This window comes from Pseudomonas corrugata, assembly GCF_001269905.1.
Taxonomy (GTDB): domain Bacteria; phylum Pseudomonadota; class Gammaproteobacteria; order Pseudomonadales; family Pseudomonadaceae; genus Aquipseudomonas; species Aquipseudomonas corrugata.
The window spans coordinates 227558-285228 of record NZ_LHVK01000010.1; the positions used below are offsets into that span (position 1 = coordinate 227558).

The 57671-nt window shown below is 58.3% G+C and carries 49 protein-coding genes, 3 tRNA genes, 1 other RNA gene and 1 pseudogene (2 of these 54 running past the window's edge); 35 read left to right on the top strand and 19 right to left on the bottom strand.

From position 1 onward, the window contains the following. From AD665_RS17630 to AD665_RS17635, 3 genes and pseudogenes are all read left to right on the top strand, one after another. A protein-coding gene (locus AD665_RS17630; RefSeq protein ID WP_053192989.1) for a LysE family translocator crosses the window boundary here: on the top strand, positions 1-428 show its 3' portion. Its footprint begins 202 nt before the window's first position; only the last 428 of its 630 coding nucleotides appear in the window; its start codon lies beyond the left edge, outside the window; the stop codon is at positions 426-428. A gap of 323 nt (positions 429-751) precedes the next feature. Then, positions 752-811 (top strand): annotated as a pseudogene (locus tag AD665_RS27895) (type II toxin-antitoxin system HicA family toxin); the annotation flags it as partial. Positions 812-916: 105 nt separating this feature from the next. Continuing rightward, a complete protein-coding gene (locus AD665_RS17635; protein WP_053193033.1) occupies positions 917-1327 on the top strand; it encodes a type II toxin-antitoxin system HicB family antitoxin in 411 nt (136 codons plus the stop codon). Between the two features lie 128 nt (positions 1328-1455). Here the strand turns inward: AD665_RS17635 and AD665_RS27625 are convergent, their stop codons facing one another. Then, the gene (locus AD665_RS27625) at positions 1456-1602 is read right to left on the bottom strand and encodes a hypothetical protein (RefSeq protein WP_167355729.1); all 147 of its coding nucleotides are present in this window, start codon (positions 1600-1602) and stop codon (positions 1456-1458) included. Between the two features lie 174 nt (positions 1603-1776). Here AD665_RS27625 and AD665_RS17640 point away from each other — a divergent pair, with 174 nt between their 5' ends. Further along, the gene (locus AD665_RS17640) at positions 1777-2181 is read left to right on the top strand and encodes a low affinity iron permease family protein (protein ID WP_024780701.1); all 405 of its coding nucleotides are present in this window, start codon (positions 1777-1779) and stop codon (positions 2179-2181) included. 103 nt (positions 2182-2284) lie between these two features. Beyond that, positions 2285-3837, top strand: a protein-coding gene (locus AD665_RS27025) for an IS3 family transposase (protein ID WP_147490645.1) whose coding sequence is annotated in 2 segments (ribosomal slippage) — positions 2285-2747 and positions 2747-3837 — 1554 coding nt in all. Because the reading frame shifts where the segments join, the coding sequence is not laid out codon by codon here. Positions 3838-4163: 326 nt separating this feature from the next. On the opposite strand, the gene AD665_RS17655 is transcribed toward AD665_RS27025, so the two are convergent. The 12 genes from AD665_RS17655 to AD665_RS17705 all read right to left on the bottom strand — a co-directional run bounded on the left by AD665_RS17655 (position 4164) and on the right by AD665_RS17705 (position 22153). Beyond that, entirely contained in the window at positions 4164-6512 is a 2349-nt protein-coding gene (locus tag AD665_RS17655; RefSeq protein ID WP_053192993.1) for a restriction endonuclease subunit S, read from the bottom strand. Then, positions 6509-7978, bottom strand: a complete 1470-nt coding sequence (locus AD665_RS17660; RefSeq protein WP_053192995.1) for a type I restriction-modification system subunit M — start codon at positions 7976-7978, stop codon at positions 6509-6511. Before AD665_RS17660 ends, AD665_RS17655 begins: the two co-directional genes overlap by 4 nt. Positions 7979-8066: 88 nt before the next feature. Beyond that, entirely contained in the window at positions 8067-10433 is a 2367-nt protein-coding gene (hsdR, locus tag AD665_RS17665; RefSeq protein WP_053192997.1) for an EcoAI/FtnUII family type I restriction enzme subunit R, read from the bottom strand. Between the two features lie 295 nt (positions 10434-10728). After that, positions 10729-11562: a hypothetical protein gene (locus AD665_RS17670; protein WP_053192999.1), complete on the bottom strand. Its 834-nt coding sequence runs from the start codon at positions 11560-11562 to the stop codon at positions 10729-10731. Between the two features lie 4 nt (positions 11563-11566). Further along, positions 11567-12160 (bottom strand): hypothetical protein, encoded by a 594-nt coding sequence (locus AD665_RS17675; protein WP_231995001.1) that lies wholly within the window; start codon positions 12158-12160, stop codon positions 11567-11569. Positions 12161-13642: 1482 nt separating this feature from the next. Next, positions 13643-14036, bottom strand: a transfer-messenger RNA (tmRNA) gene (ssrA, locus tag AD665_RS27035). Positions 14037-14120: 84 nt separating this feature from the next. Then, positions 14121-14402: a hypothetical protein gene (locus AD665_RS17680; RefSeq protein ID WP_024779973.1), complete on the bottom strand. Its 282-nt coding sequence runs from the start codon at positions 14400-14402 to the stop codon at positions 14121-14123. A gap of 95 nt (positions 14403-14497) precedes the next feature. Further along, positions 14498-17365 carry an FAD-binding and (Fe-S)-binding domain-containing protein gene (locus AD665_RS17685; RefSeq protein ID WP_053193002.1) on the bottom strand — a complete coding sequence of 956 codons (2868 nt, stop codon included), beginning with the start codon at positions 17363-17365 and terminating at the stop codon, positions 14498-14500. Further along, positions 17362-18033, bottom strand: coding sequence for a LutC/YkgG family protein (locus AD665_RS17690; RefSeq protein WP_041025015.1), 672 nt, complete (start codon positions 18031-18033; stop codon positions 17362-17364). Before AD665_RS17690 ends, AD665_RS17685 begins: the two co-directional genes overlap by 4 nt. Further along, positions 18030-19487: a LutB/LldF family L-lactate oxidation iron-sulfur protein gene (locus AD665_RS17695; RefSeq protein WP_053193003.1), complete on the bottom strand. Its 1458-nt coding sequence runs from the start codon at positions 19485-19487 to the stop codon at positions 18030-18032. Before AD665_RS17695 ends, AD665_RS17690 begins: the two co-directional genes overlap by 4 nt. Further along, the gene (locus AD665_RS17700; protein ID WP_053193004.1) at positions 19484-20308 is read right to left on the bottom strand and encodes a (Fe-S)-binding protein; all 825 of its coding nucleotides are present in this window, start codon (positions 20306-20308) and stop codon (positions 19484-19486) included. The genes AD665_RS17695 and AD665_RS17700 overlap by 4 nt, the downstream gene beginning before the upstream one ends. A 150-nt stretch (positions 20309-20458) precedes the next feature. Next, positions 20459-22153: a lactate permease LctP family transporter gene (locus AD665_RS17705; RefSeq protein ID WP_024779968.1), complete on the bottom strand. Its 1695-nt coding sequence runs from the start codon at positions 22151-22153 to the stop codon at positions 20459-20461. Positions 22154-22416: 263 nt separating this feature from the next. Here AD665_RS17705 and AD665_RS17710 point away from each other — a divergent pair, with 263 nt between their 5' ends. Then, positions 22417-23184 (top strand): FCD domain-containing protein, encoded by a 768-nt coding sequence (locus AD665_RS17710; protein ID WP_024779967.1) that lies wholly within the window; start codon positions 22417-22419, stop codon positions 23182-23184. Between the two features lie 128 nt (positions 23185-23312). Here the strand turns inward: AD665_RS17710 and smpB are convergent, their stop codons facing one another. Then, complete coding sequence (smpB, locus tag AD665_RS17715) at positions 23313-23795, bottom strand: SsrA-binding protein SmpB (RefSeq protein WP_024779966.1); 483 nt, start codon at positions 23793-23795, stop codon at positions 23313-23315. 118 nt (positions 23796-23913) lie between these two features. Between smpB and AD665_RS17720 the strand changes: the two genes are divergently transcribed. Genes AD665_RS17720 through AD665_RS17730 form a run of 3 tightly spaced genes read left to right on the top strand, consistent with a single transcriptional unit; the run spans position 23914 to position 26067 of the window. Beyond that, a complete protein-coding gene (locus AD665_RS17720; RefSeq protein WP_053193035.1) occupies positions 23914-25317 on the top strand; it encodes a sodium-dependent transporter in 1404 nt (467 codons plus the stop codon). Positions 25318-25324: 7 nt separating this feature from the next. Continuing rightward, a complete protein-coding gene (locus AD665_RS17725) occupies positions 25325-25768 on the top strand; it encodes a type II toxin-antitoxin system RatA family toxin (RefSeq protein WP_024779964.1) in 444 nt (147 codons plus the stop codon). Continuing rightward, positions 25765-26067: an RnfH family protein gene (locus AD665_RS17730; RefSeq protein ID WP_053193005.1), complete on the top strand. Its 303-nt coding sequence runs from the start codon at positions 25765-25767 to the stop codon at positions 26065-26067. Before AD665_RS17725 ends, AD665_RS17730 begins: the two co-directional genes overlap by 4 nt. 59 nt (positions 26068-26126) lie before the next feature. Here the strand turns inward: AD665_RS17730 and AD665_RS17735 are convergent, their stop codons facing one another. Further along, complete coding sequence (locus AD665_RS17735; protein ID WP_024779962.1) at positions 26127-26651, bottom strand: outer membrane protein assembly factor BamE; 525 nt, start codon at positions 26649-26651, stop codon at positions 26127-26129. Positions 26652-26748: 97 nt separating this feature from the next. Between AD665_RS17735 and fur the strand changes: the two genes are divergently transcribed. Next, positions 26749-27153 carry a ferric iron uptake transcriptional regulator gene (gene fur, locus AD665_RS17740; RefSeq protein WP_024779961.1) on the top strand — a complete coding sequence of 135 codons (405 nt, stop codon included), beginning with the start codon at positions 26749-26751 and terminating at the stop codon, positions 27151-27153. A gap of 68 nt (positions 27154-27221) precedes the next feature. Here fur and recN read toward each other — a convergent pair whose 3' ends face one another. After that, positions 27222-28895, bottom strand: coding sequence for a DNA repair protein RecN (gene recN / locus AD665_RS17745; protein ID WP_053193006.1), 1674 nt, complete (start codon positions 28893-28895; stop codon positions 27222-27224). A 240-nt stretch (positions 28896-29135) separates the two neighbouring features. On the opposite strand from recN, the gene grpE reads away from it, so the two are divergent. From grpE to AD665_RS17785, 8 genes are all read left to right on the top strand, one after another. Further along, positions 29136-29702 carry a nucleotide exchange factor GrpE gene (gene grpE / locus AD665_RS17750; RefSeq protein WP_024779959.1) on the top strand — a complete coding sequence of 189 codons (567 nt, stop codon included), beginning with the start codon at positions 29136-29138 and terminating at the stop codon, positions 29700-29702. A 102-nt stretch (positions 29703-29804) separates the two neighbouring features. Next, complete coding sequence (dnaK, locus tag AD665_RS17755) at positions 29805-31721, top strand: molecular chaperone DnaK (RefSeq protein ID WP_024779958.1); 1917 nt, start codon at positions 29805-29807, stop codon at positions 31719-31721. Between the two features lie 283 nt (positions 31722-32004). Then, positions 32005-33129, top strand: coding sequence for a molecular chaperone DnaJ (gene dnaJ / locus AD665_RS17760; protein WP_033034781.1), 1125 nt, complete (start codon positions 32005-32007; stop codon positions 33127-33129). 9 nt (positions 33130-33138) lie between these two features. Beyond that, positions 33139-33945 (top strand): 4-hydroxy-tetrahydrodipicolinate reductase, encoded by an 807-nt coding sequence (dapB, locus tag AD665_RS17765; RefSeq protein WP_024779957.1) that lies wholly within the window; start codon positions 33139-33141, stop codon positions 33943-33945. 256 nt (positions 33946-34201) lie between these two features. Next, the gene (gene carA / locus AD665_RS17770; RefSeq protein WP_053193008.1) at positions 34202-35338 is read left to right on the top strand and encodes a glutamine-hydrolyzing carbamoyl-phosphate synthase small subunit; all 1137 of its coding nucleotides are present in this window, start codon (positions 34202-34204) and stop codon (positions 35336-35338) included. Positions 35339-35443: 105 nt separating this feature from the next. Next, positions 35444-38665 carry a carbamoyl-phosphate synthase large subunit gene (carB, locus tag AD665_RS17775; RefSeq protein ID WP_024779955.1) on the top strand — a complete coding sequence of 1074 codons (3222 nt, stop codon included), beginning with the start codon at positions 35444-35446 and terminating at the stop codon, positions 38663-38665. Positions 38666-38667: 2 nt separating this feature from the next. Then, entirely contained in the window at positions 38668-39144 is a 477-nt protein-coding gene (greA, locus tag AD665_RS17780) for a transcription elongation factor GreA (protein ID WP_024779954.1), read from the top strand. A 28-nt stretch (positions 39145-39172) separates the two neighbouring features. Beyond that, the gene (locus AD665_RS17785; protein WP_024779953.1) at positions 39173-39577 is read left to right on the top strand and encodes a hypothetical protein; all 405 of its coding nucleotides are present in this window, start codon (positions 39173-39175) and stop codon (positions 39575-39577) included. 10 nt (positions 39578-39587) lie between these two features. On the opposite strand, the gene AD665_RS17790 is transcribed toward AD665_RS17785, so the two are convergent. Further along, complete coding sequence (locus AD665_RS17790; RefSeq protein WP_024779952.1) at positions 39588-39896, bottom strand: YhbY family RNA-binding protein; 309 nt, start codon at positions 39894-39896, stop codon at positions 39588-39590. A gap of 105 nt (positions 39897-40001) precedes the next feature. Between AD665_RS17790 and rlmE the strand changes: the two genes are divergently transcribed. The 16 genes from rlmE (at position 40002) to AD665_RS17870 (ending at position 55524) form a co-directional block, all read left to right on the top strand. Further along, positions 40002-40652, top strand: a complete 651-nt coding sequence (rlmE, locus tag AD665_RS17795) for a 23S rRNA (uridine(2552)-2'-O)-methyltransferase RlmE (RefSeq protein WP_024779951.1) — start codon at positions 40002-40004, stop codon at positions 40650-40652. Positions 40653-40843: 191 nt separating this feature from the next. Then, a complete protein-coding gene (gene ftsH, locus AD665_RS17800) occupies positions 40844-42754 on the top strand; it encodes an ATP-dependent zinc metalloprotease FtsH (RefSeq protein WP_024779950.1) in 1911 nt (636 codons plus the stop codon). An 8-nt stretch (positions 42755-42762) separates the two neighbouring features. Then, positions 42763-43614, top strand: a complete 852-nt coding sequence (gene folP, locus AD665_RS17805; RefSeq protein WP_024779949.1) for a dihydropteroate synthase — start codon at positions 42763-42765, stop codon at positions 43612-43614. A 16-nt stretch (positions 43615-43630) separates the two neighbouring features. Next, complete coding sequence (gene glmM, locus AD665_RS17810; protein WP_024779948.1) at positions 43631-44968, top strand: phosphoglucosamine mutase; 1338 nt, start codon at positions 43631-43633, stop codon at positions 44966-44968. Between the two features lie 66 nt (positions 44969-45034). Then, a complete protein-coding gene (gene tpiA, locus AD665_RS17815) occupies positions 45035-45790 on the top strand; it encodes a triose-phosphate isomerase (RefSeq protein ID WP_024779947.1) in 756 nt (251 codons plus the stop codon). A 4-nt stretch (positions 45791-45794) separates the two neighbouring features. After that, entirely contained in the window at positions 45795-46178 is a 384-nt protein-coding gene (gene secG / locus AD665_RS17820) for a preprotein translocase subunit SecG (protein WP_024779946.1), read from the top strand. A 22-nt stretch (positions 46179-46200) separates the two neighbouring features. Next, positions 46201-46286 (top strand) — tRNA-Leu (locus AD665_RS17825). Between the two features lie 99 nt (positions 46287-46385). Further along, positions 46386-46462, top strand: a tRNA-Met gene (locus tag AD665_RS17830). A gap of 139 nt (positions 46463-46601) precedes the next feature. Then, a complete protein-coding gene (gene rimP, locus AD665_RS17835; protein ID WP_024779945.1) occupies positions 46602-47060 on the top strand; it encodes a ribosome maturation factor RimP in 459 nt (152 codons plus the stop codon). 59 nt (positions 47061-47119) lie between these two features. Further along, positions 47120-48601, top strand: coding sequence for a transcription termination factor NusA (nusA, locus tag AD665_RS17840; RefSeq protein WP_024779944.1), 1482 nt, complete (start codon positions 47120-47122; stop codon positions 48599-48601). A 27-nt stretch (positions 48602-48628) separates the two neighbouring features. Continuing rightward, a complete protein-coding gene (gene infB / locus AD665_RS17845; RefSeq protein ID WP_053193009.1) occupies positions 48629-51157 on the top strand; it encodes a translation initiation factor IF-2 in 2529 nt (842 codons plus the stop codon). Between the two features lie 159 nt (positions 51158-51316). Beyond that, the gene (gene rbfA / locus AD665_RS17850) at positions 51317-51712 is read left to right on the top strand and encodes a 30S ribosome-binding factor RbfA (protein ID WP_053193010.1); all 396 of its coding nucleotides are present in this window, start codon (positions 51317-51319) and stop codon (positions 51710-51712) included. Between the two features lie 3 nt (positions 51713-51715). Continuing rightward, entirely contained in the window at positions 51716-52633 is a 918-nt protein-coding gene (truB, locus tag AD665_RS17855) for a tRNA pseudouridine(55) synthase TruB (protein WP_024779941.1), read from the top strand. Positions 52634-52775: 142 nt separating this feature from the next. Then, positions 52776-53045 (top strand): 30S ribosomal protein S15, encoded by a 270-nt coding sequence (gene rpsO / locus AD665_RS17860; protein ID WP_002555121.1) that lies wholly within the window; start codon positions 52776-52778, stop codon positions 53043-53045. 175 nt (positions 53046-53220) lie between these two features. Further along, on the top strand, positions 53221-55326 hold the full coding sequence (pnp, locus tag AD665_RS17865; RefSeq protein WP_024779940.1) for a polyribonucleotide nucleotidyltransferase: 2106 nt from the start codon (positions 53221-53223) through the stop codon (positions 55324-55326). 125 nt (positions 55327-55451) lie between these two features. After that, positions 55452-55524, top strand: a tRNA-Thr gene (locus tag AD665_RS17870). Positions 55525-55539: 15 nt separating this feature from the next. On the opposite strand, the gene AD665_RS17875 is transcribed toward AD665_RS17870, so the two are convergent. After that, positions 55540-56085 carry a hypothetical protein gene (locus AD665_RS17875; RefSeq protein ID WP_053193011.1) on the bottom strand — a complete coding sequence of 182 codons (546 nt, stop codon included), beginning with the start codon at positions 56083-56085 and terminating at the stop codon, positions 55540-55542. A 298-nt stretch (positions 56086-56383) separates the two neighbouring features. Here AD665_RS17875 and AD665_RS17880 point away from each other — a divergent pair, with 298 nt between their 5' ends. Next, entirely contained in the window at positions 56384-56689 is a 306-nt protein-coding gene (locus AD665_RS17880; protein WP_024779938.1) for a DUF6388 family protein, read from the top strand. 186 nt (positions 56690-56875) lie between these two features. Here AD665_RS17880 and nadC read toward each other — a convergent pair whose 3' ends face one another. After that, positions 56876-57671 carry the 3' portion of a carboxylating nicotinate-nucleotide diphosphorylase gene (gene nadC / locus AD665_RS17885; protein WP_053193012.1) on the bottom strand. Its footprint extends 53 nt past the window's final position, so the window shows 796 of its 849 coding nt (coding positions 54-849); the start codon falls outside the window, past its right edge — the gene reads right to left on this strand; its stop codon occupies positions 56876-56878.

The window sequence follows — 57671 nt, forward strand, 5'->3', positions numbered from 1 at the left end:
GGACGTTCGATGCGGTGCGCCTGGTCGGCGCTGCCTATCTGCTATGGATCGGCTTTCAATGCCTGCGGACTCGTTTGTTGCCAAGCCTTGAAGCGGCCGGTATCGAACCCGCAAAGCAGCGTTGGGGCCAGGCGATTCGGCGCGGTTTGCTGACCAACCTGCTCAATCCCAAGGCATTGCTGTTCTGTTCGATCTTGCTGCCGCAGTTCATCGACCCGCAGGGCGGCCCGGTACTTGGGCAATTTGCAACTCTCGGCGTGGCCCTGGTGGGCGTTGGCTTGCTGTTCGACTGCACCTACGCACTGGTGGGGGTGGCGCTTGGGCGCTGGTTGCAGCGTTCCCCTTCCGCTCAGCGTCTGCAGCAGTGGCTGTTTGGGAGCCTGTTGATTGGTTTTGCAGTGCGGCTGACGTTCGTACAACAGGCATAGCTGCAGATGATCGCAAAGGCTCGCCCTTGTGAGCCTTCAGTCCGGGGCCATCTCCCGGTCCAGCGGGAGCAAGCTCTCTCGCTACGTTTTTTCCCCGTCCTTTCATATCCGGTAATAATCCCGCCCCCTCTCCCCCCGGCCTTATCTGCCGCGACTTCTAGACTTCGTTGCGATGAACACGTCTGCCCGTCCAATTCGGCATGGTGGTTATAGTGTTGATCACAAAATAATAGTAGGTATAGTCACCACCAAGCTCACCACACGGAGGTGATGTGAACAGCCGATTTCTGATAAGCCAAATTCTCGCGGACGGTTGGTACCTGGTGCGGGTTCGAGGCCGCCATCATCATTTCAAGCACCCGACCAAACCGGGACTGGTCACCGTTTCTCACCCGAAGAAGGACCTGCTCAAGAAAACGGCCATTAGTATTCTGCAACAGGCTCTGCTCCACACCCCCGTTGCCCTGCGTTCCCGGAGGACGATCAACATGCTGTACCCGATTGCGATTTCCATGGGTGATAAAGAACACGCCTGGGGTGTTGAAGTACCGGATATTCCCGGATGCTTTTCTGCAGGCGATGATCTGGATGACGCCATGGCCATGGCCCGCGAGGCCATCGAAGGTCATTTCGAGATACTCGCCGAAGACGGCTCGCCGATTCCGTCAGCCAGTAAAGTCACCGTTCACGCGGCCAATCCGCACTATGCCGGTTGTACCTGGGCATTAGTGGACATTGATGTGACCAAGTACCTGGGCAAGGCGCAGAAACTCAATATCACCCTGCCCGGTTACCTGCTTAACCGTATCGATGAATACGTTCTGCATCATCCTGAAGAAAAGAGCCGCTCCGGGTTCCTGGCTTCGGCGGCACTCAAGGTGTTGCAGCAAGGGCGATAAAAAGCTGGCGCCTGGATACGAAACCTGTGGGAGCCTGCTCGCGATAGCGGTGTGCCAGGCAACGCCAATGTTGCTGAACCATCGCCATCGCGAGCAGGCTCGCTCCCACAGGGATGGCGGGTCCATGTCTATTTTTTCTGGGCGTCGGACTCTTTCATCTGCACCGAAGACTTGGTGCCGTCGGTGTTGTCCTTGGTTTCATTGTCCGAGTTGTCGAAACAGCCTTGCAGGACGATCAGGCTGCAGGCGAGACAGAACGTGCGCGTAAGGTTCATGGTGTACTCCGGCTGAGGGCTTTAAGCAGAGACCGATGCAGACAGCAAATGGTTGCGGAAGTCTTCAGCCAGGACGATAGACGTTCGCCCAAGGGCGCCGTCAAATGTAAGTAGAATTTTCACCACTTCGTTGCTGTCACACCAGACAGGTGCAATCCCATAAGGAACACAGCAATGACCTTCGCCAAAATCGCGCAAAAACTGTCCCTTTGGGCGGGGAGCCCCAAGACATTTCTGGGGGCTATCGTGCTACTGGTGCTTTGGGCCTTGAGCGGGCCTCTGTTCAAGTTCAACGATACGTGGCAACTGATCATCAATACGTCCACGACGATCATTACCTTCCTGATGGTGTTCCTGATCCAGAACACGCAAAACCGCGACACCGATATCCTGCACCTAAAGATCGACGAGTTGTTGCGCGCGACCAGCGAAGCGCAAAACGCAATGCTCGGGCTTGAGGCGCTGGACCTCAAGCAACTGGAAGCGCTGAGGAAGCATTACCAAACCATGGGACAAGACGAGGCTAAAAGTCTTGAAGGGTTGGAGAAGAAGAACAAGATCGATCTGAATAAGTGTTGATCACGATGCGCGAGTGGTATGGCGCCGCCCCCCGGTGTCAGGATAGTTGTCGCCTCTCCGAATTTTCCTGAAAAAGCAGATCGGGGGCGGAAAGAGACTGTTCGTGCCGTACTATTCACCTGAACGCAAAGCCGCATTGCTCAAGATGCTGCTTCCTCCGCTCAACCTGTCGATGGCCGAGGTTTCCCGGCGCGAAGGGGTCAGCGAAATGTCTTTGTCGAACTGGCGCAAGCAGGTCGGTTCTGAAGGAAACGCAGTGCCCGATAACACCTCATCGACCCAGAACTGGACAGCCGAAATCAAGTTTGCTGTCGTCCTTGAAGCCGCCGGCCTGTCCGAGATTGAACTGGGTGAGTACTGCCGCCGTAAAGGCCTGTATCCCGAGCAAATCAGCGCCTGGAGGCAAGCCTTCATCAGTGGCCAGAAGACGGAAAAAGCCCAGCAAAAAGACGATCGCGAACAAGCCCGTAAGGACAAGAAACGCATCCAGGAACTTGAGCGTGAACTGCGCCGCAAAGACAAGGCGCTGGCTGAAACCGCCGCGTTGTTGGTGCTGCGAAAAAAGCTCAACGATTACTGGGGGATCGACAACGAGGACAGCTAACGGCTTTGCCAGAGCGGCAGTTACTCGTAACCTGGTTGAATGAAGCGCAAATGGCCGGAGCCCGGAAAATCAGGGCCTGCCAGGAAGTCGGCCTCTCGCTCAGAACCTTGCAGCGCTGGACTGAAACCGAGGCTATTCAGGCTGACGCCCGAACGACCACACTACGACCCACGCCGCGTAATGCGTTGAGCGAGATCGAGCGACAGGCAATCCTGACGCTGTGCAACAGCCCGGCGTACGCCGACCTGCCGCCGAGTCAGATCGTGCCGAGACTGGCCGATCAACAGCGCTATCTGGCATCGGAAGCCACGTTTTATCGGGTGCTGCGGGCTGCGGGTCAACAACAGCATCGAGGTCGTAGCCAGCGCCCGCGACGGCATGCGGCACCGACGACCCACACGGCCAAGGGGGCGAATCAGGTGTGGTCGTGGGACATCACCTACCTGCCGTCGCCGGTGCGTGGCAAGTATTACTACTTGTACCTGATCGAGGACATTTACAGCCGCAAGGCCGTGGGCTGGGAGGTTTACGAAGAGGAAAGCGGTGAGAAGGCGGCTGCGTTGCTGCAGCGTAGCGTGATCGGCGAGCAATGTTTGCATGAACCGCTGGTACTGCACTCGGACAATGGTGCCCCGATGAAATCACTGACGCTGTTGAGCAAGATGCATGACCTGGGCATCACACCGTCACGTGGCCGACCGCGTGTGAGCAATGACAATCCATACTCGGAATCGCTGTTTAGAACGTTGAAATACTGCCCGCAATGGCCGGCAGATGGCTTTGCCAGCCTGGACGCCGCACGCATCTGGGTCAGGGATTTCATGCGTTGGTACAACCACGAACACCGGCATAGCCGGATCCGCTTCGTGACCCCGGCGGAGCGGCATCGAGGGCAGGATCAACAGATCCTGGCTCAACGTCATGAACTGTACGAGCAAGCCCGAAAGAAAAGCCCGGAACGCTGGTCTGGACGAACACGGAACTGGGAGCCGATAGGCACGGTGCTGCTGAATCCGGATCGAGAGCAGCAGGCCGAGAAAAGAGCAGCATAGTTAGACGGTGACGCGACAACTACCTTGAAAAACGCCGGTATTGGGGAGTAGGGGGGGGGGGTGGCAGGATGCCTGAGGCGTGGATTTATTCAGATGAATCCACGCCGATATTCAGCAACATTCGATGGCTCAGAGGTAGCGAAGTTCGGGCTGGGCGGGTTTCGCTGGGCCGGGGTAATCTGAACTGGTTTCTTAGATAATTGATTTAATTGTCTAATATGAGTTTGTAAATTCCTTTGGAATACCAACTGGAATACCGCGATGAGTTGGAATAAGCCGCATGCTTTGTACCCGTATCTTTCAGAACACGGCTAAAAGGCATTTTTTTACTCGAAACCGGGCAAGCTGAGCATGCCACCTGTGGTGCGTTTGCCAAAACCGGTGGGCATTAAGATTTTTTGCTTCTTCATCTCTGCGAGTATGGCCAACCATTCGGGTTTGCCAAAGCGCAGCTTGGTGTCGTTCCAGCGATGAATGACTTCGTCCACGATGGCTTCATCGGAAACCGGGCGGCCTTCGAGAATAAAGTCGTTCCAGGCGGCATAGAGCGTCACAGTCATTTCGCAACGGTCCGTATCCCAGTCCCGCATTAGCTCGATGACCTGCTCAATGGTAGTGCGCTCAGCGGCCGACCAGGTGCTGCTATATGCCTGCCGATGCTGCCCTGATTGGGAAAGCGGGCGATAAGCATGGCCAACATTCTCGCGCTCGATGCGCTCGTACCACTTACGGTTTTGCAACTCACCCTCGATCTGATTCATTAACTGGCGATCATGGGGGCCGGCAGCGTCACGAAGGTAGTTGCCCTGGATTGCAGCGAGCCTGGCCGCGTGTTCGGCTAAGTAAATTACCTTCTGCAGCTTGCGTTGGCCGAAGGTGCGTTGGCTATGTAGCTGATGAGTGATTTCTGCGGCGAGCAGGGTGCGGGATACCTGCCGGTCAGTCGCAATGGGACCCTGCGGGGAGTCTTCGGCAAGGGCACATTCGACCAGGGTGCTTGCCAACTGTTCGTTTATCTGACGGGCCTGATTTAGGCAGGTTTTGAGTTGGTCGCAGAGAGCCATTAGTTGGTCGACTTTGGCGGCAATGCGATGTTGTTCTGCAGCAGGAGGAAGAGGAACTGGAATGCTTCTAAAATTTCCCAAGCCTATTCGTGTGAGAGTCAGGCCATGATGATGTGCAGCAGCAAATTCATGTGCCATTTTTGAGTTCAAATAGTAGAGAACGTACTTGGAAGATACCAATGGATGGACAGAAAAACGGTAGCAGTCAGCTTTCACTACTGCAGGACCTATATCTGCTGGCACATAGCAACTCCGTATTGACGTATCAATCAAGCCCGCAATAACCAAATCTCCTGAAGAAACTTGATGTTTGATTATTTTTTCAAATCGCTCCTGATTAATATAGGCTCGGTGCTCGTCACGAAACATACCATTGCCGATGTTCTGTAGCCGAATAACACGATAACCTGGAGTATCAATATAGTGCTCGGTTTTTAAGTTGGCACCAAATGGGCCGTCGGTAATTGCGCGTGAATCGTCTGCTGAAAGCTGATCTATCGAACTCCAAATCCACGACTCTGGGAGTCGTTCGACTATCGTTGTTTTCTCATCAAGCGTTACGATTTTCCGCTTGTCTACTCTGGAGTTCTGAATGCGTTCTAGCAGCTCAGTGCCCGTTTTATCTATGGGATTTTGCGAAACCAGTTTACCCATCACTGCCAGTTGCAGCAGGGTTTGTTTGAGGGCGTCGATGCTTGGCTCGGTGGTGAAAAGGGAGTGGAAGTGTTCGGCCAAGCGTTGCCAGTTGAAGGTGAAATCGTTGGCGTCGTTGGCTTGGGTCAGGCTGTCGAGCAGCGCTTGTACCAGTTGGGTTTGGGCGCTTTCGGCGTCGGCCTGCTGGGCTTCTAGGCGGCCGCACAGGGCCATCAGCTCATCGATTTTGGCGACGATGCGGTGCTGCTCAGATAAAGGTGGTAAAGGCACAAGAATTTCTGAGACATCGCTCAGGCGGAAACTGTTCTTTATTCCTCGCTGGGGTGCTTCGTACTGTTTGTATGCCAACGGAGATCGCAACGCTTCAGGGAGAAAACGGCTGCGGAGGGAACAGACAAAACGAATCAGGCAAACATGCTGATTTATGTACGCTTCACCAAAACTGTCTGGAATCAACCCCAGCAGCCCAACTTCACCAGTGATTGATAGCAGTAAGTCGCCGGGCTCCAACTTGGTTCGGCTTCCCTCTCCACCCTTAGGAGGTGAGACGCGCTGAATACTACTGAGGCGTAGCTCATAGCTACGACGCGAAAGGTTGCCCATTCGGACGAAAATCGCACCCTCATCAGAGTAATACTGGGCCCAGTCGCGCGAGCCACTCGTAATTAACTCGGAAAGATCTCCTAACCGAGCCCATTGCCAGCTCTTAGGTAAATCGAACGGTGCTTCAGCCTCAGCGGTATGCTCTGGAGGTTTCTTCTTGGTTGTCCCCTCTGTCGCTAGGCGCCTCCTCTCCTCTGCAATGTGCTCAAGCAATTCACTGGCTGGTTCATCATTCGGGTCTTGTGGCACCAACTTGCCGCGCACCGCTAGTTCCAGAATCAGTTCGCGCAACTTTTGGATGCCGTTTGGGGCGCCGGACAGCTGCGGCAAGTTGTCGGTCAACAGCGCGGTCATACCTGGCGCTCCAAGGCTTCTGCCAGTACGGTCTTGAGTTGGTCGCGCAACTCGCTAATTTCGCCTTGCAGAGCGGCGAAGTTTCGCAGTAACTCATTCGGGTTGTGACTGATGTGTTCACCGATATGAGGGTTTTTGCAATCCAGGTTCCAGTTGCGCGCCTGCAATTCTTCGACGCATACCTTCCAGGCAAATTCGTTTTCCGTCCGTGCGGCAAAGCCATCGGTCTCTTTGCCCCACCAAGCCTCTTCCACAGTAAATTCTTCGATACGCATGGGCCGGGTCTTGGAGTAGTTCTTTACGCCTGTCGGGTACTGGTGTTCGTAGAACCACACCTGTTTGGTCGGTGTGCCTTTGGTGAAGAACAGCAGGTTGGTCTTGATTCCGGTGTAGGGGTTGAACACGCCGTTGGGCAGACGAACGATGGTGTGCAGGTTGCACTCGGTGAGCAGTTTTTCCTTGATGCGGCTTTTGATGCCTTCGCCGAACAGGAAGCCATCGGGCAGCACCACGGCGGCGCGGCCACCATCTTTGAGCAACTGCATTATCAGCACCAGAAACAGGTCGGCAGTTTCACGGGTGCGAAAGGCGGCGGGGAAGTTGGTTTCAATGCCGTCTTCTTCCATGCCCCCGAACGGTGGGTTGGCGACGATGCAATGTACACGCTCGTTCGGGCCCCAACTGATCAACGGCTTGCTCAGGGTGTTGTCGTGGCGGATCTGGCTGGGAACTTCGATGCCGTGCAAAATCATATTGGTGGTGGCCAGCAGGTGCGGCAGCGGCTTTTTCTCCACGCCAAAGATGCTGGCTTGCAAGGTGCGTTCGTCTTCGGTGGTTTTTACATAACGGCTGCGTTTGTGTTCGATGGCGCAGGTCAGGAATCCACCCGTGCCGCAGGCCGGGTCCATGACCTTTTCGTCCAGCTTCGGATCGACCATGCGCACCATGAATTCGGTGACCGGGCGCGGAGTGTAGAACTCGCCGGCGTTGCCCGCGTTCTGTAGGTCTCGCAGCAGTTGCTCGTAGAGATTGCCGAACTCATGGCGCTCTTGAGCCTTGTTGAAGTCCACCCCTTCCTGAATCTTGTTGATCACCTGGCGCAGCAGTTGCCCGGACTTCATGTAGTTGTAGGCGTCTTCAAACACACTGCGCACCACAAAGGCTGAGGGCGTGTTGCTGTACTCGTGCAGGTGTTGCAATTGGGGGAATAGGTTGTTGTCGATAAAGTCCTTCAGTGCATCGCCGGTCATGCCTTCCGGATCGGCGGCCCAGGTACGCCAGCGGCAACTGTCGGGAATGGGCGAGCGGTAGTTGTCGTCCATTAGCTCCCATTCCAGCTCGCGGTCATCGAAGATCTTCAGGAACAGCAGCCAAACTAGCTGGCCGATACGCTGGGCGTCGCCGTCTACGCCAACGTCTTTGCGCATGATGTCCTGGATGGACTTGATGGTGGAGCTAATGGACATGAAGTTCTCTCAACGCGTACCGCAGGGGGGGCGAAATTCTACAGGATAGTGTGGACGGCTGCTTTGGCTGGTCGTCGGCAGTTGGCCGTTAGCTTGCGTAAAGTTCGTCTTCCAGTTCGTGGATAGCCTTGTTGTATCCAGCCTTGCCGCCGAAGGCTTTAACCAGCTCGATGGGCGCACCGAACTGGCTGAAAGGGTCAAGCTGCAGGATTTTGATGTCTTCGATATGCTCGATGCCGGTATCGGCGTATTTATCCAGTAACGCTTCCAGCACCTGGCGGGCTGCGCCGGAATACTTGGCGAAATAGTTACGCTTTTTTACCTGCTCGGCTCGCTCGCGGCGCGACAGGGCAGGCTGATCGAAGGCGACGTGGCAGATCAGATCGAACGGATCGAGTGGCTTGCCCTGTTTCTTTTCCACTTCTTCGGCCAAGGCTTCCCACATGACACCCTGGACGGCCATCTCCTCGATGATGACTTTCTTTTGCTCGGAATCACTCCAACGCCGGAGAAAGTCATCCAGGGAGGCGAACTGCTTTTTCACGCAGGTGCGGGTGTAGTCGTGTAGTGATTCGGTGATCAGTCGGCCATCCGGGCCGTAGTACTGCACACGCTCGGCGATGACATAAATCGGGACGTTGTCGATGACGTACTTTATGCGTTTTTTGCCCTCATCTTCGCCGGTAAAATCCAGGTCATCACCCTCGTTATCGTTGCCTGCGCTTATGCCATCTTCATCGGCAAGCGGATCGTCTGGCGGTACGGGGGAGTCGTCACCGTCGGGTGCGTAGATCACCACCGGGTCGCCGTCGAAGGCAGGGTCGGCAAACAGTTCGGTGGCCTTTTTGAAGTCCATGATGGTGAACCAGTACTTGCCGTAGTCCTCGTTGATGCGAGTGCCGCGACCGATGATTTGCTTGAACTCGGTCATCGATTTGATGTGCTGGTCGAGCACGATCAGCTTGCAGGTCTGAGCATCGACGCCGGTGGTCATCAACTTGCTGGTGGTGGCAATCACCGGGTAGCGTTCTTCCGGGTTGATGAAGTTATCTAGTTCGGCCTTGCCTTCCTGGTCATCGCCGGTGATACGCATGACGTATTTTCGATTCTCAGCCACACGCTCGGGGTTGAGGTTGACTAGCGCTTGGCGCATGCGCTCGGCGTGGTTGATGTCGTCGCAGAAGACGATGGTTTTCTGAAACGGATCGGTGGCCTTGAGGAGTTCGGTAACTTTTTGCGCCACCAGTTGGGTGCGCGCCTCGATAACCAGGGTGCGGTCCATATCCTTGAGGTTGTAGATGCGGTCTTCGATCAGCTCACCATTTTTATCGAGCATGCCTTTGGGGGGGCGCCAGCCTTGCAGGTCTTTGTCGAAGTCGATGCGCACCACTTTGTAGGGGGCGAGAAAACCGTCTTCGATGCCTTGCTTCAAGGTGTAGCTGTAAATCGGTTCACCGAAGTAGGTGATGCTGGATACCTCTTTGGTCTCCTTCGGTGTGGCGGTAAGGCCGACATGGGTGGCGCTGGAGAAGTAGTCGAGGATTTCACGCCAGGCTGAATCCTCGGAGGCGCTGCCACGGTGGCATTCGTCGATCACGATCAGGTCGAAGAAGTCGCGGGAGAACTGCTTGTAGATGTTCATCTCTTCATCAGTGCCGGTGACGGCCTGATAGAGCGACAGGTAGATCTCGTAGGAGGTATCGATCTGGCGTTTGGCGATTTTGGTCATCGCCTGGCCGAAGGGCTTGAAGTCGTTGTTCTTGGTCTGGTCGACCAGGATGTTGCGGTCGGCCAGAAACAGGATGCGTTTCTTCTGTTTCGATTTCCATAGCCGCCAGATGATTTGGAAGGCGGTGTAGGTCTTGCCGGTGCCCGTGGCCATCACTAGTAAGATACGGTCTTGGCCACGCGCTACGGCCTCGACGGTGCGGTTGATGGCATTCATCTGGTAATAGCGCGGCATGCGCCCGGAGCCATCGTCGTAGTAGGGCGCTTCGATCTTGTGCTGGGCGATATTATCCAGCCCCTTCCACTGGCAGTAGCGCTGCCAGAGTTCGGTGGGGTTGGGGAATTGACCGAGGGTGAGTTCGGTTTCTACTTGACTGCCTGTGCCACTGCGGTCATGAAACAGGAAACCATCGCCATTGCTGGAAAATACGAACGGTACGTCCAGCGCCTCTGCATAGCCCAGGGCTTGCTGCATGCCGGAGCCAACGGAGTGCTTGTTGTCCTTCGCCTCGATTACAGCGATAGGCAGGTTGGTCTGGTGGTAGAGGATGAAGTCTGCACGGCGTGCTTCGCCACGGCTGTGAAGTTTGCCCCGGACGATAATGCGGCCTTTGGTAAAGCTGACTTCCTCGCGCACCTGCTTGTGCATGTCCCATCCGGCTTGCTGAACGGCTGGGGCGATGTACTTGCTGCAGATGTCCCGCTCGGAAAGTGATTTCTTGTCCATGACTGGCTATGTCCCTATGGCGTGCCGTGGACTTTACCAGATCGGGCTGGAGGCATGCTGCCAGTATTGGCGCGCTAGGCTGACACGCAGCGTGGTAACCCCGGAAAGCGTGAGCTTCTAATCCTTACGTGCGTCGTTTTGTTCCATCCGGATAAATTGCCGCGCGTAGAAGCGGTGCCTGTCAGGTATCTGTGAATTGACGTAAGCGATGCCCTCGAGATGGAAGAGCAGACCAATATCTGGTTTGGATAAGCGACGGCTGAGGCCAGGTCGTCGCTATCCAGCCCATAAAGTACTATCCCAATGCTTGGACAGAGTTGGCCAAACGTTTTTCTTGTCCAAATTGGGTGGTGTAGAACCGCTGCTCTATTCCATAGATGAGCATTTTTAGGTCGTTGTCTGTAGAAATGTCAAACATTCCCAAATCTTTGTTAAATTTCAAACTTTCGCCGCAATAGCCATCAATGTAGGAAAGCATACCTTCCTTGTCTTGCTCGGGTAACGCTGCCAACGTAGCCATAGCCAATGCAATTCGTTTTCGGTTTGGCTTTGACACTTTATCGGCATCAAATTCATTGCTGAGTGTAATAAATGGCTCATTGAGGAATTGCTTAACCTCTTCTTGGGTTGCCTCTTTATAAAGCTCATCGATGCCCGGAAAAATACTGGAAATTGTCGCCAGATTTTTGAAAATTAGCACGTCAAGTGCGGAGAAATATACCGCATCCGGTTGAGCATTGATCACCAACCTCAGTCGATCATCTTCAACTTCTGCCACCTCACCGAAGACGAAGGTCTTTCGGCGCAGAAAGAGAGAGGGCGTGACTTTCTGAAAGTAGAAATCATCGCTCTGAAGCGCACAGATATGAGAGATTTCCGGAAATTTACCCTTAGGTAGGTCGTCGTAGTCTTTTGCATCGAAATCCGATGTGAGAATTTCAGAGCAGTAGGCTTGCTCAGAAAATTTTTCAACCTTAAACCAACACTCCTCATCCAAATTATGATCAGGGTTGTAAGGAATGCACGCGGCGGGATCAATCTTCAATTTCGGGAATAGCGTGTAATCGGAAATTAACTTGAAGATTGGTTTTTTGCGCAGTTTTTTTACTTTTACTAATACATGATCCATATGTTCATTCTCGTTCAATAAATGTGTAATTATTTATTCTGGAGGCTTTGGCAATGGCGATGTCACTGGGAATCTTGTATCTCTCGCGACTGATGAGGAATATGGAGGCCTTGGATGTTGTGGTTATATTGTAGAATTCATACCCATACAGCAAAAATAAGGGGTTGAAATACAATGCCTGTGACCTGAACGTAAAAATGAAGAGGACTCCATATACAAAGAATAGTGTTTCCCAGCTGCTCACGCTAAGCGCCACGAAGAAATACCCCAAGTAGCTGGGTAAAAAGCTATTGTTCGCGTGCTCGATACTTTCCACCTGCCCTTGTTTGAACTCGTCCTTTCCTAAAAAAGAACTGAGGCGAAGACTCACTCCAGTGAGAAGGATCGGAATCAAAAGGTATAAGGCATAAGATACGGCATTAGGTGCTTTGTCTAACCAAGGAAGGCCAGGAAAGAAATGTGCCAGCGTAAGACCTTTTTGAACGAGATAAATGATGACCAGAAGCGACGTAGCATTAAAGGTCAGCAATATCCTGAATATAAAGTTGAGATCAAATCGTAACCTGTCCATAGGTTCCTTAGCGTAAAGATTAGGCATCGAAATTTCAGGTACTATAGATCGGAACGATAGCGAATTGCCATATTTTCGTCGAGCGTATGCTTGTTTCGTCAGGTTGATCTCGAGTTGGGCGAGATAGCCTTGTTGGGATTCGTGAAACCGCCGCATCCGTTTGAAACTTTGCTTTTCCCGCTAAACCCTCCGCTTTAGCGATCGTTGATCGCGCCGATCGGAGGGTTCACTCGCTTTTTCTCGAAGCCACCTTCTTCCGCCGTCTCATTTGGATATCTGATTGGCGCCACGCCTTCTTTTATCCTTCAGTAATCACCACGATCTCTATCGGGGGCAGCGCCGTTTCAGTGTCGAAGCGGATCTTTTCGTGGAGGCATGAATGTAGGTGTGGCGACAGCGGCGACGCCGGCGGCGACACACGTAGAACGTGACCTGGAGCATGGCGACAGAAGTGGCGACAGTCGCCACTTTCTGAGTGCATTAGCCGTGACGCTTGACCGCCTTTTCGAGTGGGTATAAAAAATTGGCGCACGGATCGCTGTCGTTGACAGCACCTGCCTAGGTAGCCAGAACCTTTAAGGCTACGCCACTTGCGTGGTGGTTCTCCCACAGTGCGATTAGCGTCCGGCGGCTCGCACGATCACTCCCCAGGAGTGATGGATGCATACTCGACTGATCTGCCCACTGCGGCAGACGATGGACCTACCTCGCTGCGCTTCAGCAACCTCACCTCTCGGCTCAATTCGCTGCGCCAATCCGCGCCCGTCTCTTTCTCCTGGAAAGAGACGGGCGCTCGTACCATTGCTGCGAGCCATGTCTTACATGGCATTGCCGCAACTCTCCTCGTGACAATCGGCCTGACAAATCTGATTCGTCGCCATCCGCATCGACACAGACACCGGTGCCGCAGCCTTTGGAAAGGCTGTACCTGACTGACAATCAGGCATGCTCCAGGTGTCCATGTCGTTGCCTTCTCCTGCTCAGGATCTCCAGGTGCCGAACTCGTCAGTCGGCACAGCTTCCACCCGCCCGCATCTTCGGATGCGACTAAGGAGGCCAGATTCATGGGTTCATGCCCTCGTTACCGGTCGTAAGGAGCCGTTCGTTCCGCGTCAGTGAACACCTCACAGGCCGCAGGGGCCTTGATTCCTGACAACACTCGACAGCCGTGGCGGGAGTACGTGAGGACAACCAGCAATCACCGAGGAGAGGGCCCATGCAGCGGTTAGATCCGAAGCCTGAGCTACCATAATCCCCTCGACCGTTAATCGAGTCGAATCCCGTGAGCTGGCGATCGGAGAGGCGGGCTGCGTTAGTAGGCATGGGGGCTACCTCCAGCACCGTTTTGGTATCCTGAAAGCAGCACTTGGCAGCCCGGGATACCACCTGGGATACCAAGGCGCTTGGAACTCAGAAATCCTCAAAAGACCCCGGAAGCCCTGAACCCCCCGTATTCACTAAATGTCAGGCACAAAAAAAGACGTCCGTGGACGTCTTTAGATGATGAAATGGTGGAGCCGGGGGGATTTGAACCCCCGTCCGCCAGTACTCCGCTGTCGGTACTACATGCGTAGCCGTGTCTATTAAGTTAACCCTCAGCGACCCGACGGGCAGGGTGCTTTGGGCGAGTTGTGTAAGTTTTAGCCGCTTCGTCCACAACGTACTGCACGGCGATTCTGTTCTATATGACAATCACTTTGGGTTTACAGACATCCCCTGATGATTGCTGGACCCGAAGGTACCAGAAGGGAAGGGCTAAGGCTGCTTACGCAGCGAGAGCGTATTCCCCGTAGGTTTCGTCATTGGCAACTATAGGAAGTTGCAACAGTGGATTTACGAGTTCTGTTACCAACTCGGCATGCACCTAAAGTTTCGCAACCGGCGTCGAATCCTAAACGGCCCCGAACCTGTCACTCGGTGAAGCTGTTGAGTGACAGGCATGTGCAGTGTACGCCAATACTTGGCTGAGGCCAACCCGGGGGCGATGTTACTGAGGATCGCCTTTGGCGTTGTTCTGCAGCTTCTGCAAGGCCTGGGTGGTGATTGCAATGCAATCCTTGGTGCCTTCCTCGGTACCTTTTTGGTGAGCCTGCTCGGCTTTGGCGACGTCCATGTTCAGGTCAGTTTTCAAGCCTTCGCTCAGTTGCTTCGTGCTGACCATGTCATTTCGGATCTTGGTCAGATTGGTCTCGCAGAGGTCGGCTGCAAACACCGGAGAGGCCAACAGTGCAGCGGAAATGAACAAGCCAGCAAATGCGGTGTGCTTCATGTGTATCTCCTTGAACGTGTGGTCTCGGTGCTGCCGGTCACGGTCAGGCCGAGTCGTTGTCGTAGGGCCCGACAGAGCCGGGCCTATTCAAGTGACTACAGTGAAGCGCAGGAATTCGATTTTTCGTCGAGCCCTGCAGAAGAGCCTTCACCGCTGGCGGGTTTGGCCCGGGTGACGCGGTCTACCAGGTACACCAGGCCGTGGTAGTCGATTTCACCGTGTTGCGTCAGACCAATCTCACAGGTGCGGCTGGTGGAGATGCCCTCGGTGCAGTATTGAACCGCGTCCTTGAGGGTGCGCAGCGAGTGGGCGTTGAGTTCCGGCGTGGTAAAGCCCTTGTCGCCGGCGAAACCGCAGCAGTGGATGCCCTCAGGGATGACCACGTGTTTGCTGCATTTGCGCGCCAGGTCGATCAGCGCCTGGCTCTCGCCAAGGTGCTGGGTGCTGCACGTGACATGCACGGCAATCGGCTCCTCCTGGGGGCTGAATTCCAGACGCTCCATCAGATGCGTGCGGATGAAGCGCACGGGGTCGTATAGGTCCAGGCGTACATCGCCGAGGTCCTGGACTAGCCGCAATGTGCATGGGCTGGTGTCGCAGTAGATAGGATCGAGGCCGCCGCGGCTGGCGTGCAGCAGGGCGCCGATCAGTTCCTGGCGTTTGTGCTCGGCTTGTTCGGCATAACCTTTTGAGGCGAAAGGTTGGCCGCAGCAAAGGCTGTCGACGTTGTCGGGAAAGACGACCTGATAACCGGCTTTTTCCAGCAACTGTCGGGTTTTTTCGTACAGCGAAATCTGCTCTTTATCTCCGGCCGCAGGGCCCATGACGCGCGACACGCAGGCCGCCAGGTACACCACTCTCGGGCGTTGGTCCGACACGGCCGGACTGAAGCGGATGGGGCTTTCCGGTTGTGGCATGGCGGGGGTCCATTGCGGAACCTGGCCTTTCGACAGTCGGTTCAACCCGGCCGACCAGCGCGCCAGCCGTGGTGCCCCCAGCAGCATGCGCGCGCCGTTGGCAACGTGCAGGGTAAAACGCGCTCCTTGCAAGGCCAGGGCGAAGTTGCCCGCAAGCCAGTCGGCGGTTTTCGTACGTGTTGCGGTACGGCCGCGGAGCTTTTTCACCAGGTCGCCGGTATTGATGCCTACCGGGCAGCGTTGGGCGCACAACCCGGTGGCGGCGCAGGTGTCGATGCCTTGATATTGATAGGCCGTTTCCAGTTCGGAAGTGTCGATGCCTGCGCGCTTTTTCGCCTGGATGTCCCGCCAGATCACGATGCGCTGGCGCGGGCTCAGGGTCAGGTCCTTGGATGGGCACACCGGTTCGCAGAAGCCGCATTCGATGCATTTGTCGACAATCTCGTCGGCGGCGGGTAGCGGTTTGAGGTGTTTGAGGTGGATCTGCGGGTCTTCGCTGAGCACCACATCCGGGTTGAGGATGCCGTTGGGATCGAGCAGGCGCTTGAGCTGCCACATCAACTGGTAGGCGTCGCTGCCCCATTCCAGCTCGACGAAGGGCGCCATGTTGCGTCCGGTGCCATGCTCGGCTTTCAGCGAACCGCCGAATTCCACCGCGACCAACTGCGCCACGTCATCCATGAACGCCTGGTAGCGTGCGACTTCTTCAGGGTTGTTGAAGCCTTGGGTGAAGACAAAGTGCAGATTGCCTTCCAGCGCGTGTCCGAAAAGGATTGCTTCGTCGTAGTGGTGTTTGTCGAACAGTTCGATCAGGCGGTTCACACCCGTCGCCAGCTGTTCTAACGGGAAGGTCACGTCTTCGATGATGACCGTGGTCCCGGTTTTGCGCACCGCGCCCACCGCCGGAAAGGTGTCCTTGCGGATGGCCCAGAGGCGGGCGTTTTCCTTCGGGTCTTCGGTAAAGTCGACCTGTTTTTCCACCGGGAAGTTGGCCAGCGAGGTCATGATCCGCGCCAGTTGTTCTTGCAGCAAAGACGAGGACGCGGCGCGGGATTCGATCAGCAGGGCGCAGGCATTCAGCGACAGATGCTGGACGAAATCCGGCATGCCTGGCTTGTCCTGGACGGAGCGCAGGCTGCGACGGTCCAGCAACTCTACGGCCGATACCGGCTGGCTTTTCAGCACGGTGACGGCGTTGCAGCAGGTTTCCACGTCCGGAAACACGATCAGCGCCGAAGCCTTGTTCGGATGGTCGATCACCGTGTTGTAGGTCACTGCGCTGATGAAACCGAGGGTGCCTTCGGACCCCACCAGCAAGTGGCTCAAGATATCCACAGGCTCGTCGAAATCCACCAGGGCGTTGAGTGACAAGCCGGTGGTATTTTTCAGACGGTATTTGTGGCGAATTCGGGCGGCCAGTTCGGTGTTGTCGCGGGTCTCGCGCCCGAGGCTCGCCAGGCGTTCCAGCAGGTCGCCGTGACTGGCTCGGAACGCGGCCACGCTGGCATCGTCTTCGGTATCGAGGCGGGTGCCATCGGCCAGCACCAGACGGATGCCGGCCAGGGTGTGATAGGTATTTTGCGCGGTGCCGCAGCACATGCCGCTGGCGTTGTTGGCGACGATGCCGCCGATCTTGCAAGCGTTGATCGACGCCGGATCCGGGCCGATCTTGCGTCCGAACGGTGCCAGCCAGGCATTGGCCTGGGCACCGATCACGCCCGGCTGCAGACGGATCTGCGTGCCCTGTTGGCGAATCTCGCGGCCGTTCCAGTTATCCCCCAACACAATCAGCACCGAGTCGCTGATGGCTTGGCCCGACAGGCTGGTGCCGGCCGCGCGGAAGGTGACGGGAACATGGTCGCGCTGGGCCAGCTTCAATAGGGCGACCACTTCGTCTTCGCTTTCGACTCGTATCACCAGCTTTGGAATCAGCCGGTAGAAACTGGCGTCGGTGCCGAAGGCCAGGGTCGACACGGGATCGTCGAAACGGCGCTTTTGTGGGATCAGTTGCTGTACGTCATGCAGGAAGGGGGCTGGAAGGCTCATTGGTCCTCCAGAATCAATACCACCAGATCCTTAGGACCATGGGCGCCATAGGCCAGGACTTGTTCAATGTCGGCGGTTTTCGATGGGCCTGACACCAGCAGGGCATTGGTGGGCATGCCCTGGGCCCATTCGAATTCCTGCTGCACTTCATAGAAGTTATCGCGGATCTCGCTGGCCTTGAGCAGGGCGAAATGCACCGGTGGCACCAGGCTCATCAGCCGCGGTTCTTCTCGCGTCGGCCACAGAATCAGGCTGCCCGTCGCGGCGATGGCGCCAAGGGTTCCGGTCAGGCTGGCGGGGGTGTCGTTGAACAGTTCGGCTTTCCATTCCTCGACCGGCCGGTCGTAGGCCTTGAGAGGCGGCAGGTCAGGATTATTCGCCCAGAACTGTGTGATTTTTTTCCCATGAGCGGTGGTTGGGGCGATAAGCAGGCTCGGCAACTGCCGGTCGCGCAGCAACTGCGCCAGCAGCGTCGTCCAGCCTTCGCCGGACGTCAGGTGGATTTCGGTGTGCACCGCTTCCATCAGTTTGCGCAACTGCGGGATGCGCTCTTCGGGCGCGTAGCGATAGGTTTGCGTGACCAGATCGACGTCGAAGTGGTCGGCAACCGGGGTGGTGCCGGTCAGGCTTTTTCGCAGCTTGGCGAGGATGTTGTCCCTGGCGCTCATCGGCGGTCTCCCTGGGCTTTCAGGTGTTCGCGGGCCAGGTCGTGCAGCGAGCGGGCGGCGGGTTTGGGGGCGCTGTGGTTTTGGGTCCAGGGGCCGACGTTGCTTGGCGTCAGGGCGCGCAGGCGCGTGGCGAGAAAGCCGAACAGCCGATACAGCCGCGGTGAACTGTTGAGCCGGGCCCAGGCATTCCAGATGAAGCGTTCCTTGGGCGAGTATTTGCTGCCCTGGCCGCGCATCACTTGATTCGGACTGTCCGGGGCCTTGACGTTTTCTTCCCGCAGGCGCCGCAGCAGGGCGGGGATCGGGATCTTCACCGGACACACTTCACCGCAGGCGCCACACAGTGAGGACGCGCTCGGGTGATCTGGCACTTTGGCGAGGCCGACCATGTGCGGCGTGATGATTTTTCCGATAGGGCCCGGGTAGACCTCGCCGTAGGCATGACCGCCGATTCGGGTGTAGACCGGGCAATGATTCATGCAGGCGCCGCAGCGGATGCAGTTCAGGGTCTGGCGCAGTTCGCTGTCGGCAAACGCCTGGCTGCGACCGTTGTCCAGCAGCACCAGGTGCACTTGCTGGGGACCGTCCAGTTCGTCGGCCTTGCGCGGGCCGGAGATCATGTTGACGTAGGTGGTGATCGGTTGACCCAGGGCCGAGCGGGTCAGCAGCGAGAGCAGCGGCACGACATCACGCAGGTTCTCCACCACTTTTTCGATGCCGGTCACGGCGATGTGCACCGGTGGCACGGTGGTGGACATCCGCCCGTTGCCTTCGTTTTCCACCAACAGCAGGGTGCCGGTTTCGGCGACGGCGAAATTGACGCCCGACACGCCGATGTCGGCTTCGAAGAATTTCTGCCGCAATACCTTGCGACCGATCTGAATGAGTTGGTCGACGTCCTTGGTGTACTCCACGCCGAGTTTGTCGTGGAACAAGGACGCGACCTGACCGGCATTCTTGTGGATCGCCGGCATAATGATGTGTGAAGGCTTCTCGTGGTCGAGCTGGACGATGTATTCCCCCATGTCGGATTCGAGACATTCAATGTCCCGAGCCTCGAGGAAATGGTTCATCTCCATCTCTTCGCTGACCATCGATTTGCCCTTGATCACTTGCCGCGCCTCGTGAGCGCGGATGATCGAGAGGACGATGCCGTTGGCCTCGTCCACCGTTTCCGCCCAGTGCACAGTCACACCGTTGCGGGTCAGGTTGCTTTCAAGCCGCTCGAGCAGGTCGGGCAGCTTCGATAACGCACGGGCGCGGACGGCATTGCCCAGCACCCGCAGGTGTTCTCTTTCGTGGGCATCGCTGAAGGACGTTGCCCGCTTGGTCATCAGTGAATCCATCGCACTGCGAAAGTTGTTTCGCAATTGCGTGTCGCCCAGGGCCTTGTGGGCTCGGGCACGAAAATCTTCCTGCAGCTCAATGGCCGGAATCAGCGTCGGTGTGCTCATGCGGCACCTCCGGTACGCTGCCAGAGGAAACTCGCCAAGTGCTGGCCGCGCAGCGCCTCCTGTTGTTTTTCCAGTGCGCCGTTGATGTTCATCAGGCAGCCACAGTCGGCACTGATGACCTTGTGTGCGCCGGACTCCTTCAACGCCCGGGTCTTGTCGGCCACCATCGCGCCGGAAATGTCCGGCATGCGAACGCTGAATGTCCCACCAAAGCCGCAGCATTCGCTTTCGTGGCCGTGTTCGACCCGTTCCACATTGCGCAGCTGCGCCAACAGTGCGCGGCCGTGCAGGTGGGTATTCATTTCACGCCGTGCCGAGCAGGACGTGTGCAGCGCAATCTTCACCGGTGTGCCGCTGTCCTGGAGCTGCACCTTGCAGACGAACAACAGGAACTCGGCCAGCTCAAAGGTCCGGGCAGCCAGGGCCTGAATCTGCTTGAGCGTGTCGGGCTCGTCCTTGAACAGGTCGGCGTAATGCTCTCGCACCATGCCAGCGCAGGAGCCCGAGGGCACCACCACCGGATAATCTTCGGCAAACAAGGCCAGTTGTGCCCGCGCCACCGTCCGCGCCTGCTCGGTATAGCCCGAGGTGTACGCCGGTTGCCCGCAACAGGTTTGCCCTTGCGGATACTCCACCCGGATTCCTTCGCGCTCCAGAAGATGGATCGCGTCCATCCCGGCTTCCGGGTAGAACAGGTCCACCACGCAGGTGCCGAACAGGTAAACCCGTTGCGGTTTTTCGCTGGGGTACTGCCGAGGCTCGGGCAATGGCGGGGCGACACGGGTCGCGTTCGGCACGGCGTTGTAAAAAAGCTCGCTCATCAGGCGTGTCTCCGGGTGGTCCCGGTTATCCGTCCGCTGAGGCTGCTGAATATAGAGATCAAATCTTTCAGCAACCTTGCAGACCCGGTTGTCGATAGCGGACGCCGGAAGGTGTTCCGGCGTCGGTTTTTTCCAGGCAACTTGCAGGACTCAGTGCACCAGCATGCCGGTGAACCAATAGGCCTGGGCCAAGGTGATCAAGCCGACGATCGTTGCAAAGAATAGGCTGTGTTTCAGGGTAAAACGGAACAGATCCGACTCTTTACCCACCAGCCCGGTGGCTGCGCAGGCCACCGCGATCGATTGCGGCGAAATCATCTTGCCGGTCACGCCGCCACTGGTATTGGCCGCCACCAGCAACGTGTCGTGGACGCCGATCTGGTGTGCGGTGGTCGCTTGCAGCGAACTGAACAGCGCGTTGGACGAAGTATCGGAACCGGTCAGGAACACCCCCAGCCAACCCAGGAAAGGCGAGAAGAATGGAAACGCCGCGCCCGTGCCGGCCAGCACCAGGGCCATGGTCGACGACATGCCCGAGTAGTTGGTGACGAAGGCGAACGCCAGCACCATGCCGATCGACAGGATCGGCCAGCGCAGTTCGAAAAGGGTTTCCTTGAAAGTGGTAAGACCAGTCTTTGGCTTGATCTTCAGTACCAGCATCGAGATCAGCGCGGAGAAGAAAATCGCCGTGCCGGTGGCGGAAATCGGATCAAGCTTGAACACGGCCGGAATGGCGGTGGGGTTGACCACGATAGGAGCGGTCTTGATCACCATCTGATCCAGGTGCGGGATGGCGAAATTGAATACCCAGGCGTACATCGAGCCGCCGGCGGCAAACATTGCCTTGAAGGGTTTCAAGGTCCAGATCGTGACCAGCACGGTGAGGATCAGGAAGGGCGACCAGGCCTTGATGATTTCGCCCAGGCTGTAGGGCGAAGCCACGGTGCTGCGCGGTTGGCCGAAACCACCGGCGCTGGCAGTCACTGTTGTGCCGGAAGTGGCGCCGGCAATCTGCGCGCCTGCGCTGCGTTTGGGCTGCCAGACTTTCAGGAACAGCGTCAGCGAGATCAGGCTGGCCAGGGCCGAGGTGATGTCTGGCAGCTCCGGGCCGATGAAGTTGGAGGTGAAGTACTGGGTGATGGCGAAGCTCAAGCCTGCCACCAGCGCCGCCGGCCAGGTTTCCCGCACGCCGCGCAGGCCATCCATCATGAACACCAGCCAGAACGGCACGAACAACGACAGCAATGGCAACTGGCGTCCGGTCATGGCGCCGATCTTGACGGCGTCGATACCGGTCACTTGGCCGGCCACGATAATCGGAATGCCCAAGGCGCCGAACGCCACGGGCGCGGTGTTGGCGATCAGGCACAGGCCGGCGGCATACAGCGGATTGAAGCCCAGGCCCACGAGCAAGGCGGCAGTAATCGCCACCGGTGCACCGAAGCCGGCGGCACCTTCCAGAAAGGCGCCGAAGCAGAAACCAATCAACAGCACTTGCAGGCGCTGGTCATCGGTAATCGATAGCACCGAGCTGCGGATGACCTCGAACTGGCCGCTCTTGACCGTCAGTTTGTAGAGGAAAACGGCAGCGACGATGATCCAGGCGATGGGCCACAGACCGTAGGCAAAGCCGTAGCCGGCAGCGGCGAAAGCCATGTCTGCAGGCATGTTGAACGCGAAGATCGCCACGGCAATCGCCAGGGCCAGGGTGATGCTTCCCGCCACATGCCCTTTGAGGCGGAACACCGCCAGGGCCAGGAAGAAAAATACGATGGGAATAACGGCCGCAAGTGCGGACAAGCCGAGACTGCCGAGCGGGCTGTAAAGCTGTTGCCAGGTTTGCATGGTGGGTGAGCCCCTAATTGTTGTTGGTCAGGCACTGGTCAGCGATTTTGGTTAATTGGTAAGACCAATTTACAAGCGCTGTCGGCTAGGGTAAAAGCCTTGGTTGTCGTGTGTCAATTTGCCGCCCTGAAACTTTCGTCGAATAAGTGCCGCAGATCGCCTCTGATCTGTTTGCCTGAATGGCTTCTGGTAGGTGTGGGTCGGGCCCGGATGGGCCAGAATAGAGAGCCCGGCGAGCTGCCGGGATCGTGGAGAATCGAGTTATGGGGTTTGATCAGATTCGTCAGCGCCGTTTGTCTGACGATATTGTCCAGCGACTTGAAGGGATGATCCTTGAGGGCACGCTGAAGTCTGGTGAGCGGCTGCCCGCCGAGCGGACCCTGGCCGAACAGTTCGGCGTTTCACGTCCCTCATTGCGCGAGGCGATTCAGAAACTGACGGCCAAGGGCCTGCTGGTCAGCCGTCAGGGCGGTGGCAACTACGTGGTGGAATCGCTCGGCTCGACGTTCAGCGATCCGCTGTTGCAGCTATTGGAAAGCAACCCCGAGGCGCAGCGAGACTTGTTGGAGTTTCGCCACACGCTGGAGGCATCCTGTGCCTACTACGCCGCGCTGCGGGCCACGGAAGTGGATCGCGAGCGGCTGACGGCGGCGTTCGATGAGTTGCAGGATTGCTATGCACGCCACGATGAAGTGAGTCGGGCGGAAGAGGGCGCGGCGGATGCCCGGTTCCACCTGGCGATTGCCGAGGCCAGTCACAACGCGGTTTTGCTGCATACCATCCGCGGGCTGTTCGACCTGCTCAAGCGCAATGTGGTGACCAACATCGGCGGCATGTACAAGCAGCGCAGCGAAACCCGCGACATGCTGATCAGCCAGCATCGGGAGCTGTACCAGGCAATCATGGACGGCCACGCCGAGCAGGCGCGGGAAGTGTCCAGCCGACATATTCTGTATGTGCAGGAAGTGTTGGAGGAGGTGCGTCAGGAAGTGCAGCGGGTGGCGCGGGCGGAGCGGCGCAAGGGGAAGTAGCCAGCCGGGTTTCGCTAACCCTGTGGGAGCGAGCCTGCTCGCGATGGCGGTGGATCGGTCAACATCGATGTCGACTGACCCACCGCTATCGCGAGCAGGCTCGCTCCCACATTGGATTGTGCGCGGGCTTACTCTTCCTTGCCCTTGTTGCGCACTGCGCGCTGCAGTTCGCGACCGGCATCGCGCTCGCGCTCGGTATCGCGCTTGTCGTATTCCTTCTTGCCCTTGCCCAGCGCGATCTCGCACTTGATCAGGTGCTTGCTCCAGTACAGCGATGTGCAGACACAGGCGTAGCCCTTCTGCTGCACGGCAGCGAAGAGTTTTTCCAGCTCACGCTTGTTGAGCAGCAGCTTGCGCGAGCGCACCGGGTCGGCAATCACGTGGGTGCTGGCGGTGGTCAGTGGCGTGATGTGGCTGCCCAGCAGCCAGGCTTCGCCATCCTTGAGCAGCACGTAGCTGTCGACCAGTTGCGCCTTGCCTGCGCGCAGGCTCTTTACTTCCCAGCCGGCCAGGACCATGCCAGCCTCGAAACGCTGTTCGATGAAGTAATCGTGTCGCGCCTTTTTATTTTGCGCGATGGTCCCTGTGGGGTGTTTCTTCTGTTTAGCCATAGGGGCGGCATTATAGGCAGTTGCGTGCGTGTCGGCTACGGTGAAGCAGCATGCTTGAGCACGTTGAGTGAATCCCGGACAATGCGGCCTCTTTTTTGAACGCTTGGGCGTGATCACGATGTCGACAGACAAGGTTTCTGTCCACGGCAGTTGGGCTAGCCGCTGGGTCTTCATACTCGCTGCGACCGGTTCGGCCGTGGGACTGGGTAGTATCTGGAAATTCCCCTACATGGTCGGCGTCTACGGTGGCGGTGCCTTCGTATTGATGTTCCTGGCGTGCATCGCACTCATCGGCGCACCGGTGATGCTGGCCGAGACCCTGATCGGTCGTCGTGCCCGGCAGAGCCCGGCCAATGCCTTGAAGGTGTTGGCGGTGGAAGCGGGACACTCGCCCAAGTGGTCGTGGGGAGCGTTCGCCGGGATGATCACGGCACTGCTGATTCTGTCGTTCTACAGCGTGGTCGGTGGCTGGTCGCTGGACTACATCATCGACATGGGGCGTGGCGACTTTCAGGGCGTGGTACCTGATCAGGTGGGCGCCTACTTCGGTGGTGTGATCGCGGACCCCTTGAGATTGACGCTCTGGCACACGGTCTTCATGTTGCTTTCCGCGGCGGTGATTGCCAAGGGTGTGGTCGCCGGGCTTGAGCGCAGCCTGCGGATCATGATGCCGCTGTTGTTCGTCATGATCCTGGTGCTGCTGGGCTACAGCATGACCACCGGGCATTTCATGGAAGGCCTGCACTTCATGTTCGATTTCAAGCCGGAGAAGGTCATGGACGGTTTGCTGCCGGCCATGGGGCATGCGTTTTTCTCCCTGAGCGTCGGGGTCGGCTCGATCATGATCTATGGCGCCTACATGCCCAAGAACGCCTCCCTCACCAGGACCGTCGTCGGTGTCGCGCTGCTGGACACCTTCGTGTCGCTGATGGCGGGTATGGCGTTGTTTCCAATTGTGTTCGCTGCCGGTCTTAACCCCAGTGAGGGCCCAGGCTTGATGTTTGTCAGCCTGCCCTTTGCCTTCGGCAACATGGCGTTCGGCCAGGTGATGGGTGTGATATTTTTCGTCCTGGTCGCCATCGCGGCCTGGAGTTCGGCAATTTCCCTGTTGGAACCCATGGTGGCCTACCTGGTTGAGCGGACGCGGATCCGTCGCGGCTGGGTGACGTTCTGGTTGGCCTTCACTTGCTGGTTTGTGGGCCTGGGGACGGTGTTTTCCTTCAATATATGGAAGCAGGCGAAGTTTTTCGTGAACGAAGACGGTCTGTTCCGCCTCTACCAATGGGGAGCAACCGGAGGACTGGATTTCTTCGGCGTGATTGATTTCTTCACATCACGGATCATGCTGCCACTGGGTGGTTTGTGTTTCGTGGTGTTTGCAGGCTGGATCATGGGGCGTGAAGCCGTACGCGATGAGTTGTCGCTGCGCAGTCCTGTATTGTTTGCCTTGAGCCTGTTCCTGATGCGCTACGTGGCCCCGATTGGCATCCTCGTGGTGTTTGCCGCCCAGCTGTGGAAGTGACGCTTACATGACGACACATATTCAACGCTCGGCCTTGCTGCCTTATCCGGCGCAGGCGCTGTACGACCTGGTCAACGATGTGGCGAGTTATCCGCAGTTCCTGCCCTGGTGCTCGTCCACCGAGGTGCTCGAGAGCTCCGAGACCCATATGCGTGCCAGACTCAATGTCGCCAAGGGCGGGTTGAGCCAGCATTTCGTTACGCGCAATACCCTGGTGCCGGGTCAGTCCATCGAAATGAACCTGGAAGAAGGGCCTTTCAACCAGCTCCACGGTGTCTGGGTGTTCAAGCCGTTAGGTGAGAAGGCCTGCAAGATAAGCCTGGATCTGTCGTTCGACTACGCAGGTCCGCTGGTTCGGGCCACGTTGGGGCCGTTGTTCAATCAGGCGGCCAATACCCTGGTCGACGCGTTCTGCCAACGTGCCAAGCAAAACGCAGAGCTCAAGCGTTGATTGAGATAGAAGTGGTGTACGCCACCGTCCAGCGTCAGGTCTTGCGGACATTTACCGTGTCGCAAGGCACGACGGTTCGTGCAGCGCTGGCTGCATCGGGCATCGCTGAGGCGTTCCCGGAGCTCGATCTGGCCGCGTGTCCGGTGGGGATTTTCGGCAAGGTGATTGCCGATCCAGAACGCCAGGCGGTGCAGGCGGGTGACCGGCTTGAGATTTACCGGCCGTTGCTGGCGGATCCGAAGGAGATCCGTCGCCTGCGTGCGGCCAAGGCTGCTCAGGCCCGTAAACCGAATCAATAATCGGGCTTGGATTGCAGGCAATAAAAAACCCGGCATGCCGGGTTTTTTCATGTCGCGGTTTATTGCGGCGTAGTGTCCAGCGGTTCTGGCGTCGGGACGGGGACGGTTTCGACGCTGTCCACATCCTTCTGGATCTGGTCCAGCAACGAGCCTGGCTTGACCGGCTTTTCCGGTTTCGCCTTCTCGCCGTTCTCGGCTGGCGTGACCGTTGTGCCGCTGTCCTTGCCCAGGATGGCCTCGTCGCGACTCACGCCAGGCATGAAATCGCCTGACAGGCTGACGAGTTGATCATTGGCGTTGAAGATGACGCTGATGCGTTCCTGCTGGCGCTCACCGCCGCCAGGCTGCAAGCTGTAGAGATAATCCCAGCGATCGGCGTGGAACGTGTCGGTCAGCAGGGGGTTACCCATGATAAACCGTACTTGCCGGCGGGTCATTCCCGGGCGCAACTGGTCTATCATGTCCTGCGTCACGACATTGCCCTGCTGGATGTCGATTTTGTAAACCCCGGGGAATGAACAACCGGCGAGTGCGAGCAGTCCCACGAAGGTGAAACTGGTTAGCAAGAGCTTGGTGTTTTGCATCGGTGGGCGACTTCCACTATCTTGGCTGGGACAACGTAAACGCCGATCATACCCGCATTAAGAGAAGCTGCGAAGCAGCATCGCGAGAAAGCTGACCATGGTTGAAAATAGCGAACTACGCAAAGCCGGCCTCAAGGTGACACTGCCAAGGGTCAAGATTCTGCAAATGCTCGACTCCGCCGAGCAGCGGCACATGAGTGCCGAAGACGTCTACAAGGCCCTCATGGAAGCAGGCGAGGACGTCGGTCTGGCCACGGTTTACCGTGTTCTGACCCAATTCGAGGCTGCCGGCCTCGTGGCTCGCCATAATTTCGATGGCGGTCATGCGGTCTTTGAATTGGCGGATGGGGAACACCACGACCATATGGTGGATGTGGAAACCCGTGAGGTTATCGAATTCATCAGTCCTGAAATCGAAAAGCTGCAAAAAGCGATTGCTGAAGAGTATGGCTTCGAGCTGATCGATCACCATCTCGTCTTGCATGTACGCAAGAGAAAGTAAGCATGGGAAATGAAAGAAGGCGACCTCAGGGTCGCCTTCTTTCATTTAAGTGATCGTTCCTGGTCTCTTCAGGATTTTGCCGCGACGACCATTTTTCTCGCATGGGCTAGGGATTCCTTGGTGAGATCGATCCCTCCCAGCATCCTCGCCACTTCTTCAACACGCTCGTTCTTGCTGAGCCTGGACACTGCGGTGCGGGTGGCATCCTCGTCACGTACTTTATGGACAAATAGATGTTGGTGCCCTTGTGCGGCGACCTGAGGCAGGTGAGTGACCGTCAGCACCTGGCCGCGCTCCCCCAGCCTGCGTAGCAACTGGCCGACAATTTCCGCGGTCGGCCCACCAATACCCACGTCCACTTCGTCGAATACCAGCGTCGGTACGCGTGAGGTTTGCGCGGTGATGACCTGGATGGCCAGGCTGATTCGCGACAACTCACCGCCGGATGCGACTTTCGCCAGCGCCTTGAGTGGTTGCCCAGGGTTGGCGCTGACCAGCAGCTCTACCTGCTCCAGCCCGTTGGGCTGAAGTTCGTCGCCTGCGTTGGGGCGCAGTTCGATGGTGAAGCGTCCCCCCGGCATGCCCAGGCGCTGGATTTCCTGCTCCACGGCGCTGGCCAGCCCGGTTGCGGCCATGCGGCGCAGCTCGCTGAGTTCCCTGGCCTTCTCCTGGTAATGACGGGCATAGGAGGCCAGTTCGTCTCCCAGGCGCTCGATGGATTCGTCATTGGCATTCAGGGTTTCCAGCTCTTCCAGCAGGCGTTGCTGCAGTTCGATGACGTCGGTGGGCTGGACGCGGTGTTTGCGGGCCAGGGTATAGATAGTGTCCAGGCGCTCTTCCAGATATTGCAGGCGCGCCGGGTCGGCGTCGAAATGATCGAGGAACCGGTTGAGCTCCCCCACGGCCTCTTCGACCTGGATCTGTGCGCTGGTCAGCAGGTTGGTTGCCTCGCTCAGGGCGCCGACGGAATTGTTCACGCTGGAGAGTCGGTTCAGGCTCGCCGTCAGCGCATTGAGTACGTTGCCCGAATCACTTTCGCTGCATTGCTCGACGACTTGCCGGCAGATGCCCAGAAGGGTTTCGGCGTTGGTCAGGTTCTTGTGTTCCTGCTCCAGCTCCTCCAGTTCGTTTTCCCCCAGGGCCAGGTTCTCCAGCTCTTCGAGCTGGTAGCTCAAGAGTTGGTGACGGGCACGCTGTTCGTCGCCGGAGTTGGAGAGCCGGTCCAGCTCCTGCCGGGTCTGGCGCCAGCGCTGAGCCGCCAGTTGGACCTGGCGGGCCAGGTCGGTGGCTCCAGCATATTCATCGAGCAGGCGACGATGGGTATCGGTCTTGAGCAGGGACTGGTGTTCATGCTGGCTGTGGATGTCGATCAGCAGTTCCCCGAGGGCCTTCAGGTCGCCCAGGGGGCAGGGAGTGCCGTTGATGTAGCCTCGGGAGCGGCCTTCGGCGGTGATGACCCGGCGCAGGATGCACAGGCCATCGGTGTCCAGGTCGCGCTCGGCCAGCCAGGCGCTGGCTTCGGGGATGTCGACCAGGTCGAAGGTCGCCAGGATGTCGGCCTTGTCTGCTCCGGGACGTACGACGCCACTGTCGGCGCGATCACCCAGTGTCAGGCCCAGGGCATCGAGCATGATCGACTTGCCGGCACCGGTCTCACCGGTAATCACGCTCATGCCTCGGTCGAGCTCGAGGTCGAGGTGTTCGACGATGGCGTAGTTGTGTACGGACAGGTGCACCAGCATAAAGCCGCTCCCAGGCGTTAGGTCTGGTTATTTATACAGTGTTTTGTTTCGGGCTGACAATGCCCTCGCTTAGGTCGATTTGCTTGGGCAAGTGAGTTTCTTAGCGCGGTCGGTAATACGTATGCAATTGCTTTCTGTAAGGTCATTTCGTCGAACGCCCCTTGAAGCTGGAAAACCTGGCCCCATATACGGGGCAGAAGCGCGAGTCGAGCTCGCGGACGAAGTTGAGAGGAGAAAACTATGGCTGACGAACAGACGCAGGATACGCAAAACCAAGAGGCCAATCAGACCTCCCAGGATTCGGGTGGTGATCTGGCGGCCCGTGTACAAGTGCTCGAGGAGCAACTGGCCGGTGCGCAGGATCAGGCGTTGCGTGTAGCAGCCGACCTGCAGAACGTCCGCCGTCGCGCCGAGCAGGATGTTGAAAAGGCTCACAAATTCGCTCTGGAGCGCTTCGCCGGCGACCTGCTGCCAATCATCGACAGCCTGGAGCGCGGCCTGGAGCTGTCCAATCCGGACGACGAGAACATTCGTCCGATGCGCGAAGGCATCGAGCTGACGTTGAAAATGTTCCAGGACACCCTCAAGCGCTATCAGCTCGAAGCCCTCGATCCTCACGGTGAACCCTTCAATGCCGAGCACCACCAGGCCATGGCGATGCAGGAAAGTGCCGACGTCGAGCCGAACAGCGTTTTGAAGGTTTTCCAGAAAGGTTACCTGCTCAATGGTCGTCTGTTGCGTCCGGCCATGGTCGTGGTCAGCAAGGCGCCAGCACCGGTTTCACCTTCTATTGACGAGCAGGCTTGAAATCGGGCGCAGCGGCCCCATCTAAGAAGTCAAGCGTTTAAGTGCTACCGCGGTTAACCACCACTGCCGCGGCAACAAAATCCAAGTTCCGGGAGAGTTAACATGGGCAAGATTATCGGTATCGACCTGGGGACCACCAACTCGTGCGTCTCCGTGCTGGAAAACGGCAAGGCCAAAGTTATTGAAAACGCCGAAGGCGCGCGTACCACGCCGTCGATCATCGCGTACGCCAACGATGGCGAAATTCTGGTTGGCCAGTCGGCCAAGCGTCAGGCAGTGACCAACCCGCACAACACTCTGTATGCGGTGAAGCGTCTGATCGGTCGCAAGTTCGACGAAGAAGTCGTTCAGAAAGACATCAAGATGGTGCCTTACAAAATCGCCAAGGCTGACAACGGCGACGCCTGGGTCGAAGTGAACGGCCAGAAGATGGCGCCGCCACAGATCTCGGCTGAAATCCTGAAGAAAATGAAGAAAACCGCCGAAGATTACCTCGGCGAAGCGGTGACTGAAGCCGTTATTACCGTTCCTGCCTATTTCAACGACAGCCAGCGCCAGGCGACCAAAGACGCCGGCCGCATCGCGGGCCTGGACGTAAAACGCATCATCAACGAACCTACCGCGGCTGCCCTGGCCTACGGCATGGACAAGGCCAAGGGCGATCATACCGTGATCGTTTATGACCTGGGCGGCGGTACTTTCGACGTCTCCGTGATCGAAATCGCTGAAGTCGATGGCGAGCACCAGTTCGAAGTATTGGCAACCAACGGTGACACGTTCCTGGGTGGTGAAGACTTCGACATCCGCCTGATCGACTACCTCGTTGATGAGTTCAAGAAAGAAAGCGGCATGAACCTCAAGGGTGACCCGCTGGCGATGCAGCGCCTGAAAGAAGCCGCTGAAAAAGCCAAGATCGAACTGTCCTCGAGCCAGTCGACCGATGTGAACCTGCCGTACATCACTGCAGACGCCACCGGTCCGAAGCACCTGAACGTAAAAATCTCCCGCGCCAAGCTTGAAGCGCTGGTGGAAGACTTGGTTCAGCGCACCATCGAACCTTGCCGCATCGCGATGAAAGACGCCGGTATCGACGTTGGTTCGATCAACGACGTGATCCTGGTAGGCGGTCAGACCCGTATGCCGCTGGTGCAGAAGCTGGTGACCGATTTCTTCGGTAAAGAAGCACGTAAAGACGTGAACCCGGACGAAGCCGTGGCCATGGGGGCTGCCATCCAGGGCGCCGTTCTGGCCGGTGATGTGAAGGACGTTCTGCTGCTCGACGTCAGCCCGCTGACCCTGGGTATCGAAACCATGGGTGGCGTGATGACCGCGCTGATCGAGAAGAACACCACGATTCCTACCAAGAAATCCCAGGTGTTCTCGACGGCCGACGACAACCAGAGCGCGGTGACCATCCATGTGCTGCAAGGTGAGCGCAAGCAGGCTGCCCAGAACAAGTCCCTGGGCAAGTTCGACCTGGCCGAGATTCCGCCAGCGCCACGTGGCGTTCCGCAAATCGAAGTGACCTTCGACATCGACGCCAACGGCATCCTGCACGTCGGCGCGAAAGACAAGGCCACCGGCAAGACCCAGTCGATCGTGATCAAGGCCAACTCCGGTCTGTCCGAGGAAGAAATTCAGCAAATGGTTCGCGATGCTGAAGTCAACGCCGAGGAAGACCGCAAGTTCGAAGAGCTGGCCAGTGCCCGCAACCAGGGTGATGCCCTGGTGCACTCGACTCGCAAGATGATCGCTGATGCTGGCGAAAAAGTGACTGCAGAAGAGAAGACTGCCATCGAAGCGGCCGTGGTTGCCCTGGAAGCTGCCGTCAAAGGCGACGACAAGGCTGCCATCGAAGCGAAGATCGAAGAGCTCTCCAAGGTCTCCGCGCCAGTGGCCCAGAAGATGTATGCCGAACAGGCTCAGCCCGCTGAAGGCGCCGCGCAACCGGGCGAATCAGCCGAAAAAGCCGACGATGTCGTCGACGCAGAGTTCGAAGAAGTGAAAGACCACAAGTAATCGCTTGTTGGTCGGCCGGTTGACTGCGTTTGTGCGGTGGCTGGTAGGATGTCGCCGCGCGGGAGCTTGCTCCCGCGTTGGCGTGTCTGGAACCCATGAATTTTTACAGCATGCGACAGCGTTCGGATGCTGGTGGCGTGTCGGGAAAGCTCCTGCTTTTCGTGTAAGGCCTGAGATCTGGACCACTGAATCGATGTGGTTGGGTCCGTGCCTGTAGGGGCTCAACGAGTTGGGCGAGGCTCAGGAGAGCTTTGCCGGACGTCCTATAAGAGTGCAAAGACTAATGGCAAAGCGTGATTTCTACGAAGTATTGGGTGTCGAGCGGGGAGCCAGCGAGGCGGATCTGAAAAAGGCCTACCGTCGCCTGGCGATGAAGCACCACCCGGACCGTAATCCCGGCGATAAAGCGTCGGAAGAGCTGTTCAAGGAAGCCAACGAGGCTTACGAAGTGCTCTCCGATTCCAGCAAGCGTGCGGCTTACGATCAATACGGGCATGCCGGTGTCGACCCGAGCATGGGCGGCGGCGGTCCCGGTTTCGGCGGCCAGAACTTCTCCGATATCTTCGGCGACGTGTTCAGCGATTTCTTCGGTGGCGGTCGCGGCGGTGCTCGCGGTGGCGCCCAGCGTGGCAGCGATTTGCGCTACACGCTGGAGTTGAACCTGGAAGAAGCGGTGCGTGGTACCACCGTCAATATCCGCGTGCCGACGCTGGTCAATTGCAAGCCGTGTGATGGTTCGGGTGCCAAGAAGGGCTCCTCGCCTGTCACTTGCCCGACCTGCGGTGGTATCGGTCAGGTTCGCATGCAGCAAGGCTTCTTCTCGGTGCAGCAGACCTGCCCGCGTTGCCATGGCCAGGGCAAGATCATTTCCGACCCCTGCGATTCCTGTCATGGCGAAGGACGTGTCGAAGAGTACAAGACGCTGTCGGTCAAGGTGCCGGCCGGTGTCGACACGGGTGACCGTATTCGTCTGTCCGGCGAAGGCGAGGCGGGTGCCCAGGGTGGCCCGACCGGCGACCTGTATGTGGTGATCAACGTGCGCGAGCACGCGATCTTCCAGCGCGACGGCAAGCATCTGTTCTGCGAAGTGCCTATCAGCTTCGTCGATGCAGCCCTGGGTGGCGAACTGGAGATCCCGACCCTCGACGGTCGCGTCAAGCTGAAAATCCCCGAGGGTACGCAAACCGGCAAGCAGTTCCGGATCCGCGGCAAGGGTGTTGCGCCCGTGCGCGGCGGTGGTGCGGGCGACCTGATGTGTCGTGTGGCTGTGGAAACGCCGGTCAACCTGAGTCGGCGCCAGCGTGAGTTGCTGGAGGAGTTCCGCAGTTCGTTGGAAGGTGACAACAGCCACTCTCCGAAAACCACTGGTTGGTTCGAAGGCGTGAAGCGCTTCTTCGGCGATCTGTAAGGAGGTCGCATGCGACGTATAGCTGTGATGGGCGCCGCTGGGCGCATGGGCAAGGCGTTGGTGGAGGCGGTGCAGCAGCGCTCGCCGCTCTCCGGTCTGACGGCTGCCATCGTACGGCCCGACAGCACGCTGGTCGGCGCCGATGCAGGTGAGCTGGCATCGCTGGGTCGCATTGGTGTCCCGATGTCTGGTGGCCTGGAAAAAGTGCTCGACGAGTTCGATGTCCTGATCGATTTCACATTGCCGGAAGTGATGCTGAAAAACCTCGCCATCTGCCGCAAGAACGGCAAGGCCATGGTCATCGGTACCACCGGGCTGGACGCTGCTCAAAAGCAGTTGCTGGCCGATGCAGGCAAGGACATACCGATCGTGTTCGCGGCGAATTTCAGCGTGGGTGTGAACCTGTCGCTGAAATTGCTGGACCTGACCGCCCGGGTTCTGGGGGATGACGCCGACATCGAGATCATCGAGGCGCATCACCGGCACAAGATCGACGCGCCTTCGGGAACTGCCTTGCGCATGGGCGAAGTGATTGCCGACGCGCTGGGGCGCGACCTGCAGGCCGTGGCCGTGTACGGGCGCGAGGGGCATACCGGCGCCCGTGAGCGGGAGACCATTGGTTTCGCCACGGTGCGCGGCGGTGATGTGGTGGGGGATCATACGGTGCTGTTCGCCACCGAGGGCGAGCGCCTGGAGATCACTCACAAGGCGTCCAGCCGGATGACGTTCGCCAAGGGGGCTGTCCGGGCCGCGCTTTGGCTGGATGGTCGCGAGCCTGGTTTGTACGATATGCAGGACGTACTCGACCTGCGTTGATGCCCATGAAGGCGGGGTTCAGGTTATACTGCGCCCCGTTTTACACCGCTTCGCGACGCCCTGTCGCATTCCCCTGCCTTTAAGGCTCATTAGCGGTGGACCAAAAAAGCCTTTTTCTGTAAGCTACAGCTTTAGTGTGTCCACTAAAAGCGCGCAGAATAATTCAGTGAAAAAAGCGGGGTGACGTGTCCATACGTCACTCCGCTTTTTTACAACCTGCGATCGCCCTTTCAGGCTTTATTTACGGGAGGTCTTCTTGACTAAGCCAGCCATACTCGCCCTTGCTGATGGCAGCATTTTTCGCGGCGAAGCCATTGGAGCCGACGGTCAGACCGTTGGTGAGGTGGTGTTTAACACCGCAATGACCGGCTATCAGGAAATTCTTACCGATCCTTCCTACGCCCAGCAAATCGTTACCCTGACTTACCCGCACATCGGCAATACCGGCACTACGCCGGAGGATGCCGAGTCCGACCGCGTCTGGTCTGCCGGCCTGGTCATCCGTGACCTGCCACTGGTTGCGAGCAACTGGCGTAATACGATGTCCCTGTCCGATTACCTGAAAGCCAACAACGTCGTGGCGATCGCTGGGATCGACACCCGTCGCCTGACCCGTATCCTGCGGGAGAAGGGCGCGCAAAACGGCTGCATCATGGCCGGCGACAATATCTCCGAAGAAGCTGCCATCGCCGCCGCCCAGGGGTTCCCGGGTCTCAAGGGCATGGACCTGGCGAAAGTCGTCAGCACCAAGAAGCAGTACGAGTGGCGTTCCTCGGTCTGGAACCTGAAGACCGACAGCCATCCGACGATCGAAGCGTCCGAGCTGCCGTATCACGTGGTTGCCTACGACTACGGTATCAAGCTGAACATCCTGCGCATGCTGGTCGAGCGCGGTTGCCGCGTGACCGTGGTGCCGGCGCAAACCCCGGCGGCTGACGTACTGGCCCTCAACCCCGATGGCGTGTTCCTGTCCAACGGCCCGGGTGACCCTGAGCCTTGCGACTACGCGATCCAGGCGATCAAGGATGTGCTGGAAACCGAGATCCCGGTGTTCGGCATTTGCCTCGGTCACCAGCTACTGGCCCTGGCGTCGGGCGCCAAGACCCTGAAAATGGGTCATGGTCACCACGGTGCCAACCACCCGGTCCAGGACCTGGACACCGGTGTGGTGATGATTACCAGCCAGAACCACGGCTTTGCTGTGGATGAAGCGACCCTGCCGGCCAACGTGCGGGCGACCCACAAGTCGCTGTTCGACGGTACGCTGCAAGGCATCGAGCGCACCGACAAGAGCGCGTTCAGCTTCCAGGGCCACCCTGAGGCGAGCCCGGGCCCGAACGATGTGGCGCCGCTGTTCGATCGCTTCATCAATGAGATGGCCAAGCGACGCTGACCGCGTGAAGCCCGAGGGCGGCCCCGAGTGCGGTGGCCCCCTGGGGCGCTTCAAAGATTGTTCGACGGCCTAGCCGACAGACCTGCGGATTTGAGTGACAAACCCATGCCAAAACGTACAGACATAAAAAGCATCCTGATTCTCGGCGCTGGCCCGATCGTGATCGGCCAGGCCTGCGAATTCGACTACTCCGGCGCCCAGGCCTGCAAGGCCCTGCGCGAAGAGGGTTATCGCGTCATTCTGGTGAACTCCAACCCAGCCACCATCATGACCGACCCGGCCATGGCCGACGCCACCTACATCGAGCCGATCAAGTGGCAGACCGTTGCCAAGATCATCGAGAAAGAGCGTCCTGATGCACTGTTGCCGACCATGGGTGGCCAGACGGCGCTGAACTGCGCCCTGGACCTGGAGCGCGAAGGCGTCCTGGAAAAATTCGGTGTGGAAATGATCGGCGCCAACGCCGACACCATCGACAAGGCCGAAGATCGTTCGCGCTTTGACAAGGCGATGAAAGCCATCGGCCTGGAATGCCCGCGCTCGGGTATCGCCCACAGCATGGAAGAGGCCAACGCGGTCCTCGAGAAGCTGGGCTTCCCGTGCATCATTCGTCCGTCCTTCACCATGGGCGGTACCGGTGGTGGCATCGCCTACAACCGCGAAGAGTTCGAAGAAATCTGCGCCCGTGGCCTGGACCTGTCGCCGACCAAGGAACTGCTGATCGACGAATCCCTGATCGGTTGGAAAGAATACGAAATGGAAGTTGTCCGTGACAAAAAGGACAACTGCATCATCGTCTGCTCCATCGAGAACTTCGACCCGATGGGTGTGCACACCGGCGACTCGATCACCGTCGCACCGGCCCAGACCCTGACCGACAAGGAATACCAGATCCTGCGTAACGCCTCCCTGGCGGTATTGCGTGAGATCGGCGTGGAAACCGGCGGCTCCAACGTCCAGTTCGGCATCTGCCCGGATACTGGTCGCATGGTGGTCATCGAGATGAACCCGCGGGTTTCCCGCTCGTCGGCCCTGGCTTCGAAAGCCACCGGTTTCCCGATTGCCAAGGTCGCTGCCAAGCTGGCCGTGGGTTATACCCTGGACGAGCTGTCGAACGACATCACCGGCGGCAAGACCCCGGCGTCCTTCGAACCGTCAATCGACTACGTCGTCACCAAGCTGCCACGCTTTGCCTTTGAAAAATTCGCCAAGGCCGACGCCCGCCTGACCACCCAGATGAAGTCGGTCGGTGAAGTCATGGCCATCGGCCGGACCTTCCAGGAATCCCTGCAGAAAGCCCTTCGCGGTCTGGAAGTGGGTGTCTGCGGGCTCGATCCGAAGCTGGACCTGAGCAACCCGGAAAGCATGAGCGAGCTCAAGCGCGAGCTGACCGTGCCGGGCGCCGAGCGTATCTGGTACGTGGCCGATGCCTTCCGTGCCGGCATGACCGTGGAGCAGATCTTCGGCATGAACATGATCGACCCTTGGTTCCTGGTACAGATCGAAGATCTGATCAAGGAAGAGGAGAAGGTCAAGACCCTGGGCATGTCCAGCATCGACCGCGACATGATGTTCCGCCTCAAGCGCAAGGGCTTCTCCGACCAGCGTCTGGCCAAGTTGCTGGGTGTGACCGAGAAGAGCCTGCGTGCCCATCGTCACAAGCTGGAAGTGTTCCCGGTCTACAAGCGCGTCGACACCTGTGCGGCCGAGTTCGCCACCGACACTGCCTACCTGTACTCCACGTACGAGGAAGAGTGCGAAGCCGCGCCATCGACGCGCGACAAGATCATGATCCTGGGTGGCGGTCCCAACCGCATCGGTCAGGGTATCGAGTTCGACTACTGCTGCGTACACGCCGCACTGGCCCTGCGCGACGACGGGTACGAGACCATCATGGTCAACTGCAACCCGGAAACCGTGTCCACCGACTACGACACCTCCGACCGTCTGTACTTCGAGCCAGTGACCCTGGAAGACGTGCTGGAAATCGTCCGTGTCGAGAAGCCCAAAGGCGTGATCGTCCAGTACGGCGGCCAGACTCCATTGAAACTGGCTCGCGCCCTGGAAGCCGCTGGCGTACCGATCATCGGTACCAGCCCGGATGCCATCGACCGCGCCGAAGACCGTGAGCGCTTCCAGCAGATGGTCGAGCGCCTGAACCTGCGTCAGCCGCCAAACGCCACTGTGCGCAGCGAAGACGAAGCGATTCGTGCCGCCGCCAAGATCGGTTATCCGCTGGTGGTGCGTCCGTCCTATGTACTGGGCGGCCGTGCGATGGAAATCGTTTACCAGGAGGAAGAACTCAAGCGCTACCTGCGTGAAGCGGTCCAGGTGTCCAACGACAGCCCGGTGCTGCTGGATCACTTCCTCAACTGCGCCATCGAGATGGACGTGGATGCGGTCTGCGACGGCAAGGACGTGGTGATCGGCGCGATCATGCAGCACATCGAGCAGGCCGGCGTTCACTCCGGTGACTCGGCGTGCTCGCTGCCGCCTTACTCGCTGCCGGCGCACATCCAGGACGAGATGCGTGAGCAGGTCAAGAAAATGGCCCTGGAGCTGGGTGTGGTCGGCCTGATGAACGTGCAGCTGGCGCTTCAGGGCGAAGACATCTACGTCATCGAAGTGAACCCGCGCGCTTCCCGGACCGTGCCGTTCGTCTCCAAGTGCATCGGTGTTTCCCTGGCAATGATCGCGGCCCGCGTCATGGCCGGCAAGACCCTGGCGGAGCTGAACTTCACCAAGGAGATCATTCCGAACTTCTACAGCGTGAAAGAAGCGGTGTTCCCGTTCGCCAAGTTCCCTGGCGTCGACCCGATTCTCGGCCCGGAAATGAAGTCCACCGGTGAAGTGATGGGTGTTGGCGATACCTTTGGCGAAGCTTTCGCCAAAGCCCAGATGGGCGCCAGCGAAGTCCTGCCGACAGGCGGCACGGCGTTTATCAGCGTACGTGATGACGACAAGCCACTGGTTGCAGGCGTGGCTCGTGATCTGATCAACTTGGGCTTCGAAGTGGTCGCCACTGCCGGTACCGCCAAGCTGATCGAGGCGGCGGGCCTGAAAGTGCGTCGCGTGAACAAGGTGACCGAAGGGCGCCCGCATGTGGTCGACATGATCAAGAATGACGAGGTCACGCTGATCATCAACACCACTGAAGGCCGTCAGTCGATCGCTGACTCCTATTCCATTCGTCGCAATGCGCTGCAGCACAAGATTTATTGCACCACCACCATTGCTGCGGGCGAAGCGATCTGCGAAGCGCTCAAGTTCGGTCCCGAGAAGACCGTCCGTCGCTTGCAGGATCTACATGCAGGATTGAAGGCATGAGCATAACCAAGTACCCGATGACTGTTCAGGGCGCGAAGGCCCTGGAAGAAGAGCACGCTTTCCTGACCAAGGTCGAGCGCCCGCGCTTGAGCCAGGCCATTGGTGAAGCGCGTGAACTGGGCGATCTCAAGGAAAACGCCGAATACCATGCCGCTCGTGAAGAGCAGGGCATGGTCGAGGCGCGGGTGCGTGACATTGAAGGTCGCATGCAGAACGCAGTGATCATTGACGTCACCACCATCCCCCACACCGGCAAGGTGATCTTCGGCACCACCGTGGAAATCGCCAACGTCGAGACGGATGAAAGCGTCACTTACCAGATCGTGGGTGAGGATGAAGCTGACATCAAGCTGGGCAAGATTTCCGTCGGTTCACCGATTGCTCGTGCCTTGATTGCCAAGGAAGAGGGTGATGTGGTGGCAGTGAAAACGCCCGGTGGCGTCATCGAGTATGAGATTGTCGAAGTCCGCCACGTCTGAACGAAGGCGCCCGCTGCGTGCGGGTGCCATGCTCTGGCAACTTGCCCAGATGCTATGGGTCGGTGGCCTTTGGCTGCTGCATATCGGCCTGCTGCCGGTGCTGGGGCGTATCGGCCTGGCACCGCTGCTGATCGATGAAATTGTGGGCATGCTGACGGCGCTGATGGTGGCGTTTTCAGCGGTCTGTGTGATATTCCAGGTTTTGGTGCTGATTCAGGCCGAGGGTCGTGCCAGCCTATGGCGTGACATTCGTGGGCAATTGCTGCTCATGTCGTTGTATGCCTGTGGAATGTTTCTGGCGGTGAGTCTCGGCTGGCCGGACGCGAGTCAGTGGCGGGTGTTCAGCTACGTGGTGCTGGGGCTTTCCGGGTTGGTGCTGGTGTTGCAGCCGGTACCGGGATGGAGTGGCAGGGTGCGCGAAGCGCACCCTTGACCCTTTGGCATTATTTGAAGCGGTGAACGTTCGACAGTTGCTTGTTGACGCTGAAATTCTTGCGATAAAGCAATGCCATCTTACCGATGACCTGTACCAGATCCGCCTTGCCGGTCTTGCACAGTTCTGCAATGGCAGCCAGGCGGGCTTCGCGGTCGAGGATGTTGAGCTTGATCTTGATCAGCTCGTGATCGCTCAATGCGCGCTCCAGCTCGGCCAGTACACCTTCAGTCAAGCCGTTGTCCGCCACAATCAGAACCGGTTTCAGGTGGTGGCCAATGGATTTGTATTGTTTCTTCTGCTCTTGAGTGAGCGGCATAATCTGACCCCTGCGTCTGATCTTGTAAAAAAGCGGCGGCCAGTTTACCCGAGCGAGTCCGGGACCGCCCACTTAATCACGACCCGTTTTATGTAGAGGTGGCCTGTGGCCCGTTCCAAGACTAGCCTGAACTGGCTCAAAGAGCATTTCAACGATCCATACGTCAAGATGGCGCAGAAGGACGGCTATCGTTCTCGTGCCAGCTATAAATTGCTGGAGATCCAGGAAAAGGATCGATTGATCCGTCCCGGCATGACCGTGATCGATCTCGGCGCTGCGCCGGGCGGGTGGTCCCAGGTGACCAGTCGTCTGATCGGTGGTCAAGGTCGTTTGATTGCTTCCGACATCCTGGAAATGGACAGCATCCCTGATGTGACCTTCATCCAGGGCGATTTCACGGAAGACGCCGTCCTGGCAAAAATTCTGGAGGCCGTCGGAAATACGCAGGTTGACCTTGTGATTTCCGATATGGCCCCCAATATGAGTGGATTAGCGGCTGTCGACATGCCTCGTGCAATGTTTCTCAGCGAACTGGCCCTGGATCTTGCCGGGCGGGTTCTGCGTCCAGGCGGTGATTTCCTGATCAAGGTCTTCCAGGGGGAAGGCTTCGACGAATACCACAAGGGCATCCGCAAGCTGTTCGACAAGGTGCAGATGCGCAAGCCTTTGTCGTCCCGTGACCGCTCCCGCGAGCAATATCTGTTGGCGCGCGGCTTTCGCGGAGGGGAAGGATCGAGCAGTGATGAGCGTCTTTGAAAGACGTCGATAGTTTTTTTTGTTTCGCCTTGCAAACGCCGCGTAATGACAATGGCGCGGCCAGGTTTCACAAAGGGTTACAGACGGCGCCTGCCAGAGTCGTAGGTAATGTAGTAAGTTAGGCCGGTGAATATCATGCGAAGCTCGCGCCAATAGCGGAGCCAGCTTCAGAGGGTAGTTAATTGAACGATATGGCAAAGAATCTGATCCTGTGGTTGATCATCGCCGCTGTCCTTGTGACCGTGATGAACAACTTCTCCAGCCCTAACGAGCCGCAGACCCTCAACTATTCCGACTTCATTCAGCAGGTCAAGGATGGCAAGGTCGAACGCGTTGCGGTCGATGGCTATGTCATCACCGGCAAGCGTACCGATGGCGACAACTTCAAGACCATTCGTCCGGCTATCCAGGACAATGGCCTGATCGGCGACCTGGTGGACAACCATGTCGTGGTCGAAGGCAAGCAGCCTGAGCAACAAAGCATCTGGACCCAGCTCCTTGTGGCCAGCTTCCCGATCCTGGTGATCATCGCGGTGTTCATGTTCTTCATGCGCCAGATGCAGGGTGGCGCCGGCGGCAAGGGCGGCCCGATGAGTTTTGGCAAGAGCAAGGCAAGACTGCTTTCCGAAGACCAGGTGAAAACAACCCTGGCAGACGTTGCAGGTTGCGACGAAGCCAAGGAAGAAGTGGGCGAACTGGTCGAATTTCTGCGCGACCCGGGTAAATTCCAGCGCTTGGGCGGTCGTATTCCTCGTGGCGTGCTGATGGTTGGCCCGCCGGGTACCGGTAAGACCTTGCTGGCCAAGGCTATCGCTGGCGAAGCCAAGGTGCCGTTTTTCACGATTTCCGGTTCCGACTTCGTTGAAATGTTCGTTGGCGTGGGTGCCAGCCGTGTTCGTGACATGTTCGAGCAGGCCAAGAAACACGCGCCATGCATTATCTTCATCGACGAAATCGACGCCGTTGGTCGCCACCGTGGCGCCGGCATGGGCGGCGGTCATGATGAGCGTGAGCAGACCCTCAACCAGTTGCTGGTGGAGATGGACGGTTTCGAAATGAATGACGGCATCATCGTCATCGCTGCCACCAACCGTCCTGACGTGCTCGACCCTGCGCTGCTGCGTCCGGGCCGTTTCGACCGGCAGGTCGTGGTGGGTCTGCCGGACATCCGCGGTCGTGAGCAGATTCTCAAGGTCCACATGCGTAAAGTGCCAATGGGCGACGATGTGGCTGCGGCGGTAATCGCCCGTGGTACACCGGGCTTCTCTGGTGCTGACCTGGCCAACCTGGTCAACGAAGCGTCGCTGTTCGCTGCGCGTGCCGGCAAGCGCGTCGTGGAGATGAAAGAGTTCGAATTGGCTAAAGACAAGATCATGATGGGCGCCGAGCGCAAATCCATGGTCATGTCGGAAAAAGAAAAGCAGAACACGGCTTACCACGAGGCGGGGCACGCCATCGTTGGTCGTGTCGTGCCGGAGCATGATCCGGTCTACAAGGTGTCGATCATTCCGCGCGGTCGTGCGCTGGGTGTGACCATGTTCCTGCCGGAAGAAGACCGCTACAGCTTGTCCAAGCGTGCGCTGATCAGTCAGATCTGCTCGCTTTATGGTGGCCGTATCGCTGAAGAGATGACGTTGGGCTTCGACGGTGTAACCACCGGCGCATCGAATGACATCATGCGCGCCAGCCAGATCGCGCGGAACATGGTGACCAAGTGGGGGCTTTCCGAGAAACTCGGGCCGCTGATGTATGCCGAAGAAGAAGGCGAAGTGTTCCTGGGGCGTGGGGGCGGCGGCCAGCATGCAAGCTTCTCCGGTGAGACGGCCAAGCTGATCGACTCCGAAGTGCGCAGTATCATCGACCAGTGCTATGGCACCGCGAAGCAGATCCTCACGGACAATCGTGACAAGCTCGACGCCATGGCGGATGCCTTGATGAAGTATGAAACCATCGACGCCGAACAGATCGATGACATCATGTCGGGCCGTCCGCCTCGTGAGCCGCGGGATTGGACGGGTGGTACGGGCACTCCTGGCACGCCTCCGGCGGTGCAGGGCGAGCGTCCGGAAACACCGATCGGCGGTCCGGCTGCTGATGTCTAAGGCTTGAAATGACTTCTGTTCAGTCCTCGACCCGGTTGCCTTGTGGCAACCGGGTTCTTGATTTGGCCCATGTACATGTCATGGGTATTCTCAATGTCACTCCCGATTCCTTTTCCGACGGCGGCCGGTTTGGTCAGCTCGATGCTGCGCTGCGGCACGCCGAGGCCATGGTCGCGGCTGGCGCAACGTTGATCGATGTCGGCGGCGAGTCGACCCGGCCGGGCGCGCGGGCTGTCTCGCCTGTCGAGGAGCTGGAAAGAGTGGCGCCGGTTGTCGAGCGTATACACCGCGAACTGGATGTCATAATCTCGGTCGATACGTCCACGCCGGCGGTCATGCGTGAGACGGCTCGGTTGGGAGCGGGTTTGATCAACGATGTCCGCTCCCTGCAGCGCGATGGAGCCCTGGATGCCGCAGCGGCTACCGGGTTGCCGGTGTGTCTGATGCATATGCTCGGTGAGCCGGGAACCATGCAGGACAACCCGCACTACGGCGATGTGACCCTGGAGGTCGGCGAGTTCCTGGTCGAGCGCATGAGCCAGTGTGCGCTGGCGGGCATTCCCGCCGAGCGGGTGGTGCTGGATCCCGGTTTCGGCTTTGCCAAGACCCTGGATCATAATCTGAGCCTGTTCAAGCATATGGAAGCCTTGCATTCCCTGGGTCGGCCGCTGTTGGTCGGCGTTTCGCGAAAAAGCATGATAGGCAATGCCTTGGGTCGTCCGGTGGGCGAGCGGCTGTTCGGCGGTCTCGCTCTTGCGGCCCTGGCCATTACAAAAGGTGCGCGCATATTGCGGGTGCACGATGTGGCCGAAACGATGGATGTCGTGCGGATGATCGCTGCTGTGGATTCAGCCGAATAAGAATGACGGAGCACTTATGAGCAAGAAATATTTTGGCACCGACGGTATCCGTGGTCGGGTCGGCGAATACCCTATTACCCCTGATTTCATGCTCAAGCTCGGCTGGGCTGCCGGTATGGCGTTCCGCAAGATGGGTGCCTGCAAGGTGCTGGTCGGCAAGGACACGCGAATTTCCGGCTATATGTTCGAGTCGGCTCTCGAAGCCGGCCTGACCTCGGCGGGTGCCGATGTGATGTTGCTGGGGCCGATGCCGACACCGGCCATTGCCTACCTGACGCGTACGTTCCATGCGCAGGCGGGTATCGTGATCAGTGCTTCCCATAATCCCCACGACGACAATGGCATCAAGTTTTTCTCCGGCAAGGGCACCAAATTGCCGGATGAAGTCGAGCTGATGATCGAAGAACTGCTGGATACGCCGATGACTGTGGTTGAGTCGAGCAAGATCGGCAAAGTGTCGCGGATCAACGATGCCTCGGGTCGTTACATCGAGTTCTGCAAGGGCAGTGTGCCGACCGGCACCAGTTTCGCAGGCCTGAAAGTCGTCGTCGATTGCGCCCATGGTGCGACCTACAAGGTTGCACCGAGTGTATTTCGCGAGTTGGGCGCCGAGGTCGTGGTGCTGTCCGCCCAGCCTAACGGGCTGAACATCAACCACAACTGCGGTTCCACCCATACCGACGCGCTGCAGGCAGCGGTCCTGGCCGAGCAGGCTGATCTCGGGATCGCCTTCGATGGCGACGGTGATCGGGTCCTGATGGTGGATCATACGGGGACTGTCGTCGATGGCGATGAGCTGCTGTTCATCATCGCGCGTGATCTGCATGAGCGCGGCAAGCTGCAGGGTGGGGTGGTCGGCACGCTGATGAGCAACCTCGGTCTCGAGCTGGCGCTTGCGGATCTGGATATTCCCTTCGTGCGAGCCAACGTGGGTGACCGCTATGTCATCTCGGAGCTACTGGAGCGCAGTTGGGTCGTCGGGGGTGAGAACTCCGGTCACATCGTGTGCTTCGATCACACCACCACCGGTGATGCAATCATTGCGGCCTTGCAGGTACTGATGGCGCTCAAGGCGCGCAACGAGAGTCTTGCGTTGTCGCGCCAGGCGTTGCGCAAATGTCCGCAAGTGTTGATCAATGTGCGCTTCGGTGGCGGGGCGAACCCCATCGAGCATGCCACGGTCCAGCAGGCCAGCGAGCGCGTGACACAGGCGATGGCGGGGCGTGGGCGCGTGCTGCTGCGCAAGTCCGGTACTGAGCCCCTGGTGCGCGTCATGGTCGAAGGCGAGGATGAAGCACAGGTTCGCGGTTATGCCGAAGAACTGGCGAAGCTCGTTACTGAAGTTTCTGCCTGAATTCGGCTTGCCAGTCATGAAACGGTTGGGTAACATCTGCGCCCACTTTGACCGACGAGGTACAGCATGCGTCGCCCTATGGTAGCTGGTAACTGGAAGATGCACGGTACCCGCGCCAGCGTCGCTGAGCTGATCAATGGCCTTCGTCATCTGGCCTTGCCAAGCGGTGTTGATGTCGCGGTATTCCCGCCTTGCTTGTATATCAATCAGGTGATTGATGGCTTGAAGGGCAAGTCGATTTCGATCGGCGCGCAGAATTCTGCGGTGGAATCCATGCAAGGTGCGCTGACCGGTGAAATTGCGCCAAGTCAGTTGGTGGATGCGGGTTGTTCCCTGGTTCTTGTCGGGCACTCCGAGCGTCGCATGATCATGGGTGAGCAAGACAGGGCCCTGATTCGCAAGTTTGCGGCAGCTCAGGCCTGCGGTCTGATTCCGGTGTTGTGTGTGGGGGAAACCCTCGAGCAGCGTGAGGCCGGGAAGACCCTTGAAGTTGTCGGGCGTCAGCTGGGCAGCATCATCGAAGACCTGGGTGTCGGTGCTTTTGCAAAGGCGGTCATTGCTTACGAGCCGGTCTGGGCCATTGGTACCGGGCTGACTGCTTCGCCGCAACAAGCGCAGGATGTGCACGCCGCCATCCGCGCCCAGTTGGCGGCAGAAAATTCTGAAGTGGCACGAGGTGTGCGGCTTCTATACGGCGGCAGCGTGAAGGCGGCCAATGCGGTCGAACTGTTCGGCATGCCGGATATCGATGGGGGGCTCATTGGTGGAGCTTCCCTGAATGCAGATGAGTTCGGTGCGATCTGTCGCGCCGCGGGAAACTGAAAAAATGCTGGAAACAGTCGTAGTCGTTTTTCATCTGCTGGGTGCATTGGGCGTAGTTGCTCTGGTATTGCTGCAGCAGGGTAAAGGTGCGGATGCTGGTGCGTCTTTCGGTGCAGGTGCTTCAAATACTGTGTTCGGAAGCCAAGGTTCCTCTACCTTTCTTAGTAAGTTTACTGCTATACTTGCCGCCGGTTTCTTCATGACCAGCTTAGGGTTAGGTTACTTTGCTAAAGAGAAAGCTCATGAGCTGACTCAAGTAGGGTTGCCAAGTCCAGCGGTGTTGGAAGCGCCAAAGCAAAAACCGGCTTCTGATGATGTCCCGGTGCTTCAAGAGCAAAAGTCGGCCAATCCGGCGACTGACGTGCCTCCAGCTCAAGAGCAGAAGTAAGAAGGTTTCAAAAGCTGTATTTGCCGAGGTGGTGGAATTGGTAGACACGCAACCTTGAGGTGGTTGTGCCCATAGGGTGTAGGGGTTCGAGTCCCCTTCTCGGTACCAATTGAATCAGGAGAGCCCGCAATAGCGGGCTTTCTTGTAGGTGGAAGGGTTACATTGACCCTGTAAGGGATCGGTCGTATACTTCCGCCCCAGCTTTGTCGCGGGATGGAGCAGCCTGGTAGCTCGTCGGGCTCATAACCCGAAGGTCGTCGGTTCAAATCCGGCTCCCGCAACCAGTTTCAGGGCCCCTTCCAAGGGGCTTTTTGTTAGCTGGACACTTTATAACGCCGCTGTTCAACGGCGTTTCAGGGATGGGCGATTCGCCCATTTTTTTTTATTTGCACAGCATGCACAAACATGCACGAGGGGGTTCAGGTGTCGAGCAAGCTAGAACAGTTGCAGGCCTTGTTGGCCCCGGTGGTCGTGGCCCTTGGCTATGAATGCTGGGGTATTGAGTTTTCGGCTCAAGGTCGCCACTCACTGTTGCGCGTTTATATCGATAAGGAAGGCGGCGTGTTGGTGGATGATTGCGCCATCGTCAGCCGTCAGATCAGCGGTGTGCTGGATGTTGAAGATCCGATCAGCACCGAATACACCCTTGAGGTTTCCTCGCCCGGCATGGAACGCCCTCTGTTCAGCCTTGAACAGTTCGCTTCGTTTGCCGGTGAACAAGTGAAGATCAAGCTGCGTTCGCCCTTTGAGGGTCGACGCAACTTTCAAGGCCTTCTGCGCGGTGTAGAAGAGCAGGACGTCGTGGTGCAGGTAGATGACCATGAGTTCCTGTTGCCGATCGATATGATCGACAAGGCCAACATTATTCCCAGTTTTGACTGATACGTGCCAGATACTGCGGATCCCGCGGATCCAATGGCTTGCGAAAGGCGAGGCGTACGATGAGCAAAGAAGTACTGCTGGTTGTTGAGTCGGTATCCAATGAAAAGGGCGTACCGGCTAACGTTATTTTTGAAGCGCTGGAGCTGGCTCTGGCCACTGCTACCAAGAAGCGGTTTGAAGACGAAGTTGATTTGCGTGTGGAGATCAATCGCCACACTGGTTCCTATGAAACTTTCCGTCGCTGGACGGTGGTCGAAGAAGCCGACCTGGATGATCCGGCTATCGAAACCTGGCCGAGCAAGGTTGCAGAAACGCATCCTGGCGCCAAGGTAGGTGATGTAGTCGAAGAAAAGATCGAGTCCATCGAATTTGGTCGCATCGCTGCACAGACTGCCAAGCAGGTCATCGTGCAGAAGGTTCGTGAAGCCGAGCGCGCGCAAGTCGTTGACGCTTATCGCGAGAAGCTGGGCGAGATCATCTCCGGCACCGTGAAAAAGGTCACCCGCGACAACGTGATCGTCGATCTGGGCAACAACGCCGAGGCGCTGCTGGCACGTGAAGACATCATTTCTCGCGAAACCTTCCGGGTGGGCGTGCGACTGCGTGCGCTACTCAAGGAAATCCGCACCGAGAACCGCGGCCCTCAGCTGATTCTGTCGCGTACTGCGCCGGAAATGCTGATCGAGTTGTTCCGCATCGAAGTGCCGGAAATCGCCGAAGGCCTGATCGAAGTCATGGCTGCCTCCCGTGATCCGGGATCGCGTGCCAAGATTGCGGTCCGTTCCAAGGACAAGCGCATCGACCCGCAAGGTGCCTGCATCGGCATGCGCGGTTCGCGTGTCCAGGCCGTATCCGGCGAGCTGGGCGGTGAGCGTGTGGACATCGTTCTCTGGGACGATAACCCGGCTCAGTTCGTGATCAACGCGATGTCGCCAGCAGAAGTGGCGGCAATTATCGTTGACGAAGATGCCCATGCCATGGACATCGCCGTTGGCGCAGACAATCTGGCTCAGGCCATCGGTCGTGGTGGTCAGAACGTGCGTCTGGCCAGCCAGCTGACGGGCTGGACCCTGAACGTGATGACCGAATCGGACATCCAGGCCAAACAGCAAGCTGAAACCGGTGACATCCTGCGCAACTTCATCGAAGAGCTCGAAGTCGATGAAGAGCTGGCGCAGGTACTGGTGGATGAGGGCTTTACCAGCCTGGAAGAGATTGCCTACGTGCCGGTGGAGGAAATGCTCAACATCGACGGCTTTGACGAAGACATCGTCAACGAGCTTCGCGCTCGGGCCAAGGATCGTTTGTTGACCAAAGCCATCGCTACTGAGGAAAAGCTGGCAGACGCCCATCCGGCCGAAGACCTGCTCTCGCTTGAGGGTATGGACAAGGATTTGGCGATGGAACTGGCGGTGCGCGGCGTAATTACCCGCGAAGACCTGGCCGAGCAGTCTATTGACGACCTGCTCGACATCGACGGCATTGACGATGATCGTGCCGGCAAGTTGATCATGGCCGCCCGAGCCCACTGGTTCGAGTAATTAGGCGCGGCCTGAGGAGAGAAGTGCATGACGCAAGTCACGGTGAAACAACTGGCCGATGAGGTCAAAACACCGGTAGAGCGCCTGTTGCAGCAGATGCGTGAGGCAGGTCTGCCGCACACCGCCGCCGAGGAACATGTGACCGACAGTGAGAAGCAGTCCCTGCTGACCCACTTGAAGAGCAGTCACAAGGCGAAAGTGGAAGAACCGCGCAAGATCACTCTGCAGCGTAAAACCACCAGCACCCTGCGTGTTGCCGGTAGCAAAAGCATCAGCGTAGAAGTACGCAAGAAGAAAGTTTTCGTCCAGCGCAGCCCGGAAGAAATCGAAGCCGAGCGCAAACGCGAACTGGATGAACGTCGCGCAGTAGAAAATGCCGCGCGCCAGAAGGCTGAAGAAGAAGCCAAGCGCCGCGCCGAAGAAGAAGCGCGTCGTCAGCCTGCCCCGGCCGCTGCGCAACCTGCTCCGGCGGAAGCCGTAGCGGCGCCTGCCCAGGTGGCTGAGCCCGTGCGTGAAAGTGCACCGGTCCTGGAGGCAGCTCCTGCCCCTGCGGCTGACGCTCGCAAGCGTGACGAACCGCGTCGTCCGGACAAACCACGTGCCGACGAAAACCGTCGTGGCGGTGGCGATGGCGAGCGCAAGAACGCTCCGCATCGTGCTTCGGTCAAGGAAAAGGCGCCGGCACCACGGGTTGCACCACGCACCACCGACGAAGAGAGCGATGGCTTCCGTCGTGGTGGTCGCGGCAAGGCCAAGCTGAAGAAACGCAACGCCCACGGTTTCCAGAGCCCGACCGGCCCTGTCGTGCGTGAAGTGAAGATCGGCGAGACCATCACTGTGGGCGATCTGGCCCAGCAGATGTCGGTCAAGGCTGCCGAGATCATCAAGTTCATGTTCAAGCTGGGTACGCCAGCCACCATCAACCAGGTACTGGATCAGGAAACTGCCCAGCTGGTTGCCGAAGAACTGGGCCACAAAGTGACCCTGATCAGCGACACCGCCCTGGAAGATTCCCTGGCCGAGTCCCTGAAATTCGAAGGTGAAGCGGTTCCTCGTGCGCCGGTCGTGACCGTCATGGGCCACGTCGACCACGGTAAGACCTCGCTGCTCGACTACATCCGTCGTGCCAAGGTAGCTGCTGGCGAAGCCGGCGGTATCACCCAGCACATCGGTGCATACCACGTTGAAACCGATCGTGGCATGGTCACCTTCCTCGATACCCCGGGTCACGCCGCGTTTACCGCCATGCGTGCCCGTGGTGCCAAGGCGACCGACATCGTGATCCTGGTGGTCGCGGCGGACGACGGCGTGATGCCACAGACCATCGAAGCCGTTCAGCATGCCCAGGCAGCTGGCGTGCCGCTGGTGGTTGCGGTGAACAAGATCGACAAGCCGGGCGCCGACCTCGATCGCATCCGCAGCGAGCTGTCGGTTCACGGCGTGACTTCGGAAGACTGGGGTGGCGATACTCCATTCGTTCCGGTTTCCGCGAAGATGGGTACCGGCGTCGACGAATTGCTCGAAGCGGTATTGCTGCAGGCCGAAGTACTTGAACTGACCGCCACCCCATCGGCTCCTGGTCGTGGTGTCGTGGTTGAGTCGCGCCTGGACAAGGGTCGCGGTCCGGTGGCCACGGTCCTGGTTCAGGACGGTACGCTGCGTCAGGGCGACATGGTGCTGGTCGGTTCGAACTATGGTCGTGTTCGAGCCATGCTCGACGAGAACGGCAAGCCGATCAAGGAAGCCGGTCCGGCTATCCCGGTCGAGATCCTCGGCCTGGACGGTACGCCGGACGCTGGTGACGAGATGAGCGTTGTGGCTGACGAGAAGAAAGCCCGCGAAGTGGCTCTGTTCCGTCAAGGCAAGTTCCGCGAAGTCAAACTGGCTCGCGCTCATGCCGGCAAGCTGGAAAACATCTTCGAGAACATGGGCCAGGAAGAGAAGAAGACGCTCAACATCGTCCTCAAATCCGACGTCCGTGGTTCGCTGGAAGCCTTGCAGGGTGCTCTGAACGGCCTGGGCAACGACGAAGTGCAAGTGCGTGTGGTCGGCGGCGGTGTCGGTGGTATCACCGAAAGCGACGCCAACCTGGCACTGGCTTCCAATGCAGTACTGTTCGGCTTCAACGTGCGTGCCGATGCCGGTGCTCGCAAGATCGTCGAGCAGGAAGGTCTGGATATGCGTTACTACAACGTGATCTACGACATCATCGAAGACGTCAAGAAAGCCCTGACCGGTATGTTGGGCAGCGACGTGCGGGAGAACATCCTGGGCGTGGCCGAAGTTCGCGACGTGTTCCGTTCGCCGAAATTCGGTGCCATCGCCGGTTGCATGGTGATCGAAGGTGTCGTTCACCGTAACCGTCCGATCCGTGTACTGCGTGAAGACATCGTGATCTTCGAAGGCGAGCTGGAATCCCTGCGTCGCTTCAAGGATGACGCTTCCGAAGTACGTGCCGGCATGGAATGCGGTATTGGCGTCAAGAGCTACAACGACGTCAAGGTCGGTGACAAGATCGAAGTCTTCGAGAAGGTCCAGGTTGCTCGCAGCCTCTGACTCGCGCACTTCAAGAGCCACATCGGGTAGCCGCATGAACATGCGCTGCTTCGCTGGCGGACTCTAAACGCAACGCCCGGTCTGGCTTTTGTCAGGCCGGGCGTTTGCCGCTTTCAGACCTCACGGGTTTCACCGTGGGGCAGTAACAGGTAGCAAGACATGGCAAAAGAATATAGCCGTACCCAACGAATCGGCGATCAGATGCAGCGCGAGCTGGCCCAACTGATCCGCCGCGAAGTCAAGGACCCGCGTGTCGGCCTGGTCACCATTACCGCTGTGGAAGTCAGCCGTGACGTCGGTCACGCAAAGATTTTCATCACGGTGATGGGGCAGGACGGTGCCGATGACGTCGCCCAGAGCATCAAGGTGCTCAACGCGGCCGCCGGTTTCCTGCGCATGCAGTTGGCCCGGGAAATGAAGCTGCGCAGTGTTCCACAGCTGCATTTCCACTACGACGAGAGCGTCGCCCGGGGCGCGCACCTGTCGGCCTTGATCGAGCGCGCGGTGGCTGAAGACAGTCAACACGCGGCTGAACCCGAAGACACCAAGGAGTAACCGGTGGCTCAGGTCAAACGTATCCGTCGTAACGTCAGCGGTATCATCCTGCTCGACAAGCCGTTGGGGTTCACCTCCAACGCCGCCTTGCAGAAGGTTCGCTGGCTGCTCAATGCCGAGAAGGCCGGGCACACCGGCAGCCTCGATCCGCTGGCCACCGGCGTGCTGCCGCTGTGTTTCGGCGAGGCGACCAAGTTCTCCCAGTACCTGCTCGACTCCGACAAGGGGTATGAAACCCTGGCGCAATTGGGTAAGACCACCACCACGGCGGATGCCGAAGGCGAGGTTTTACGCGAGCGGCCGGTGACCGTTGGTCAGGCTGATATCGAAGCGGTGCTGCCCGGATTTCGTGGGCAAATCAGTCAGATACCGCCGATGTACTCGGCCCTGAAGCGTGATGGGCAGCCCTTGTACAAATTGGCCCGTGCAGGCGAAGTAGTGGAGCGTGAACCACGTTCTGTTACTATTGCGCGCTTGGAATTGCTGGCCTTTGACGGTAATACTGCACGGCTAGCCGTGGATTGCAGCAAAGGCACTTATATCCGGACCCTGGTTGAGGATATTGGTGAGCAGCTCGGCTGTGGTGCGTACGTGGCGGAGTTGCGCCGGACCCAGGCCGGACCCTTCACGCTGGCCCAGACGGTCACGCTGGAAGAGCTCGAAGCGGTACATGCCGAAGGCGGCAACGAAGCGGTCGACCGCTTCCTGATGCCATCGGACAGTGGGTTGCTGGATTGGCCGCTGTTGCAGTTCTCGGAACACAGCGCATTCTACTGGCTCAATGGCCAGCCGGTGCGAGCCCCGGATGCGCCGAAATTCGGCATGGTTCGGGTACAGGATCACAACGGTCGCTTCATCGGTATCGGTGAAGTGAGCGAAGACGGGCGCATTGCGCCGCGTCGACTGATTCGGTCGGAATGACCGGAGCCCGTCTGTGTAACAGCAGGCGGGCGAGTGTGGCTGTTAACAGGCACGGTCACTACTCATTTATAGATACAGGGATCTGTCCCTGGCCTGTTGGTACGGTTTCCCCGGAAACGGTACCTCACAAGAGGAAAGCCACATGGCACTCAGCGTTGAAGAAAAAGCTCAGATCGTGACCGACTACCAGCAAGCTGTTGGTGATACTGGTTCGCCAGAAGTGCAAGTTGCACTGCTGACCGCCAACATCAACAAACTGCAAGGTCACTTCAAGGCCAACGGTAAGGACCACCACTCCCGTCGTGGTCTGATCCGTATGGTAAACCAGCGTCGCAAGCTGCTGGATTACCTCAAGGGTAAGGACGTAAGTCGTTACAGCGCCTTGATCGGCCGCCTGGGTCTGCGTCGCTAATAAGCGATTGCGCTATGAGGTTGGTGGTCTGTCTGTTGCCTGCGCTTTGCGTCGGCAACCGGCAGGCTCCCAGCCTCAAGTTTTATCTGGACAGTCGTTGGGCCGATTCCCCGCACTGCCCAAGAATTTCGCAAGAAGACAAGTTCCCCAAGAGCCACAAAGAAGGTAGGACACCGTGAACCCGGTAATCAAAAAATTCCAGTTCGGTCAGTCGACCGTTACCCTCGAGACTGGCCGTATCGCCCGTCAGGCCTCCGGCGCAGTGCTGGTCACCGTTGACGACGACGTCAGCGTATTGGTGACCGTTGTCGGTGCCAAGCAAGCCGATCCAGGCAAGGGCTTCTTCCCTCTGTCTGTTCACTACCAGGAAAAGACTTACGCCGCCGGTAAGATCCCTGGCGGTTTCTTCAAGCGCGAAGGCCGTCCTTCCGAGAAAGAAACCCTGACTTCCCGACTGATCGACCGTCCGATCCGTCCGCTTTTCCCAGAAGGCTTCATGAACGAAGTGCAGGTTGTCTGCACCGTCGTTTCCACCAGCAAGAAGACCGATCCGGACATCGCTGCGATGATCGGTACCTCGGCTGCGCTGGCCATCTCCGGCATTCCTTTCGATGGCCCGATCGGCGCTGCCCGCGTTGCGTTCCATGAAAGCACCGGCTACCTGCTGAACCCGACCTACGAGCAACTGAAGGCCTCGAGCCTGGACATGGTCGTTGCCGGTACTTCCGAAGCCGTGCTGATGGTTGAATCCGAAGCCAAAGAGCTGACCGAAGACCAGATGCTGGGTGCCGTACTGTTCGCCCATGACGAGTTCCAGGTGGTCATCAACGCCGTCAAGGAACTGGCCGCCGAAGCCGCCAAGCCAACCTGGACCTGGGCTCCGCAAGCCGAAGCCACCGAGCTGCTGGGTGCCATCCGTGCCGAGTTCGGCGAAGCCATCTCCCAGGCCTACACCATCACCGTCAAGGCCGACCGTTACGCGCGCCTGGGCGAGTTGAAGGACCAGGTCGTTGCCAAGCTGTCCGGCGAAGAAGGCCAGCCATCGGCTGCCGACGTCAAGGCTGCTTTCGGTGAAATCGAATACCGCACCGTTCGCGAAAACATCGTCAACGGCAAGCCACGTATCGACGGTCGCGACACCCGTACCGTACGCCCGCTGAACATCGAAGTCGGCGTTCTGCCAAAGACCCACGGCTCGGCCCTGTTCACCCGTGGCGAAACCCAGGCCCTGGTCGTTGCCACACTGGGCACCGCCCGTGACGCGCAACTGCTGGACACCCTGGAAGGCGAAAAGAAAGACCCGTTCATGCTGCACTACAACTTCCCTCCGTTCTCGGTGGGTGAGTGCGGTCGCATGGGTGGCGCCGGTCGCCGCGAAATCGGTCACGGCCGTCTGGCCCGTCGTTCGGTCCAGGCCATGCTGCCGGACGCCGACGTGTTCCCGTACACCATCCGTGTGGTATCGGAAATCACCGAGTCCAACGGTTCGAGCTCCATGGCTTCGGTCTGCGGCGCTTCCCTGGCCTTGATGGACGCCGGTGTGCCGATGAAGGCGCCGGTTGCCGGTATCGCCATGGGCCTGGTGAAGGAAGGCGAGAAATTCGCCGTCCTGACCGACATCCTGGGTGACGAAGACCACCTGGGCGACATGGACTTCAAAGTGGCCGGTACCGCCAAAGGCGTGACCGCACTGCAGATGGACATCAAGATCAAGGGCATCACCGAAGAGATCATGGAAATCGCCCTGGGCCAGGCCCTGGAAGCGCGCCTGAACATCCTCGGCCAGATGAACCAGGTGATCGGTCAGTCCCGCACCGAACTGTCGGAAAACGCTCCGACCATGATCGCGATGAAGATCGACACCGACAAGATCCGTGATGTCATCGGTAAAGGCGGCGCGACCATTCGTGCGATCTGTGAAGAAACCAAGGCTTCGATCGACATCGAAGACGACGGTTCGATCAAGATCTTCGGCGAAACCAAGGAAGCGGCAGAAGCAGCACGCCAGCGCGTCCTGGGCATCACCGCCGAAGCCGAGATCGGCAAGATCTACGTCGGCAAGGTCGAGCGCATCGTCGACTTCGGCGCTTTCGTCAACATCCTGCCGGGCAAGGACGGTCTGGTTCACATCTCCATGCTGAGCGATGCTCGCGTCGAGAAAGTGACCGATATCCTGAAGGAAGGCCAGGAAGTGGAAGTGCTGGTACTGGACGTGGACAACCGCGGCCGTATCAAGCTGTCCATCAAGGACGTGGCGGCGGCCAAGGCATCGGGCGTTTAATCACCCCTTCGCCTGACTGCTGAACAGCAAAACGCCCCGACTGGTTCGGGGCGTTTTGTTGTGTGGGGAAAATCCCTGTGACGCAGGTTGCCTGGCCACAGGACAGGATGCTAAGTTAGCTCACCGCCCGTGTAGCTCAGTCGGTAGAGCAGCGCACTCGTAACGCGAAGGTCGCAGGTTCGATTCCTGTCTCGGGCAAGATCTCCTCTCTCCTTATTTCACCTTCCTGCTCAACTCCTCAACCATGCGTTTGAGCTGATCCATCTCGCGATCCTGATCGCTGATCTTTCCTTTCAGCGTCGATATCTCGCTGTTGTTCGAACTCGAGCTGGAACCGCTATTACGCTTGATCTCTTCCACTTGCTTGCCAAGGTCGTTCAGGTCGCGCTCCTGTTCCTTGACCGTGCGTTTAAGTTCTTCAATTTCCCGGCTGCTGGAGTTGGAACTGGAACCGCTGTTGCGTTTGAGCTCTTCGATCTGCCGGGCCTGCTCGGCGAGGGTGCGCTTCTGGCTTTCCAGTTCGATAGCGTTGGCTTTGGCGGCTTGCTGCATGTCCTTCAAGTTATCGATGCTGATACCGGTTTTGTAGAAGACGTCGTTGCCAAATGAGCTGCGAAGGGCCGAAATTTCATCGGATGGCTCTGGAAAATTGGACGAGATCTCAACTGCCGCTTGCGCGGCGCCGGTCAATACCAGGCTGGCGAGTAGCAGGGTCGTGGTAGCCCGCCGAATAGACGTTAACTTTGGAAAGCTGCGCATTACAGAATCCTTATGAAGTGCCGATATGGCACATCGCTATGACTCGGGATTCTGATAGATGTTCCTCGACCTCTTCCATACGTGGACATAAGGTTTTTGTGCGGCAGATGTAAAGAGCCGTGTAAATCATCGGCAAAACGTCCTATATTCGTTGCCTGCATGAGCATTGCCCAGCAGTTTTCAAATGATCCACGAATGGTTCCAAGGACCAGGAAAACCGCGCTGCCAGCGGTTCTGTGTCAGAGAGATCCTTGATGATCCAGTCCCATCTTCCATTCCTTCGATCAGCGAGAACGACATGACGGCTAAAGAACTGACCCAAGAAGCCAGACACGAAGAAGCGCTGCGCAAATACGCCCTGGATACGCCTCAGTTACTGGAAGAAATCGGGAACCTGAGCGCCGATGAGCAGAAAGACCAGATTCAGTGGGCTTTCGAAGACGAGGCCGAAGCCCAGGGCTTGCAGCCTTGGGAGCTGACGCTCAAGTACACCAGCACGCCTGAAGAGTTCGAGGCGCAGCGTCTTGCCTTGCACAAGGAGGCTGCCGAGGTGCTGGGTGTGGATTGGGATGAGTACTGCGAGATGAATAATCTGGTGGTCTGAAAAAAACGCCAGCCTCAGGGCTTAATGCCAGTCAGTTAAGGATCAAACGGCGCAACGCCTGTGGGAGCAGAGCTTGCTCGCGATAGCGATGGGCCCGTCAACGTTGTTGCTGACTGACTTACCGCAATCGCGAGCAAGCTTTGCTCCCACGGGCTTTATTAGCCTCAGGGCTGGCGTTTTGTATGCTCAGAGACTCAAGCGCATCGACAGATCCACCGCCTTCACATCCTTGGTCATCGCTCCGATCGAGATGTAGTCCACCCCGGTCTCGGCAATCGGCCGCAACGTGCTTTCATTGATCCCGCCGCTGGCCTCCAGCTTCGCCTTGCCGCCGTTCAGGCGCACGGCTTCACGCATGTCGTCCAGGCTCAATTCGTCGAGCATGATGATGTCGGCGTTGGCCGCCAGTGCTTCCTTCAATTCCGTCAGGCTTTCCACTTCGACTTCCACCGGTTTGCCCGGTGCAATCTTGTGAGCGGCCGCGATCGCCTGGGCGATCCCGCCGCAGGCCGCGATGTGGTTTTCCTTGATCAGGAAGGCATCGTACAGCCCTATGCGGTGGTTATGGCAGCCGCCGCAGGTGACGGCGTATTTCTGTGCCAGGCGCAGCCCGGGCAGGGTCTTGCGGGTATCCAGCAGTTTGACCTGGGTGTCGGCGACGAAGTCGGCCAGGTAGCGGGCGCGGGTGGCGACACCCGAGAGCATCTGCAGGAAGTTCAGCGCGCTGCGCTCGCCGCTCAGCAGTGAGCGGGCCGGGCCTTCGAGGTGGAACAGCGCCTGGTCGGAGTTGACCCGGTCGCCGTCACGCACCTGCCAATGCACCGCAACACGCGGGTCCAATTGCCGGAACACGGCGTCGACCCAGGCTGTGCCGCTGATGATCGCGGCTTCGCGGGTAATGATGGTGGCCTTGGCCAGGCGTTCGGCGGGAATCAACTGCGCGGTGATGTCGCCGCTGCCGATGTCTTCGAGCAAGGCGCGG

Coding starts and splice junctions, on each gene's coding strand:
- AD665_RS17705 (WP_024779968.1), bottom strand. CDS start 22,153: ATGCAAACCTGGCAACAGCTTTACAGCCCGCTCGGCAGTCTCGGCTTG.
- carB (WP_024779955.1), top strand. CDS start 35,444: ATGCCAAAACGTACAGACATAAAAAGCATCCTGATTCTCGGCGCTGGC.
- AD665_RS17655 (WP_053192993.1), bottom strand. CDS start 6,512: ATGACCGCGCTGTTGACCGACAACTTGCCGCAGCTGTCCGGCGCCCCA.
- AD665_RS17735 (WP_024779962.1), bottom strand. CDS start 26,651: ATGCAAAACACCAAGCTCTTGCTAACCAGTTTCACCTTCGTGGGACTG.
- AD665_RS17725 (WP_024779964.1), top strand. CDS start 25,325: ATGACGACACATATTCAACGCTCGGCCTTGCTGCCTTATCCGGCGCAG.
- AD665_RS17875 (WP_053193011.1), bottom strand. CDS start 56,085: ATGCGCAGCTTTCCAAAGTTAACGTCTATTCGGCGGGCTACCACGACC.
- dnaK (WP_024779958.1), top strand. CDS start 29,805: ATGGGCAAGATTATCGGTATCGACCTGGGGACCACCAACTCGTGCGTC.
- AD665_RS27625 (WP_167355729.1), bottom strand. CDS start 1,602: ATGAACCTTACGCGCACGTTCTGTCTCGCCTGCAGCCTGATCGTCCTG.
- hsdR (WP_053192997.1), bottom strand. CDS start 10,433: ATGGACAAGAAATCACTTTCCGAGCGGGACATCTGCAGCAAGTACATC.
- AD665_RS17680 (WP_024779973.1), bottom strand. CDS start 14,402: ATGAAGCACACCGCATTTGCTGGCTTGTTCATTTCCGCTGCACTGTTG.
- AD665_RS17880 (WP_024779938.1), top strand. CDS start 56,384: ATGACGGCTAAAGAACTGACCCAAGAAGCCAGACACGAAGAAGCGCTG.
- dnaJ (WP_033034781.1), top strand. CDS start 32,005: ATGGCAAAGCGTGATTTCTACGAAGTATTGGGTGTCGAGCGGGGAGCC.
- folP (WP_024779949.1), top strand. CDS start 42,763: ATGACTTCTGTTCAGTCCTCGACCCGGTTGCCTTGTGGCAACCGGGTT.
- tpiA (WP_024779947.1), top strand. CDS start 45,035: ATGCGTCGCCCTATGGTAGCTGGTAACTGGAAGATGCACGGTACCCGC.
- rpsO (WP_002555121.1), top strand. CDS start 52,776: ATGGCACTCAGCGTTGAAGAAAAAGCTCAGATCGTGACCGACTACCAG.
- nusA (WP_024779944.1), top strand. CDS start 47,120: ATGAGCAAAGAAGTACTGCTGGTTGTTGAGTCGGTATCCAATGAAAAG.
- AD665_RS17785 (WP_024779953.1), top strand. CDS start 39,173: ATGCTCTGGCAACTTGCCCAGATGCTATGGGTCGGTGGCCTTTGGCTG.
- rbfA (WP_053193010.1), top strand. CDS start 51,317: ATGGCAAAAGAATATAGCCGTACCCAACGAATCGGCGATCAGATGCAG.
- fur (WP_024779961.1), top strand. CDS start 26,749: ATGGTTGAAAATAGCGAACTACGCAAAGCCGGCCTCAAGGTGACACTG.
- AD665_RS17690 (WP_041025015.1), bottom strand. CDS start 18,033: ATGAGCGCCAGGGACAACATCCTCGCCAAGCTGCGAAAAAGCCTGACC.
- secG (WP_024779946.1), top strand. CDS start 45,795: ATGCTGGAAACAGTCGTAGTCGTTTTTCATCTGCTGGGTGCATTGGGC.
- AD665_RS17660 (WP_053192995.1), bottom strand. CDS start 7,978: ATGTCCATTAGCTCCACCATCAAGTCCATCCAGGACATCATGCGCAAA.
- AD665_RS17700 (WP_053193004.1), bottom strand. CDS start 20,308: ATGAGCGAGCTTTTTTACAACGCCGTGCCGAACGCGACCCGTGTCGCC.
- AD665_RS17670 (WP_053192999.1), bottom strand. CDS start 11,562: ATGGATCATGTATTAGTAAAAGTAAAAAAACTGCGCAAAAAACCAATC.
- AD665_RS17685 (WP_053193002.1), bottom strand. CDS start 17,365: ATGAGCCTTCCAGCCCCCTTCCTGCATGACGTACAGCAACTGATCCCA.
- grpE (WP_024779959.1), top strand. CDS start 29,136: ATGGCTGACGAACAGACGCAGGATACGCAAAACCAAGAGGCCAATCAG.
- AD665_RS17640 (WP_024780701.1), top strand. CDS start 1,777: ATGACCTTCGCCAAAATCGCGCAAAAACTGTCCCTTTGGGCGGGGAGC.
- AD665_RS17695 (WP_053193003.1), bottom strand. CDS start 19,487: ATGAGCACACCGACGCTGATTCCGGCCATTGAGCTGCAGGAAGATTTT.
- dapB (WP_024779957.1), top strand. CDS start 33,139: ATGCGACGTATAGCTGTGATGGGCGCCGCTGGGCGCATGGGCAAGGCG.
- AD665_RS17720 (WP_053193035.1), top strand. CDS start 23,914: ATGTCGACAGACAAGGTTTCTGTCCACGGCAGTTGGGCTAGCCGCTGG.
- glmM (WP_024779948.1), top strand. CDS start 43,631: ATGAGCAAGAAATATTTTGGCACCGACGGTATCCGTGGTCGGGTCGGC.
- AD665_RS17790 (WP_024779952.1), bottom strand. CDS start 39,896: ATGCCGCTCACTCAAGAGCAGAAGAAACAATACAAATCCATTGGCCAC.
- smpB (WP_024779966.1), bottom strand. CDS start 23,795: ATGGCTAAACAGAAGAAACACCCCACAGGGACCATCGCGCAAAATAAA.
- AD665_RS17635 (WP_053193033.1), top strand. CDS start 917: ATGCTGTACCCGATTGCGATTTCCATGGGTGATAAAGAACACGCCTGG.
- ftsH (WP_024779950.1), top strand. CDS start 40,844: ATGGCAAAGAATCTGATCCTGTGGTTGATCATCGCCGCTGTCCTTGTG.
- AD665_RS17710 (WP_024779967.1), top strand. CDS start 22,417: ATGGGGTTTGATCAGATTCGTCAGCGCCGTTTGTCTGACGATATTGTC.
- recN (WP_053193006.1), bottom strand. CDS start 28,895: ATGCTGGTGCACCTGTCCGTACACAACTACGCCATCGTCGAACACCTC.
- AD665_RS17675 (WP_231995001.1), bottom strand. CDS start 12,160: ATGCCTAATCTTTACGCTAAGGAACCTATGGACAGGTTACGATTTGAT.
- infB (WP_053193009.1), top strand. CDS start 48,629: ATGACGCAAGTCACGGTGAAACAACTGGCCGATGAGGTCAAAACACCG.